The 56,400-nt window shown below is 64.2% G+C and carries 52 protein-coding genes and 2 tRNA genes (2 of these 54 running past the window's edge); 22 read left to right on the top strand and 32 right to left on the bottom strand.

Translation table 11 applies throughout. The annotated features are described in order from the left end of the window. On the bottom strand, positions 1 to 890 hold the 5' portion of the coding sequence (locus CKO40_RS01505; RefSeq protein ID WP_200344077.1) for a glycosyltransferase. 223 nt of this gene lie to the left of the window's left edge; 890 of the gene's 1,113 nt are visible here — the first part of the coding sequence; it begins with the start codon at positions 888 to 890; its stop codon lies off the left edge, out of view. 115 nt (positions 891 to 1,005) lie between these two features. Between CKO40_RS01505 and CKO40_RS01510 the strand changes: the two genes are divergently transcribed. The 6 genes from CKO40_RS01510 to waaA are packed head-to-tail and all read left to right on the top strand — an operon-like array spanning position 1,006 to position 7,922. Beyond that, the gene (locus tag CKO40_RS01510; RefSeq protein WP_200344079.1) at positions 1,006 to 2,319 is read left to right on the top strand and encodes an O-antigen ligase family protein; all 1,314 of its coding nucleotides are present in this window, start codon (positions 1,006 to 1,008) and stop codon (positions 2,317 to 2,319) included. After that, on the top strand, positions 2,316 to 3,437 hold the full coding sequence (waaF, locus tag CKO40_RS01515) for a lipopolysaccharide heptosyltransferase II (protein WP_200344081.1): 1,122 nt from the start codon (positions 2,316 to 2,318) through the stop codon (positions 3,435 to 3,437). Before CKO40_RS01510 ends, waaF begins: the two co-directional genes overlap by 4 nt. Continuing rightward, a complete protein-coding gene (locus CKO40_RS01520) occupies positions 3,434 to 4,525 on the top strand; it encodes a glycosyltransferase (RefSeq protein ID WP_200344083.1) in 1,092 nt (363 codons plus the stop codon). Before waaF ends, CKO40_RS01520 begins: the two co-directional genes overlap by 4 nt. Next, complete coding sequence (locus CKO40_RS01525) at positions 4,522 to 5,637, top strand: glycosyltransferase (protein WP_338074093.1); 1,116 nt, start codon at positions 4,522 to 4,524, stop codon at positions 5,635 to 5,637. The genes CKO40_RS01520 and CKO40_RS01525 overlap by 4 nt, the downstream gene beginning before the upstream one ends. 49 nt (positions 5,638 to 5,686) lie before the next feature. Beyond that, positions 5,687 to 6,523 carry a polysaccharide deacetylase family protein gene (locus CKO40_RS01530; RefSeq protein WP_242476713.1) on the top strand — a complete coding sequence of 279 codons (837 nt, stop codon included), beginning with the start codon at positions 5,687 to 5,689 and terminating at the stop codon, positions 6,521 to 6,523. Positions 6,524 to 6,575: 52 nt separating this feature from the next. After that, on the top strand, positions 6,576 to 7,922 hold the full coding sequence (gene waaA, locus CKO40_RS01535) for a lipid IV(A) 3-deoxy-D-manno-octulosonic acid transferase (protein ID WP_200344087.1): 1,347 nt from the start codon (positions 6,576 to 6,578) through the stop codon (positions 7,920 to 7,922). A 16-nt stretch (positions 7,923 to 7,938) separates the two neighbouring features. Here the strand turns inward: waaA and CKO40_RS01540 are convergent, their stop codons facing one another. The 7 genes from CKO40_RS01540 to rplU all read right to left on the bottom strand — a co-directional run bounded on the left by CKO40_RS01540 (position 7,939) and on the right by rplU (position 12,820). After that, a complete protein-coding gene (locus CKO40_RS01540) occupies positions 7,939 to 8,517 on the bottom strand; it encodes a hydrolase (protein ID WP_200344090.1) in 579 nt (192 codons plus the stop codon). A gap of 42 nt (positions 8,518 to 8,559) precedes the next feature. Then, a complete protein-coding gene (locus CKO40_RS01545; protein ID WP_200344092.1) occupies positions 8,560 to 8,892 on the bottom strand; it encodes a rhodanese-like domain-containing protein in 333 nt (110 codons plus the stop codon). A gap of 24 nt (positions 8,893 to 8,916) precedes the next feature. Then, positions 8,917 to 9,567 carry a protein-L-isoaspartate O-methyltransferase family protein gene (locus tag CKO40_RS01550; RefSeq protein WP_242476714.1) on the bottom strand — a complete coding sequence of 217 codons (651 nt, stop codon included), beginning with the start codon at positions 9,565 to 9,567 and terminating at the stop codon, positions 8,917 to 8,919. 98 nt (positions 9,568 to 9,665) lie between these two features. Next, positions 9,666 to 10,790, bottom strand: coding sequence for a glutamate 5-kinase (gene proB, locus CKO40_RS01555; RefSeq protein ID WP_200344096.1), 1,125 nt, complete (start codon positions 10,788 to 10,790; stop codon positions 9,666 to 9,668). A 40-nt stretch (positions 10,791 to 10,830) separates the two neighbouring features. Beyond that, on the bottom strand, positions 10,831 to 11,919 hold the full coding sequence (cgtA, locus tag CKO40_RS01560) for an Obg family GTPase CgtA (RefSeq protein WP_200344098.1): 1,089 nt from the start codon (positions 11,917 to 11,919) through the stop codon (positions 10,831 to 10,833). A gap of 257 nt (positions 11,920 to 12,176) precedes the next feature. Continuing rightward, positions 12,177 to 12,464 (bottom strand): 50S ribosomal protein L27, encoded by a 288-nt coding sequence (gene rpmA / locus CKO40_RS01565; protein WP_200344100.1) that lies wholly within the window; start codon positions 12,462 to 12,464, stop codon positions 12,177 to 12,179. Positions 12,465 to 12,505: 41 nt separating this feature from the next. After that, the gene (rplU, locus tag CKO40_RS01570; RefSeq protein WP_200344102.1) at positions 12,506 to 12,820 is read right to left on the bottom strand and encodes a 50S ribosomal protein L21; all 315 of its coding nucleotides are present in this window, start codon (positions 12,818 to 12,820) and stop codon (positions 12,506 to 12,508) included. A 697-nt stretch (positions 12,821 to 13,517) separates the two neighbouring features. Here rplU and CKO40_RS01575 point away from each other — a divergent pair. Beyond that, entirely contained in the window at positions 13,518 to 14,486 is a 969-nt protein-coding gene (locus CKO40_RS01575; RefSeq protein ID WP_200344104.1) for a polyprenyl synthetase family protein, read from the top strand. Positions 14,487 to 14,538: 52 nt separating this feature from the next. Then, positions 14,539 to 14,615 (top strand) — tRNA-Pro (locus CKO40_RS01580). Between the two features lie 368 nt (positions 14,616 to 14,983). Here the strand turns inward: CKO40_RS01580 and CKO40_RS01585 are convergent. Next, the gene (locus CKO40_RS01585; RefSeq protein WP_338074094.1) at positions 14,984 to 15,868 is read right to left on the bottom strand and encodes a ferritin-like domain-containing protein; all 885 of its coding nucleotides are present in this window, start codon (positions 15,866 to 15,868) and stop codon (positions 14,984 to 14,986) included. 129 nt (positions 15,869 to 15,997) lie between these two features. Here CKO40_RS01585 and CKO40_RS01590 point away from each other — a divergent pair, with 129 nt between their 5' ends. Then, entirely contained in the window at positions 15,998 to 16,258 is a 261-nt protein-coding gene (locus tag CKO40_RS01590) for a hypothetical protein (RefSeq protein ID WP_200344106.1), read from the top strand. Between the two features lie 133 nt (positions 16,259 to 16,391). Here the strand turns inward: CKO40_RS01590 and tsaB are convergent, their stop codons facing one another. After that, on the bottom strand, positions 16,392 to 17,078 hold the full coding sequence (gene tsaB, locus CKO40_RS01595; protein ID WP_200344107.1) for a tRNA (adenosine(37)-N6)-threonylcarbamoyltransferase complex dimerization subunit type 1 TsaB: 687 nt from the start codon (positions 17,076 to 17,078) through the stop codon (positions 16,392 to 16,394). A gap of 275 nt (positions 17,079 to 17,353) precedes the next feature. Between tsaB and CKO40_RS01600 the strand changes: the two genes are divergently transcribed. Beyond that, positions 17,354 to 21,541 (top strand): DEAD/DEAH box helicase, encoded by a 4,188-nt coding sequence (locus CKO40_RS01600; protein ID WP_200344108.1) that lies wholly within the window; start codon positions 17,354 to 17,356, stop codon positions 21,539 to 21,541. Here CKO40_RS01600 and CKO40_RS01605 read toward each other — a convergent pair. The 6 genes from CKO40_RS01605 to CKO40_RS01630 all read right to left on the bottom strand — a co-directional run bounded on the left by CKO40_RS01605 (position 21,496) and on the right by CKO40_RS01630 (position 29,483). Further along, positions 21,496 to 23,529: a DNA repair helicase YoaA gene (locus CKO40_RS01605; protein WP_200344109.1), complete on the bottom strand. Its 2,034-nt coding sequence runs from the start codon at positions 23,527 to 23,529 to the stop codon at positions 21,496 to 21,498. The two genes, CKO40_RS01600 and CKO40_RS01605, sit on opposite strands and share 46 nt — an antisense overlap. 22 nt (positions 23,530 to 23,551) lie before the next feature. After that, complete coding sequence (locus CKO40_RS01610; RefSeq protein ID WP_200344110.1) at positions 23,552 to 24,418, bottom strand: tetratricopeptide repeat protein; 867 nt, start codon at positions 24,416 to 24,418, stop codon at positions 23,552 to 23,554. A gap of 2 nt (positions 24,419 to 24,420) precedes the next feature. Continuing rightward, entirely contained in the window at positions 24,421 to 26,829 is a 2,409-nt protein-coding gene (gene mrcB / locus CKO40_RS01615) for a penicillin-binding protein 1B (RefSeq protein WP_338074095.1), read from the bottom strand. A gap of 358 nt (positions 26,830 to 27,187) precedes the next feature. Next, positions 27,188 to 28,003 carry an ABC transporter permease gene (locus CKO40_RS01620; protein WP_200344112.1) on the bottom strand — a complete coding sequence of 272 codons (816 nt, stop codon included), beginning with the start codon at positions 28,001 to 28,003 and terminating at the stop codon, positions 27,188 to 27,190. Beyond that, complete coding sequence (locus tag CKO40_RS01625) at positions 28,000 to 28,926, bottom strand: ABC transporter ATP-binding protein (protein ID WP_200344114.1); 927 nt, start codon at positions 28,924 to 28,926, stop codon at positions 28,000 to 28,002. The genes CKO40_RS01620 and CKO40_RS01625 overlap by 4 nt, the downstream gene beginning before the upstream one ends. A gap of 77 nt (positions 28,927 to 29,003) precedes the next feature. Next, the gene (locus CKO40_RS01630; RefSeq protein ID WP_200344116.1) at positions 29,004 to 29,483 is read right to left on the bottom strand and encodes a hypothetical protein; all 480 of its coding nucleotides are present in this window, start codon (positions 29,481 to 29,483) and stop codon (positions 29,004 to 29,006) included. Positions 29,484 to 30,030: 547 nt separating this feature from the next. On the opposite strand from CKO40_RS01630, the gene CKO40_RS01635 reads away from it, so the two are divergent. Next, positions 30,031 to 30,513 (top strand): hypothetical protein, encoded by a 483-nt coding sequence (locus CKO40_RS01635; RefSeq protein WP_200344118.1) that lies wholly within the window; start codon positions 30,031 to 30,033, stop codon positions 30,511 to 30,513. A gap of 398 nt (positions 30,514 to 30,911) precedes the next feature. Further along, a complete protein-coding gene (gene mtaB, locus CKO40_RS01640) occupies positions 30,912 to 32,261 on the top strand; it encodes a tRNA (N(6)-L-threonylcarbamoyladenosine(37)-C(2))-methylthiotransferase MtaB (RefSeq protein ID WP_200344120.1) in 1,350 nt (449 codons plus the stop codon). Positions 32,262 to 32,543: 282 nt separating this feature from the next. Here the strand turns inward: mtaB and CKO40_RS01645 are convergent, their stop codons facing one another. From CKO40_RS01645 to CKO40_RS01665, 5 genes are all read right to left on the bottom strand, one after another. Next, positions 32,544 to 33,194, bottom strand: a complete 651-nt coding sequence (locus CKO40_RS01645) for a CDGSH iron-sulfur domain-containing protein (RefSeq protein ID WP_200344122.1) — start codon at positions 33,192 to 33,194, stop codon at positions 32,544 to 32,546. A gap of 133 nt (positions 33,195 to 33,327) precedes the next feature. Then, positions 33,328 to 34,143, bottom strand: a complete 816-nt coding sequence (gene xthA, locus CKO40_RS01650) for an exodeoxyribonuclease III (RefSeq protein WP_200344124.1) — start codon at positions 34,141 to 34,143, stop codon at positions 33,328 to 33,330. A 313-nt stretch (positions 34,144 to 34,456) separates the two neighbouring features. Next, positions 34,457 to 34,774 carry a hypothetical protein gene (locus CKO40_RS01655; protein ID WP_200344126.1) on the bottom strand — a complete coding sequence of 106 codons (318 nt, stop codon included), beginning with the start codon at positions 34,772 to 34,774 and terminating at the stop codon, positions 34,457 to 34,459. A gap of 70 nt (positions 34,775 to 34,844) precedes the next feature. Next, a complete protein-coding gene (phoU, locus tag CKO40_RS01660; protein WP_200344128.1) occupies positions 34,845 to 35,579 on the bottom strand; it encodes a phosphate signaling complex protein PhoU in 735 nt (244 codons plus the stop codon). Between the two features lie 210 nt (positions 35,580 to 35,789). After that, on the bottom strand, positions 35,790 to 36,092 hold the full coding sequence (locus tag CKO40_RS01665) for a hypothetical protein (protein WP_200344130.1): 303 nt from the start codon (positions 36,090 to 36,092) through the stop codon (positions 35,790 to 35,792). Between the two features lie 175 nt (positions 36,093 to 36,267). Between CKO40_RS01665 and CKO40_RS01670 the strand changes: the two genes are divergently transcribed. Both CKO40_RS01670 and CKO40_RS01675 read left to right on the top strand, forming a co-directional pair. After that, the gene (locus CKO40_RS01670; protein ID WP_338074096.1) at positions 36,268 to 36,894 is read left to right on the top strand and encodes a histidine phosphatase family protein; all 627 of its coding nucleotides are present in this window, start codon (positions 36,268 to 36,270) and stop codon (positions 36,892 to 36,894) included. Between the two features lie 346 nt (positions 36,895 to 37,240). Then, positions 37,241 to 37,330 (top strand) — tRNA-Ser (locus CKO40_RS01675). Positions 37,331 to 37,466: 136 nt separating this feature from the next. On the opposite strand, the gene CKO40_RS01680 is transcribed toward CKO40_RS01675, so the two are convergent. Further along, positions 37,467 to 38,453 (bottom strand): GNAT family N-acetyltransferase, encoded by a 987-nt coding sequence (locus CKO40_RS01680; protein WP_207173316.1) that lies wholly within the window; start codon positions 38,451 to 38,453, stop codon positions 37,467 to 37,469. Positions 38,454 to 38,480: 27 nt separating this feature from the next. Between CKO40_RS01680 and CKO40_RS01685 the strand changes: the two genes are divergently transcribed. Further along, on the top strand, positions 38,481 to 39,146 hold the full coding sequence (locus CKO40_RS01685; RefSeq protein ID WP_200344134.1) for a cell division protein ZipA C-terminal FtsZ-binding domain-containing protein: 666 nt from the start codon (positions 38,481 to 38,483) through the stop codon (positions 39,144 to 39,146). Between the two features lie 28 nt (positions 39,147 to 39,174). Here the strand turns inward: CKO40_RS01685 and CKO40_RS01690 are convergent, their stop codons facing one another. Continuing rightward, on the bottom strand, positions 39,175 to 39,972 hold the full coding sequence (locus CKO40_RS01690; protein WP_200344136.1) for a putative metalloprotease CJM1_0395 family protein: 798 nt from the start codon (positions 39,970 to 39,972) through the stop codon (positions 39,175 to 39,177). A 49-nt stretch (positions 39,973 to 40,021) separates the two neighbouring features. After that, on the bottom strand, positions 40,022 to 41,767 hold the full coding sequence (locus CKO40_RS01695; RefSeq protein ID WP_200344138.1) for a methyl-accepting chemotaxis protein: 1,746 nt from the start codon (positions 41,765 to 41,767) through the stop codon (positions 40,022 to 40,024). 227 nt (positions 41,768 to 41,994) lie between these two features. Here CKO40_RS01695 and CKO40_RS01700 point away from each other — a divergent pair, with 227 nt between their 5' ends. The 7 genes from CKO40_RS01700 to CKO40_RS01730 all read left to right on the top strand — a co-directional run bounded on the left by CKO40_RS01700 (position 41,995) and on the right by CKO40_RS01730 (position 47,937). Beyond that, complete coding sequence (locus tag CKO40_RS01700; protein WP_200344140.1) at positions 41,995 to 42,216, top strand: DUF2835 family protein; 222 nt, start codon at positions 41,995 to 41,997, stop codon at positions 42,214 to 42,216. A 48-nt stretch (positions 42,217 to 42,264) separates the two neighbouring features. Beyond that, positions 42,265 to 43,947, top strand: a complete 1,683-nt coding sequence (locus CKO40_RS01705; RefSeq protein WP_200344142.1) for an HD domain-containing phosphohydrolase — start codon at positions 42,265 to 42,267, stop codon at positions 43,945 to 43,947. 183 nt (positions 43,948 to 44,130) lie between these two features. Next, positions 44,131 to 45,477, top strand: coding sequence for a flagellar filament capping protein FliD (fliD, locus tag CKO40_RS01710; protein WP_200344144.1), 1,347 nt, complete (start codon positions 44,131 to 44,133; stop codon positions 45,475 to 45,477). A 54-nt stretch (positions 45,478 to 45,531) separates the two neighbouring features. Next, on the top strand, positions 45,532 to 45,951 hold the full coding sequence (gene fliS, locus CKO40_RS01715) for a flagellar export chaperone FliS (RefSeq protein WP_200344146.1): 420 nt from the start codon (positions 45,532 to 45,534) through the stop codon (positions 45,949 to 45,951). A gap of 2 nt (positions 45,952 to 45,953) precedes the next feature. Continuing rightward, on the top strand, positions 45,954 to 46,343 hold the full coding sequence (locus CKO40_RS01720) for a flagellar protein FliT (protein WP_200344148.1): 390 nt from the start codon (positions 45,954 to 45,956) through the stop codon (positions 46,341 to 46,343). Further along, on the top strand, positions 46,340 to 47,635 hold the full coding sequence (fliK, locus tag CKO40_RS25065) for a flagellar hook-length control protein FliK (RefSeq protein WP_200344150.1): 1,296 nt from the start codon (positions 46,340 to 46,342) through the stop codon (positions 47,633 to 47,635). Before CKO40_RS01720 ends, fliK begins: the two co-directional genes overlap by 4 nt. Continuing rightward, the gene (locus tag CKO40_RS01730; protein WP_200344152.1) at positions 47,632 to 47,937 is read left to right on the top strand and encodes an EscU/YscU/HrcU family type III secretion system export apparatus switch protein; all 306 of its coding nucleotides are present in this window, start codon (positions 47,632 to 47,634) and stop codon (positions 47,935 to 47,937) included. The genes fliK and CKO40_RS01730 overlap by 4 nt, the downstream gene beginning before the upstream one ends. 43 nt (positions 47,938 to 47,980) lie before the next feature. Here CKO40_RS01730 and CKO40_RS01735 read toward each other — a convergent pair whose 3' ends face one another. The 8 genes from CKO40_RS01735 to CKO40_RS01770 form a co-directional block, all read right to left on the bottom strand. Beyond that, positions 47,981 to 49,258: a methyl-accepting chemotaxis protein gene (locus CKO40_RS01735; RefSeq protein ID WP_200344154.1), complete on the bottom strand. Its 1,278-nt coding sequence runs from the start codon at positions 49,256 to 49,258 to the stop codon at positions 47,981 to 47,983. 159 nt (positions 49,259 to 49,417) lie between these two features. Continuing rightward, positions 49,418 to 49,915 (bottom strand): chemotaxis protein CheW, encoded by a 498-nt coding sequence (locus CKO40_RS01740; RefSeq protein ID WP_200344156.1) that lies wholly within the window; start codon positions 49,913 to 49,915, stop codon positions 49,418 to 49,420. A 6-nt stretch (positions 49,916 to 49,921) separates the two neighbouring features. After that, positions 49,922 to 52,051 (bottom strand): chemotaxis protein CheA, encoded by a 2,130-nt coding sequence (gene cheA, locus CKO40_RS01745; protein ID WP_200344158.1) that lies wholly within the window; start codon positions 52,049 to 52,051, stop codon positions 49,922 to 49,924. Positions 52,052 to 52,279: 228 nt separating this feature from the next. Then, positions 52,280 to 52,846 carry a flagellar transcriptional regulator FlhC gene (flhC, locus tag CKO40_RS01750; protein WP_207173318.1) on the bottom strand — a complete coding sequence of 189 codons (567 nt, stop codon included), beginning with the start codon at positions 52,844 to 52,846 and terminating at the stop codon, positions 52,280 to 52,282. 3 nt (positions 52,847 to 52,849) lie between these two features. Further along, entirely contained in the window at positions 52,850 to 53,179 is a 330-nt protein-coding gene (flhD, locus tag CKO40_RS01755; protein WP_200344161.1) for a flagellar transcriptional regulator FlhD, read from the bottom strand. Continuing rightward, the gene (locus CKO40_RS01760) at positions 53,176 to 55,071 is read right to left on the bottom strand and encodes a methyl-accepting chemotaxis protein (protein WP_200344162.1); all 1,896 of its coding nucleotides are present in this window, start codon (positions 55,069 to 55,071) and stop codon (positions 53,176 to 53,178) included. Before CKO40_RS01760 ends, flhD begins: the two co-directional genes overlap by 4 nt. Before the next feature lie 50 nt (positions 55,072 to 55,121). Then, positions 55,122 to 55,802: an OmpA/MotB family protein gene (locus CKO40_RS01765; RefSeq protein ID WP_200344163.1), complete on the bottom strand. Its 681-nt coding sequence runs from the start codon at positions 55,800 to 55,802 to the stop codon at positions 55,122 to 55,124. A gap of 1 nt (position 55,803) precedes the next feature. After that, positions 55,804 to 56,400, bottom strand: the 3' portion of a protein-coding gene (locus tag CKO40_RS01770; protein WP_200344164.1) for a motility protein A. 213 nt of this gene lie beyond the right edge of the window; 597 of the gene's 810 nt are visible here — the last part of the coding sequence; the start codon falls outside the window, past its right edge; its stop codon occupies positions 55,804 to 55,806.

Consider the following 56,400-nt stretch of genomic DNA (forward strand, 5'->3'; position numbering starts at 1 on the left):
ACCGGTGTTCCCATGGCCATGGCCTCGACCAGCACATTGCCGAATCCCTCCCAACGCGAGGACAGCACGAACAGCGCCGCTGCCGCCATGTGAGTGCGGGGATTGGGAACGAAGCCGGGCAGGGCGACCCGGTCGGCGACTCCGAGCTCGGTGGCGAGTGTCAGCAGTGCATCACGGTCAGGACCCTCTCCGAGGATCAGCAGTCGAGCCTGCGGGTTGTGCTCAAGGCCGGCAAAGGCTTGGATCAGGGTCGCAAAGTCCTTTTGCGCCGCCAACCGCCCGGCACCCAGGATCACCGGCCCCGAACCATCGGTGAGCCAAGGGTGCAGCGGGGCGTCGCTGTCATGATCGGCTGTCGCAATCGGGTTGTGGAGTGTCTTGATCTTCGGTCGGGTTGCCGGAGCCAGCTGGCCGAGATCGTCGGCCACACCGTTGGAGACGCAGACGATCGCATCCGCGCGCGGGTAGGACCGATTCAATGCGTGCAGCCGCAGCCAGCGCCTGAGGGGATTCAATCGCGAGAGTCCGGGCGACACCGCATTGTGCACGCTCAGCACGATGCGCGCCTGTCCGCCGGCGTAGCCTGCGGCGAGCAGGTTCGCGCGATGCCCGGCGGCTAGAAGCGCTATTGGCCGTCGCTGCTCAAGGTACCGTCCTAGGCGTCGCTTGTGCTGGCGACGACCCCCTGCGCCGAGGTTGTGGAGCCTGACTTCGGTGGAGAGATGCGGCAACGCATGTCGTGGATCACCGGCAGAGAAGGTGACCAGCTCGACCGTTCGGCCTGCCGCGTCGAGCGCGGCTGCCAGCGACGTCACCACTGGTGTGATGCCGCCGTGGGCGCGGCCGGCGTTTCGCCCGATCGGGCTCAGGATGGCGATCTCGGTTAACATTTGCGCTTCTGTGACGATGGCGTCGCATAGTACAGGAGCGCCGCTCCGCTGTCCGGGCCCGAAGAGCGGCGCCTCGTCATGTATCCGACCCACCAAGCGCTTGCTGTCCCTTCGCGTGAACACCCTGAATGCCCTTTTGACGCCCAGCTGGCTCGAAACGCTCCGGATCGGTACGCTCTACCTCCTCGCGCTGAGCCTGTTTCTGGTACCGGTCGGGGTTGGGGGCGGCTTGGCATTGGTCTGGGTTTGGATGGCTGCGGCGATGATCGTTCGTCACCCTGTACCAACCCATCCGGCGGTCTGGCTGGCCCTGTCCTTTGCGCTTTACTGTCTGGTACAGGCCGGTATTCCTCGGCTTGTTGTCGATGATCCGGGGCTACGCTGGGGCACGGCCTGGAGCTGGGCGCAGATCGTTGTGTTCGTGCCAGTTGCCTATGCGCTGCGGGGGGATCAGCGCCTCGTGCTCAGGCTGCTGTTGACCAGCCTAATCGGCTTGCTCCTCGGGATGATCTGGCGTACAGACTGGGCGCTGCTGATTCAAAGCCCAGCCGCCTTTGCCGATTCGCGTCCGGGATTCGGTTTTCCGACCCTCGCCTATGCCCTGTTCGCCGGTACCGCATTACTTGGGCTGGTGATATTGCGCCGGCGCTGCTGGTATGACTCGGCCGGCCGTCTGCGCTGGTGGGCGCTCTTGCCATGGACGTTTGCGACCCTCGTGGTGGCCGAAGGCGTGGTCCTGAGCCAGGCGCGGGGGAGCTGGCTGTCGTTGGTGCTGGTCACGCTGATCGGTGTCGGCGTTTGGTGGTTGCGGCAGCGCCGGCGCGGCGGAGCGTTGCCGCGTGCGAAGATCGCGGCTGTCTTGGCTGCCCTGTTGCTCTTGATCGGCCTGAACTCGAATGAGATCGTCGATCGGTTGAATGAGGAACGGGCGGTCGTCGATCAGCTCCTAGAGGGTGAGCTCCTGACCGACGAGATCACTTCGCTGACCCTGCGCTGGCATGCGCTGGTGCTCGGCCTAGAGCGATGGCAGGAACGCCCCTGGTTTGGCTGGGGGCCGGGGGCAAGCCGGCCATTGATGGCGGACAGTAATGAGCCGGGCCTACTCTATCCAGAGCCCGACGGGAGCGTGCTCAAGCATCTGCACAATAGCTATCTCGAGCTGATGGTCCAGCTCGGCCTGATCGGTCTCGGGCTCTGGCTGGCGGTCGCGGTGCTGCTCCTCCTGGGGCTCTATCGGTTGGTCCAGCGCGGGGAGCTGAGCGCTGATCTCGGCTGGTTCCTGGGGCTGGCCCTGCTATACCTGGCGTTCTGGAGCCACTTCAACTTCCGAATGGTGAACCAGGACTTCCGTGGCTATTGGTCGCTTCTGGCCGGTGCCGCGCTGAGCTTCAGCCTCTATCGGGGAGGGGGAAGCCCATCGCTGCGATGAAAGTGGGCGCAGGCCAGCGGCAGCCAGAGCGTATCCTGCTGATCCGTCTCAGTGCGATCGGGGATATTGTCTTCGCTTCGCCGTTGATCGCGACTGTCCGCCAGCGCTGGCCGCAGGCCTCTATCGCCTGGTTGGCGCAGCCCGATTGTGCGCCGTTGCTTCAGCACCATCCAGACCTCGATGAGATCATCCCATGGCCGCTTCCCCACTGGCGCGATCTGTGGCGGAAGCGTCGGTTCATGCAATTGCTGAAGGAGCTGCGGGCGGCGAGGCGGGCGCTTCGTGCGCGGCGTTTCGATCTCGCGCTGGACCTGCAAGGTCTGCTCAAGAGCGCCCTGCCAGCATGGCTGTCTGGCGCCTCGGAGCGCATCGGCCTCGGGTCGCGTGAGGGCGGATCGTTACTGATGACCCGTGTCCTGGACCGCGGGCCTGATCGCGCACAGATCAGCTCCGAATATCATCACCTCGCGCAGTCATTGGCCCTGCCGACCGATCGTTTCCGGCTCGCACTCTATCCGGGACAAGAGGCTGCGGCCGCCGCCGAGGCGTTGATCGGCGAGCAGGGGCTGGCGTCTGGCTTTGCGGTGATCTGCCCCTTTACGACGCGTGCGCAGAAGCACTGGCTGGCCGAGCGTTGGCCGACGCTCGCCGCGCAGATCCGGCAGCGGTTCGGCCTGCCGACCCTGATGCTGGGCGGGCCCGGCGATTGCGTTGCGGCGGCCGAGATCACGACATTGGCAGGCGGCCGGATCATCAATCTGGTCGGGCAGACCTCACTGCTCACCGCCGCTGCGCTGATCGAGCGCGCGCGGCTGCTGGTCGGTGTTGATACCGGCCTCAGTCATATGGGGATCGCCTTCGAGCGTCCGACGGTCCTGCTGTTCGGCTCGACCTGCCCCTATACCGAGACCGGCACTGCCAATGCTCGCGTGCTCTACCATCGGCGTGATTGCTCGCCCTGTCGGAGGCGGCCGACCTGCGACGGCGCGTTCAGCTGCATGCGTGACATCGAGGTGGATGAGGTGATGGCGACCTTGGCCGATCTCGATGAGCGGGCCGGTCTTGTTAAGCCCATTGATCGCGACGACTTGGCCGATCAATCGGCGAATCGAGCATGAGGGCGCTGCACGTCGAGGGCGGGGCGCACCTCTATGGTGGCGCCCAACAGGTGCTCTATCTATTGGAGGGGCTTTCCGCTCGCGGAATCGAGAATCACCTCGCTTGCCGGCGCGGCTGCGATCTCGCGCTGCGGGCAGAGCCATTCGCTCAGGTCCACGGGATGCCGATGGGCGGCGATCTGGACCTGGCGCTGATCCCCCGGCTCTATCGGCTGATTCGTCGGCTACAGCCGGATCTCGTGCATCTGCACAGCCGGATCGGTGCGGATGTGATGGGCGGCATCGCGTCAAGGTTGGCTGGTGTGCCCGTGGTCCATACCCGCAGGGTCGATAACCCGGAGCCGCGCTGGCTGGTCGCGCTCAAGTATCGGCTGCACGATCGGGTGATCGCGATCTCCGAAGGGATCGCGCAGATACTGCGCGCGGAAGGGTTGCCAGCGTCGAAGCTGCGGCTGGTGCGCAGTGCGGTCGATGCGGGACGATTCGCGCAGCCGTGCCGGCATGCGGTCATCACTGATCGGCTCGGCCTTCCCAGAGGGGCGGTAATGATCGGTGTGGTTGCGCAGCTTATTGAGCGTAAGGGGCACGCTGTGCTGCTGCAGGCGCTGCCGTCGCTGTTGGCGGGTCAGCCGTACCTTCATGTCTTGTTTCTTGGGCAGGGGACGCTTGAACAGGCGTTAAAACGACAGGTCGCCCAAAAGGGGCTTGTCGACCATGTCCATCTGATGGGTTTCCGCGACGACATGGCTGAGATCTTCCCCTGCCTGAGTCTGCTGGTGCATCCAGCGTTGATGGAGGGGCTCGGGGTTTCCTTGCTGCAGGCGGCGGCGGCCGGAGTGCCGGTGGTAGCGAGCCGGGCTGGCGGCATACCGGAGGCCGTTGAGGATGGCGAAACCGGTCTTCTGGTGCCGCCTGGTGATGCCGACTCGCTGCAGCGGGCGGTTCGCTTGATACTCGCCGATGAAAGGTTGGGCCGGCAGTTCGGGCAAGCTGGCGCGGCCCGGGTGCGGCGCCTGTTCTCGATCGAGACGATGGTCGGTGGGAATCTAGGGGTATATCGAGAACTCGTCGGGGAGGTTCGGGCGTGAGCGATTGGCGCGAACTGGGCTGGCCTTCGAGCCTCCAGTTGATTGGTAGCAAGGGGCTTGGTGGAGCGGAGCGTTGGTTTCAACGTTTCTGTGACGCGTTGGCAGATTGTCGGGCGCCGGCTGCAATGGGCATCCGTTCCGGCAGCGGGATCGACCAGGCACGTCGCGAAGGTATCGGTGCGCAATTGCCTTGCTATCGCTTACCATTCCGCACGGTCTGGGATCCGATCTCGCGGATGGACGCGACTCGGCTCATGCGCCGCGTCAAACCCCAGATCGTCCAAACCTATATGGGTCGGGCGACCCGTTTGACCCAGCCGCATCAACTTGGGCGACCGCGGCCGCTGCATGTTGCGCGGCTCGGTGGCTACTATCGGCTCGGCCCTTATCGGCACGCGGATGCGTGGGTCGGGAATACGCGTCAGCTCTGCGATTGGATGGTTGCTCAGGGCCTGCCGTCTTCCAGGGTCCATCAGATCTATAACTTCGTTGATCCGGCGCCGGAGCTCGCGCTGATAGAGCGCGAGCGGCTTCGGCAGGATCTCGGCTTGATCGAGGATGAATGGGCGCTGCTCGCACTGGGGCGTTTCGTTACCTTTAAGGGGCATCATTATCTTATTGATGCGCTTGCACGTTTGCCGACAGAGATTGACGGGCGGCCATGGCGGCTATTGCTGCTCGGTGAGGGGCCGCTGGAGGCCGCGCTGAGGAGCCAGGCTGAGGCAAGCGATGTCGCCGATCGCATCCTCTGGCTCGGCTGGCGGTCCGATGCGGATGCCTATCTGCAGCTTGCGGATCTAGTGGTGTTCCCATCGCTCGAATCGGAGACGCTCGGAAATGTGATCCTAGAGGCATGGGCACATTCCCGGCCGCTGGTAACGACGGCTTGTCGCGGTGCCCTTGAGATCACCCGTCATGGTGAAGACGCTTGGCGAGTCCCTTGCACCGATTCGGTGGCCTTGGCGAAGGGCATCGAAAAGGTATTGAACGATCCCGGACTGGGGAGTTCGCTCGCGCGGCGCGGCCGCGAGCGGGTCGAGCGCGACTTCTCTCGTGATGCGATCATGCAACAGTATTGGGCGCTCTACACCGATCTGGCCAATCATGGTTGACCACGTTTCTCGCGTTCACATTGGCCCTAAGCCGCGCTTGTCCGTCCTGATGTATCACCAGGTCGGGCGCTTCAAGGCGATGAAGGCGCATCGGGCCAACTATTGCGATGCCGGCCGATTTGCTCGGCAGATGCGATTGCTTGCGATGGGTCGTTTCCATGTCATCGGTCTCCAACAGGCGCTCTCCGGGCTCTTTGGTGCTGGGCCGCTGCCGCCGCGCGCGGTGCTGCTGACCTTTGACGATGCCTATGCCGGGTTCGTTGACGAAGCCCTGCCGGTCCTCCAAGAATATGATTTTCCGGCTACGGTCTATGCGATCAGCGGATGGGTCGGCAAACGAATGCAATGGGCCGATTCCGGTATGGAGCGCCCACAGCCGGAACTGATGACCGCGGCGCAGCTGCGTGCGGTGCAGGCCGCGGGCATCACTGTCGGTTCGCATAGCCAGACGCACCGCCGATTGGCCGTGCTCGATCCTGCCGAGCAGGCGCAGGAACTGCGCGACAGCCGCAGCGAGCTCGAAGATCTGCTAGGTCAGCCGGTTGAGCACCTTTGTTACCCATTCGGCAGTTTCGATCAGCACAGCGTGCGGTTGGCGGCGCAGGCAGGTTACCGTAGTGCCATGACCTGCCTGCGCGGTGCTGCGACTCGGCTCGACCATCCGTTGCTGTTGCCCCGCAAGGCGATCTCGTTCGGCGACAACCTGATCGGTTTTGCCTGGAAGCTGTTGGTCAAGCACCGGCCCAAGCCGGTGCTTGCGGCTTGGCGTCGGTGGGCTGCCGATGCGCGATTCGAGCAGGACAACGAACTGCTCGATGCACTGGATGGGCAAGGCAGGGCGCCTGCGACGAACTCGGCCCAGGACGCGCACGGAGTCCAATTATGAGTTCCGCAGAGGAGTCGATCAGCGCTTCACATCGACTGAGCCGGGTGCGCTGATGATCTGGCGTTGGCTTTACGCACTGCTTTTGTGGCTGCTGCTGCCCGTCATGCTCGGGCGGTTGGTCTGGCGCGGGCTGCGAAATCGCGGTTATCTCGAAAGCTGGACCGAGCGCATTGGCTACTGGCCGCGGCCGTTGCGTTCGGCCGATGTCTGGATTCACGCGGTTTCGGTGGGCGAGGTCCAGGCGGTGCAGCCGCTGATCCGCGACCTGCTCGCGCGCACGCCGGAGGTCGAGGTGCTGGTCACGACGACGACCCCGACCGGTGCACGCCGGCTGCGTGAGCTGTTCCCGGCGCGGGTGCAGCATGCGTTTACGCCCTACGATCTCGGCTGGATCATGCGCCGGTTCTTGAACCGGGTGCGGCCGCGGCTGGTGCTGGTCGTCGAGACCGAGATCTGGCCAACGATGCTCGCGGCCTGCCAGGGCCGCTCGATCCCGGTCATGCTCGCGAACGCACGCTTGTCTGAGCGCTCCGCGCGCGGTTATGCACGGCTCGGTGGCTTCACTGCGGCGACCTTGCGCCGGTTTGCGGTGATCGCGGCACAGAGTCAGGCCGACGCCGATCGGTTCATTGGTCTCGGTGCGGATGCTGAGCGCGTGCGCATCACCGGGAGCATCAAGTTCGACCTGCAGTTGCCGGCCAGCCTCTGGGATCGGGCCGAGGTGCTGCGCCATGACTGGGGTGTCAACCGGCCGGTCTGGGTTGCAGCGAGCACGCACGAGGGCGAGGAGGAGGCGCTGATCGCGGTTCAACGTCGTTTGCAACGGCGCGTCGATGGGGTGCTGCTGGTCCTGGTGCCGCGGCATCCGGAGCGTTTTGAGCGGGTCGCCGCCTTGCTGCGACGCGAAGGCGTCGCGATGGTGCGCCGCAGTGATGAGCGCACCTGCGGCAACCACTGCTCGGTCTACTTGGTGGACAGCATGGGTGAGCTGACGCTGTTCCTTGCGGCGGCGGATGCCGCCTTTATCGGCGGCAGCCTGGTTCCGGTCGGCGGCCATAATCTGCTCGAGGCAGCCGCATTGGCGGTACCCATTGCAGTCGGCCCGCACTGCTTCAATTTCGCCGAGATCACGCGGCTCCTGGCGGCCGATGGCGGCGCGGTGCAGGTGACCGATGCCGATGCATTGGCCGGACTCCTCGAGCATTGGCTCGGCGATGCCGCCGAGCGAACGCGGGTGGGTGAACAGGCGTTCGGCTTCGTGCAGCGCAACCGCGGTGCGTTGGCGCGGTTGCTCGCATTGGTCGATCAACAGCTCGAGGCCGGGGAGCAAGGCGACGGGACGTCGCCGGCAGGTCCGTCCAGCGGCCGCGGGCTTGCGGGCCAGAGTCGGGCCGGTTGACCGCTTCGGGCCGGGCCTACTTGAAGAGCTTGGAGACCTCGCGGAACTGCGCGTGCTGGGAATCCCCCAGCCATTCGAATGCGACCGATTCGGTGTTGGTGACATGGATGCCTGAATGCCGCATCCGCTCCAGCGCGTTGTCCCGCTTGTCCGGATGGCGCGAGCAGATGGCATCGGCGGCAACGAACACCTGATAGCCCCAGCGCTGCAGCCCCGACGCCGTCTGCACGATGCAGATATGGGCCTCCATGCCGACTAGGACCACCTGCTTGCGTTTGGGCTCCTCGGTCAGCGCGCGCTCGAAGCCGGCGGCGGTGCAGCAGGAGAAGCAGGTCTTCTTGGTCGGCGCGGCGGTCTCCGGGAGCTGCTCGCGCACGGCGGGGATGGTCTCGCCGAGGCCCTGCGGGTACTGTTCGGTCGAGATGATCGGGATCTCAAGGATCTTTGCTGAGCTGATGAGCCGAGTGATGTTGGTAACTGTCCGTTCCAGCAGGTCATCGGGCATCGCGGCGGCCAGCCGCTCCTGTGCATCGATGATGAGCAGCTGCGCGAACGCACTCTGGCAGAGGGGCATCGGCGCCTGATGAATGCTCATGTCGCGATCCTCGTTTGTGGTGGGCGAGCACCGTTTCGGGGCTCAGTAGGTCGGCATCTCGGGGTCCACGTCGCTTGCCCAGGCCGCAATGCCGCCACGCAGGTTGATCACGCGTGCGAAGCCTTGTTGCTCGAGAAAGCGGGCGACCTGTTGTGAGCGGATGCCGTGGTGGCAGATGACGACTGTCGGGCGATTGGGCTGGAGCCGGCCGATCGTGGAAGGGACCTGACGCATCGGCAGGAGCTCACTGCCGTCAATGCGGCAGATGGCATGCTCCCAGGGTTCGCGGACATCGAGCAGCAATGGCGGTTGCTCGTCGATGGTGCCTTCCTCATCGAGCAGCTGTTTCAGGGCTTGCGGGGTGATCTGTTCCATCTTGCGTTTTGGGCTAGGCGGTTATCAGAACGCGAAGCGTTCCGGCAATGGTGCATTGCGAAGCATCGGAACACTGGTTTCGAACAGCCCTTGCTGGCGGAAATCGTTGCCGACTCGGGTAATCAGTTGCGCCTGCATCAGCGGTGCTTCGCCGACTACGATGAATAGTCGCCCGCCGTCGGTGAGCAATCGCTTGAGGGCGGCAATGGGCTCGCTGGTGGGTACGGAGCCGGTGACAGCAATCGCGTCGAATGGGCCGCCATCAATCGGGCCTGCAAACGCATCGGCCGTGCGCACCTCCACCTGCGAGAGCCCCATTGCGCCGACCCGGGTCCGTGCACCCTCGGCCAAGGCGGGATCGATCTCCAAGCTGACCACGAATTCGCCGAGGAGGGCGAGGCAAGCCGTGACATAACCGGTCCCGGTGCCGATCTCCAAAACCCTTTCGTCGGGCTGGATCGCCAGTGCCTGCAACAATCGCCCGACCAGCTTCGGGGCTAGCATCTGCGCCTGTTCGCCGAGTGGGATCTCGACATCCGCATGGGCCAGACCCTTATAGGCGTCTGGAACGAATGCCTCACGCGGCAGCTCGCGCATCACTGCCAGTACGCGTTCATCGAGGACGTCCCAAGGCCGCACCTGCTGCTCGATCATATTGAAACGTGCGCGTTCCATGGTGGACTGCATACGCTGATCTCCTACCCCAAAAACCACCGGCAAATGGTATGGATTTTGATTCGGGGTGGCAAGTTTGAAGGTTGAAGGTTGAAGGGCTAGGTCAGGACGAGGTTGTCGCGATGGATCAACTCCTCATCGTCGATGTACCCGAGGATACGGACGAAGGCCGAGCTGGGCTGACCCTTGATTCGGTCGGTGTCCTGCACGTCATAATTAACGAGCCCACGGGCGATCTCGCGGCCTTGCTCGTCGACGCAGGCGACCACCTCGCCGCGCTTGAATTCCCCGCGCACAGCCTTGACGCCGACCGCGAGCAGACTCCGGCCTTGCTCACGCAGCGCGCGTGCAGCGCCGGCATCCAATATCAGGCGGCCGCTCACGCGCAGATGTCCAGCCAGCCATTGCTTGCGCGCCGCCTGTGGTTCCTGGACGGGGCGTAGCAGGGTGCCGACCGCCTCGCCGCGGCCAATGCGCCCAAGGCTATCGGCGCTGCGCCCAGCCGCAATGATGGTCGCGCAGCCCGAGCGGGCGGCCAGTCGTGCCGCGCGGACCTTGGTGACCATGCCGCCGCTGCCCAGACCGTTATCGCTGCCGCCGGCGACCGCGTCGAGGCGGTTATCGTCGATTCGGGTTTCGGCGATCAGCTTGGCGTCGGGCTGCTTGCGGGGATCGGCGTCAAACAGGCCGTCCTGGTCGGTCAGCAGCACGAGCAGATCGGCCTCGATCAGGTTCGCGACCAGCGCGGCGAGGGTGTCGTTATCGCCGAAGCGCAGCTCGTCGGTCGCGACCGTGTCGTTCTCGTTCACGACCGGGATGACGCCGAGGGCGAGCAGTGTGCGCAGCGTACTGCGCGCGTTCAGGTAGCGCTCGCGACTGGCGAGGTCGTCGCGCGTCAACAGCACTTGGGCGGTATGCAGTTCGCGGCGCGCGAAGCAGGTCTCCCAGGCGCGGATCAGTCCCATCTGGCCGATCGCAGCGGCCGCCTGAAGCTCATGCAAGGCCCGTGGACGCCGGTGCCAGCCCATCCGAGCCATCCCTTGTGCAACCGCCCCGGACGAGACCAGCACGAGGTCGTGTCCGGCATGGCGCCATGCGGTGAGCTGGGCGACCCAGGGCTCGAGCACCTGCAGGTCGAGGCCGGCCCCGTCGCGGGTCAGCAGTGCGCTGCCGATCTTGACGACCCAGCGGCGAGTAAACGGGATGCGTTCGCGGTTAAACATACAGGCGAGACCGGCCGATGCGGCGCAGGATCAGGAGGGCTCAGTCGAGCGGGTGCCAATCGGTCGAGCAGTCTTCCGCCATGGCAAGGTCCTCATCGGGCTCCGATTGCCAAGGGTGACCAAGTGCTTGCAGGTGATGCTGGACGGCAGCGGCCAACGCCGCAGTGCCGGCACCCGTCGCCGCCGAAATGAGAAAGACCGGGCCGCGCCATTGCAATGCCGCAGTGAGCGCGTGCTGCCTCGTCTCGGCGTCGGCGGGGCTGAGCAGGTCGGACTTGTTCAAGACCAGCCAACGTTCCTTCGCGGCGAGGTCCTCACCGTGCGCCGCCAGCTCGGCGGCGATGGTCTTCGCCTGCTCAGTTGGTGATGGGCTGCCCTCAGGTGGGGCGATATCGATCAGGTGCAGCAGCAGCCGGGTGCGATTGAGATGCTTGAGAAAATGCGTCCCTAGACCGGCGCCTTCTGCTGCTCCGGCGATCAGCCCGGGGATGTCGGCCATGACGAAGCTCTGGCGCGCGCCGGTCCGAACCACGCCGAGGTTGGGATGGAGGGTCGTGAATGGGTAATCGGCAACGCGTGGGCGGGCGCTCGAGAGCTGGCGAATCAGGCTCGATTTTCCCGCGTTGGGTAGCCCGACCAGCCCGACATCGGCGAGCAGCAGCAGTTCGAGACGCAACCGCCTGCGCTCGCCGGCAGTGCCGGGCTTGGATTGGCGCGGCGTGCGGTTGGTGCTGGACTTATAGCGGGTATTGCCGAGGCCGTGAAAACCGCCTTGCGCAACCAGGAGGCGTTGCGCAGGCTGCAGTACCTCGCCGATCACCTCGTCGGTCTCGAGGTCGATTGCTCGGGTCCCGAGCGGGACGGGGATCAAGGCATCCTGGCCGGAGCGGCCGGTCCGGTTCTGCCCGCTTCCATCGTGGCCGCGCTCGGCGCGATGCCGCCGTGCATGGCGAAAATCGACCAACGTGTTCAGGCCCGGGTCGCCGACCAGGAACACACTGCCGCCGTCACCGCCATCCCCACCGTCGGGGCCGCCCTTCGGGATAAAGCGCTCACGCCGAAAGCTGACGCAGCCATTGCCGCCGTCACCGGCCTCGACGCGGATCTCGGCTTCATCAACGAATTTCACGCGGGCGCTCCCGATCCGATTCGAGGGCGATCCGTCGCCTCAAGGGATCGACGGGTCATGGGGTGTCCTACGCCACTCGGGCGGGGTCGGGCAGGAAGGGGGTAGAGGTCGAGTCGACCCTTCTGCTGTCCCGGGTTGGCGGAATCGTATCTGGCCGGCGCTGGCAGACTGGTCGGCCGGCGCTGGCAGCCTGGCCGGCCGGCACTGGCAGGCTGGCCGGTACTGGTTCCGGCCGCAGGCCGAGTCTGACCCAGTCTTCAGCCGGACGTCGCGGCGCTGCCGCCCGTCTCGCTTGGCTCGATGCTCACGAACTTGCGGTTGCGGGGCCCTTTGACCTCAAAGCGCACCACGCCGTCCTTGAGCGCGAACAAGGTGTGATCACGTCCGCAGCCGACATGTTCGCCGCAATGAAAACGCGTTCCGCGCTGGCGGACGATGATGTTGCCGGCGCGCACCGTTTGCCCGCCGAAAAGCTTGACGCCTAGCCGTTTAGATTCGGAATCGCGGCCGTTTCTCGAGCTGCCGCCTGCCTTCTTATGTGCCATTTGAATCTATCTCTCTCGTTGGGCGCATGCAGCCAAGGGATTCAGCTTGCGCCGATGCCGGTGATCTTGAGCTGGGTGAAGGGCTGGCGATGGCCCTGCCGCTTCAGGTGATGCTTGCGCCGCTTGAATTTGATGATATTCACCTTGGCGTGCTTGCCGTGATTCGTGACCTCGGCCGTGACCTTGGCCCCTTCGACATAAGGCCTGCCAAGCTGCACGGAGTCGCCATCGGCGAGCATCAGTACCCGGGGAATGTCCAAAGACGCCCCCTCGTCGACGTCGAGCTTCTCGACGGTCAAGAGGTCACCTTCAGCAACCCGGTATTGCTTACCGCCAGTTTCGATGATTGCGTACATGATTGTCGTTCGGGGTGCCTAATAGCCTAATAGTGAGATAACAACCGGTGCCAGCGTGCTCGGGTTGGCGGGGCCAACCGGACGGAGGCGCATCACGATCAGCGCGACCCTGCGGTTTTATCGCAACTGATAATGATGTATTCGACAGCGACGATGCGAGCTCAGGCCCACAGCACAACCCGGCGGGTCGATCATGCTGTCCCAGGGCTTGCAAAGCCCTAACGATTCGGAAGCACTAACAGCATGCCCTCTACGGTCTAGCCGACCAGCAATTTGTGCAGGCTAGCCGGGCATTTTGATAGGGCCTCTACCTAAGGCTTATCCTAACGCTACAGCCGAGACCCTTCGCTCTAGGGGTGGGTCACGCCGACAAAAGCGTCGTCGCACGTCATGACCTGTTGCAGGATAAGCCGGTCGTCTTGCAGTCAGCTCGGCTTGGACCATGCTTGGACGATATTCGCTCCTGAGCCCGCAGCGAACCGGGAGCGAACCGAGCAAAGACTGCTCCAGGTCTGCCTTCGAGAGCGACGGGCAACAGCGCTTAGGGCGCGCCTGCGCTCCTCGCAAGACCGTGCAGTATGCCTGATGGCGAGGCACTGGTCAAAGCCTTTGGACGGCTCATTGCTGCTGCGACGCTTGACACCGTTGAAGCTCGAACCTAGCATTCGCGGGCCTTATCAGCAGTAGACCCCACTACATGGATCTTTCTCAGATTCGGGCCCCGGTGGCCGATGACGTGAGGGCCGTTGACCGTCTCATCGTCGACCGGCTTCAGTCGAACGTGGCTCTCATCAACCAGATCGGCCATTACATCGTCAGTAGTGGCGGCAAGCGCCTGCGCCCGCTGCTCGTGCTGCTTGCGGCTCGCGCCTGTGGCTATCAAGGGGCGCGCCACCTCGATGCAGCCGCAATCGTCGAGTTCATCCATACGGCGACACTGCTGCACGACGACGTCGTCGACGGCTCGGAGCTGCGGCGGAACCGGGATACTGCCAACACGGTCTGGGGCAACGAGGCGAGCGTTCTGGTCGGCGATTTCCTCTATGCTCGCGCTTTCGAGATGATGGTCGATGTTGGCAACCTGCGCATCATGGAGGTCATGGCCGGCGCGACCGCGCGCATCGCCGAGGGCGAGGTCTTACAGCTGTTGAATGCCAACGATGCCGGGACCGATGAGGCGCGCTACATGGAGGTCATCCAACGCAAGACGGCCACGCTCTTTGAGGCCGGAACGCGACTTGGAGCGGTGCTCACGGAGACCTCTGATGAGGTCGAGACCGCGATGGCGAACTACGGACTGCATCTTGGCATCGCGTTTCAGTTGGTCGATGACGCGCTTGACTACGTCTCAGACGACGGCGTGATCGGAAAGAAGATCGGCGATGATCTTGACGAAGGGAAGCCCACACTTCCGGTGATTCGTGCGATGGAGGTCGGTAGTGAGGCCCAACGCAACTGCGTGCGCCGAGCCATTGAGGAAGGTGGGCGCAAGCACATCGACGATGTCGTCGAGGCTATTGTCGCAACGAAAGCAATCGACTATACTGTCGAGCTTGCTCGCTGGCATGCAGCCGCAGCGAAGCGGGCATTGGGAGCGGTTCCTGAAACACCGAGCCGCAACTCAATGGCTGCGACCGCCGACTTTGCGGTCGCGCGGACCTACTGATTTGGGATTCCCGGTCCCCGTGAGGGGTCGCTCGCAGAGCAAAATCAGATTTCGGGGTGTAGCTCAGCCTGGTAGAGCACTGCCTTCGGGAGGCAGGGGCCGGAGGTTCGAATCCTCTCACCCCGACCATTTAAATCAAGTGGTTGCGTCATTGTTGCAGCCCTAGTTTCTGGTCAGTATGCGTTTCAGTGTACGGTTTTTGTACCGCGCTCGCTGGCTTTTTGGGGTCGAGTATTGCGGTCGCTGAGACGAGATCGTCTTGGCGCAGGTGCGCTTAGACGGCCGCGGCGATGCTTATCTCGCGATGTCGTAGCAGCTCGGATTCGCACTCGATTCCAATCCGGCTTTCACTAGCCAATCTCCAAACGCCCTGAGAGACCCTACCAAAGCGGCCGCTTGACTCGCGCAAGCTTCTGATCCAAGTGGCCTCAGGGGCCATTCTGTTCGGGCTTCTTAGTTCTGCGAGTGAAGCGCCGCCCGCGTCTCCGGCTCGGCAGTCAACCCCCTCGACACAGGTCTTCAAGCGCGTCGATCTCGCTTGCGGCGAAGCCGGCCTCCAATCGTGCTTCGCGGTTCAGTGGGCATCGGATCTCGCCGTGTAGATGACGCTTGATCAGGTCGGTAAAGGTGCTACTCGGGTCGAGACCGCGGTCTTGGCAGAGATGCCTGTACCAGCGATTGCCGACGGCGACATGGCCGACCTCGTCGCGGAGGATGACGCCTAGCCGGTCGGCGGTCTCGTCGTCACCGACGGTGCGCAGCCGTTCGATCATGCCGGGTGTCACATCAAGGCCGCGGGCCTCGAGCACCCTTGGCACCAGTGCCATCCGTTCCAGCGCATCGCCGGCTGTGCGTCTCGCCATATCCCAGAGGCCGTCATGAGCAGGGAGGTCGCCGTAATCGTAGCCCAATGTCTGCAGGCGTTCGCGCAGCAGCGCGAAGTGCTCGGCTTCCTCGATCGCGACCTGTGTCCAATCTTGCCGGAAGGTATCGGGCATCTCGGTGAAGCGCTGGACGGCATCCCAAGCCAGGTTGATCGCGTTGAACTCGATATGGGCCACTGCGTGGATCAGCGACGCCCGGCCCTGCGCCGTGGTGAGCTTGCGCTTTGGCAGCGCCCTCGCCGGGACGAGCTGCGGGCGGCTTGGTCTTCCCGGGGTTTCGTGCGGTTGCCATGGGCCTGGCGTGCTGGCTGCTAACTCGCCCCGGCGCCAGCGCGCCGCGACCTCGCGTGTGCATTCGACCTTGCGTGCTGGGTCGGACTCAATGAGGCAGGTAGCGGCTGCCTGGACGAGACTGTCTGCGACGTGAAACATGGATAACGCGCTGTTGTAACCGGTTCTGTCGAACTCCATCCTGTTCAAACGCTGATCGACTGCCATTCGCAGCCGTCAAAGCGTGAATCTTCAACGCGGGTTGTCGTCGACTGCTCCGACTTCCGCTATGCTAGAAAGGTATTCCACCAAAAACTGAAGCACTGGCAGCGTCTTTGCGCCAAGAGGATGGTTCCCATGAAGTTGTGTAAGACGTGTTTTTCCTCGCCCTGGCCATTCGTCCTGATGACCGTGATCGCGTCGATGACCGGTTTCATCACCTGGCTCACGCTCGGACTGTCGCAGCCCGATCCGCAGCTGCGTATCGCCGTTGCGGTGATCGCCTTCGTTGCGGTCGAGGCCACACTGGTCCATTACGTCATCTCTTGCATGCGTCGGCATTGTCGACATCACTCTTCGCCCGCTCAACAGGATCGACATCTGAGCCAAGGGGCCTAGCAGCCTCCGGGCAAGCCGGTTCGAGCAGCCCGAGAGCTTGGTGCCGAGCGCCATCTCGCGGGCTGCTCGCGGTCTGAGACGATCAGGGCCGGCCTGATCAGACCAGTGATCAGGCTCATGATCAGGCCCGTGATCAGGTCGATCGGCTGACCTCTGCGACATGATTGCGCAGATACCTCGGCAGTGCGTCGGCCGCCCGCCTGGGCGGTGCGTTTGCGATCTCGAGCTGAGCCAACAGCAGCAGGTCCTGCGCCTCTGCCCTGATCGCTTCGCTGCGCTCGCTGATGCGCTCGCCTTGGCGCTCGTAGAGGGATGGATAGGCATTCCAACCGTCACCGACCGCACACCAATCCCGGTCCGGCAGGAGCGGAACGCGCTCCGGCGCGACGACGCACTCATCCTCGATCATTCGTAGATCTGGATGCTCAGGCTCGGCTTCGAAGTATGCCCAATAGACCTCGCCCATGCGGGCGTCGAGGGCACAGGCGAGATGGGACTGACCGGTCTGCCTACGGGCCGATTGGGCCGTTGCGGCGAGCGTCGAGACCCCTATCACGCCGGCGCCTGCCCCGAACGCGATACCTTGGGCCACGGCCGCGGCAATCCGTACGCCTGTGAATGAGCCCGGTCCGCGACCGTATACGACCGCATCGAGGTCGGCCAGACTCAGGTCCGCTTCCTGCAGGAGCCCATCGATCATGCCCAGGATGAGATCGGCATGGCGACGCGGCGCGTCCTCGAGACGCTGCTCGATCTGATCGCCGATCATTAACGCTGCCGAGCACCAGGGACCGGCGGTTTCGAGTGCGAGGAGTTTCATCGGCTTATCGAGGCTTGAGCTGAGCACCGGGCAGCAATGGGATCAGGCAGCGATCAGAGTGCGTTGTGGCAGGCTGGCTGAAAGCGCATCAAACCGCGTTGAGACTGTACCATGAGGCCATTCTTGCGACGCTCTTGGCCGTCCTTTGCTCTCCCAGCTCCAGAAACATCCGCTCCAGAAACGGTTCATGCTGTCACGCCTTGGCGATCTGACCCACCATCCCTGTGCGCTGAGCGCTGGGGTGGTGCGTCGTGCCTTGTTGCAAACCCTCAACGATGACTGATCGTCGCGCTGCTTATCAAGCGCTCGTCGCCGATGAGCGCCGGATGCTCCGCGCCCTGTCGGTGGTCTCGGAGCCTGTGACCCAGACAACCTGGGGCCTCCTGCTCAAAGAGCTGGGTTGGAAGGATCGTCGGGGCATCGAGCTGCAAGCTCGGCTCGGTAAACCGCTGCGCGATCGCCTCACGAATGCCGGGCTGATCGAGTATCGCCGCAACGCCCTGGTTTGCCATCCGGATCTGCTCGAACCGCTGACGCGGGAGACGATTGCGGACGGCAGCTTCGAGGCCATCGTCGCAGCCGCTGAGCAGGTCGTGCCGACGCCGATGCGCAATGCCTGGGATCGACCCAGCGATGAGCGTCGTTTCCGACTGCTGCGCATCGCGGTCTACTCGGGGCGTGAGGACGAGATCCTGAAGATGCTCTCGTTGCAGGGGCTGCCGTCACTGTCCCAGGTGCGCTACCGCCAGGTCGAGCCCTTCTCGCGCATCTGCACTCGCGCGGCCGACCCGGGCTGGCTCGAGACCCTGCCCGAGCGACTCAAGGTATTGGCGCTCGCGCCGATGCTGCGGGAAGCGGCCTTGGACCTGAATGCCAAGCCCAGCTCCTACCAACTGCTGGAACGGTTGCTCGCGCCTTTGGCGCCGGCTTGCCCTGACGCTGCCGATGCATTGGCCGAGCAGCGGCTGCAGCGCGGAAGGCTTGCGCAGGTCGCGCCGCTGCTGTTGGGGCGCGATGACCCGCAGGCGCTGATACTGACCGGTTGGCGCCAATTCGTCTTTGGTGACTACAAGGCTGCCCTCGATGCCTACGAGACGGCTCTGCAGCAACTGCGGCGGCGCGCGCGCAAGCGTCATGTCTACATCCCTGGCATACCGGGCGTGCTGCATCTGCTGGCCTTGCTGCAGCGCGGTAATCCCGAGGACTTCATACAGGTGCGACAGCTGATCGCCGTCTGTCTCCGCGCGAGTGTGACGGATCTGCTCGAGCCGGTGTACCGATTGCTCGACGAGCTTGCCGGCGTCCTCGTCGGCGAGCGCCGCGCCGATGAGAGCATCTGGCTGGCGCACAGTCTGGCCCCGCGGGGTCCGTTCCCGCTGCTGTTCCAGTGCCTGACGATGCACTGGGTTGGCAATCGGCCACCGGTGGATCGGTTGGCTGCACTCGCAAGGGCTGCTGAACAGGCTGCGCAGGCCGGCCTCGATTGGTATGCCTCGGAGGCGATAGCGTTGCTCGAACGCTTTGATGCCGCCCCGGCAGTGCGCGCGCGACCGTCGCCCGAGCCGCCACCGACCTCGATGGTTGATCTGCTGGAGCCGCGGCCGCAATGGGAGATCGCGCTCGAGGCGTTAAAAGGCCTGGCGGCTCAGCAGACGAATACAGCGCAATCGCCTGCTCGGCGCCAGGAGGCGGAGCTCCGTATGGCCTGGCTGTTGACCTGGAACGGTGAGATGGCGGTGCTCGAGCCGCGCGAGCAGAAACGGACCAAGCGTGGAAGCTGGACGCAGGGGCGGGCGGTTTCGCTGCAGCGGCTCGCCGAAGAGCCCGAACGCTTCCCTTATCTGACACCGAAGGACCGGGCGATCTGCGCTGCGATCGTCCCTCGGCAGGCCGGGTGGTCCGGGCGGGACGGCCGCACAGGCTACAGTCTAGACCCCGACCGCGCGCTGGCGGCGGCGATCGGGCATCCGTTCGTGTTTCAGTCCGATTCACCGGAGACACCAGTCGAACTGAAGCATGGCGAGCCGGCATTGACGGTGATGCGCCGAGAGCAGGACCTCCTCGTGACACTGGAGCCCTATCCCGCCGAGGATCGCTCGTTGCGGCCGGTGCAAGAGGGACCGCAACGCCTGCGCCTGTTTCAGTTCGATTCCGGTCATCAGGAGATCGCGCGCATCCTGGGTCCTGAGGGGCTGAACGTCCCCAAGTCGGGTGAGCAAGCAGTGTTGGACAGCCTGATCGCGTTGGCCCCCTTGCTCACGGTGCATTCCGATATCGGTGGCGGCAGTCAGGCGGATCTCGTCGAGGCCGATGCGCGCCCCCACTTGCACCTGTCCCCGGTGGGGGAAGGGTTGCGCATCGAGCTCTACATCCATCCGCTCGGAGAAGCCGGTCCGCAGCTGCGCCCCGGTTCCGGGCGCGTTGGATTGTTCGGCGAGTGTGAGGGTCGGCCGCAGCGCTGTGTGCGTGATCTCCAGGCCGAGCGGGCTGCCGCCGAGGCCGTGCGCGCTGCCTGTCCCGCGCTGGGCACGGCGGAGGAGATCGACCGGATCGAGGGCGGAGGCTTCGATGATGAGCAGGGATGGACTTGGGACCTGCTCGATCCTGCCGAGGCGCTCGCTGCCCTGGAGCAGTTGCATGCGCTCGGGGATCAGGTGCAGCTGGATTGGCCTCAGGGTCAGCGAAAGATACTGAGCGAGGAGCTCGGCTTGAGCCGGCTGCAGGTGAAGGTCCGGCAGAAGAACGATTGGTTCGATGTGGCCGGCGGCCTCAGGCTCGATGATGGGCGAGTGCTTGCGATGCGCGAGCTGATCGAACGCGCCGCGGAGGCCCAGGGGCGCTATGTCCGCCTTGGCGAGGGTGACTTTCTGGTCTTGAGCAACGCCTTGCGTCGGCGTCTGCAGGGGCTCTCGGCTCTGCTTGATGAAGGACGTTTCCATCCGTTGGCGGCGCCGGCGGTGCAGGAGCTGCTCGAGGACGTCCAGGTCGAGGCCAGTGATGCGTGGCAGGGGCTGCTGCGGCGCCTGCGGCAGATCGAGGCGTTCGAACCTCAGCTGCCTACGACACTGCAGGCGGAGCTCCGTGATTATCAGCGCGAGGGCTTTCGCTGGCTCGCGCGGCTTGCGCACTGGGGTGCAGGCGCCTGCTTGGCCGACGACATGGGGCTCGGCAAGACCCTGCAGGCGCTGGCCTTGATCCTGGCGCGCGCACCGGCGGGGCCAACCCTGGTCGTCGCGCCGACCTCGGTCTGCGGCAATTGGATCAGCGAGGCGCAACGCTTCGCGCCGACCTTGCGGCCGCTGCGCTTCGGCGACGGCGAGCGCGAGGCGATGCTGGATGCGGCCGGGCCGTTCGATCTGATCGTCTGCAGCTACGGGCTGCTGCAGAGCGAGCGCGAGCGGTTGAGCCGGATAAACTGGCAGACCATCGTTGCCGACGAAGCGCAGGCGTTCAAGAACGCGATGACCAAACGCTCGCAGGCGATGATGTCGCTCAAGGGCGGGTTTCGGATGATCACCACCGGTACCCCGATCGAGAATCATCTCGGTGAGCTTTGGAACCTGTTCCGTTTCATCAATCCCGGCCTGCTCGGCTCGCTGCAACGCTTCAACCAGCGGTTCGCGACGCCGATCGAGCAGGATAGAGACCAGCAGGCGCGCCACCGGCTGCGCCAACTCATCAAGCCCTTCATCCTGCGGCGGTTGAAGAGTGATGTGCTTGCCGAGCTGCCGCCGCGCACTGAGATCGACATCCGGCTCGAGCTGAGCGCGGGCGAGATGGCGCTCTACGAGGCGCTGCGGCGGGAGGCGGTCGAGCGGCTGGACAAGGAGGGCAGTCAGGCCGGGGCCGGGCACAAGCGGCTGCTGCTGCTCGCCGAGATCATGCGTCTGCGCCGCGCCTGCTGCCATCCCAGCCTCGCGCTGCCGGGCACGGACCTCCCTAGCGCCAAGCTCGATGCCTTTGCCGAGATCGTCGACGAGCTGCTCGACAATCGCCACAAGGCGCTCGTCTTCAGTCAGTTCGTCGACCACTTGAGTTTGATCCGCGCCCATCTCGACCGGCGTCAGATCCGCTATCAGTACCTCGACGGCTCAACGCCAGAGCCGCAGCGGCGGGCGGCCGTCGAGGCCTTCCAAGCTGGCGATGGCGAGCTGTTCCTGATCAGCCTGCGCGCTGGGGGCGCGGGGCTAAACCTGACCGCGGCCGATTACGTCATCCATATGGACCCTTGGTGGAATCCGGCGGTCGAGGACCAGGCCTCGGATCGGGCGCATCGTATTGGTCAGGAGCGGCCGGTCACCGTCTATCGGCTGGTGGCCAAGGACACCATCGAGGAGCGCATCCTGAAGCTGCACGCGAGCAAGCGGGACCTGGCCGATGGGCTGTTGAGTGGGGCTGATGATGGCGGCAAGTTGAGCTACGAGGAGATGCTCGCGTTGGTGCAGGCATCGCCAGCCGGCTGAGCGGCGAAGAAGGCGCGCAGGTCGTCAAGGGTATCGGTGCGCGCCATCGGCGGTAGGCTGTCGAGGAACACCCGCCCGTAGCCGCGCCGAGTCAGGCGCGGGTCACAGACCACCAGCACGCCGCGGTCATCCGGGTCGCGGATCAAGCGGCCTGCGCCCTGCTTGAGCGCGATCACCGCCTGCGGGAGCTGGAGATCGCGAAACGGGTTGCCGCCCTGGCGCCGCAGCGCCTCGACCCGCGCCTGCAGCACCGGATCAGCCGGGGAGCTGAACGGGAGCTTGTCGATGATCACGCAGGAGAGGGCCTCACCGCGCACGTCGACCCCCTCCCAGAAGCTTGCGGTGCCGAGCAGCACGGCGTTGCCGAGCGCGCGGAACCGCGCGATCAGCTCGGCCCGTGGTGCACTGCCCTGGACCAGCAGCGGATAGCCGATGCGCGGCTCGAGCCAGGCGGCCACGGCGCGCAGCGCACGGTGGCTGGTGAAGAGCAGGAAGGCGCGGCCCCGGCTGATCTCCAGTGCGGCAAGGGCGACCTCGGCGACGCGCCGGGTATAGCCAGGCTGCGAAGGCTCCGGCATCGGTGTCGGACAATACAGCAGCGCCTGGCGCTGGTAATCGAAGGGGCTGTTCCAGTGTGCCGTGGCGACCCCCTCACAGCCGATCCGTAGCGCGAAATGGTCAAAGGAGTCACCGACCGCGAGGGTGGCCGAGGTGAAGACCCAGGCTGCCTGATGCTGCTCACGCCGGGTGCAGAAGACCTCGGAGACCTCGAGCGGCGTTTGATGGAAGCGGAAGCCGCGTCCTTGGAGATCGAACCAGCGCACGCTTTCCGTCTCTGCGTCGGGCGCCGTTGCAATAAGGCTGTCGAGGCGAGCCTGAATCGACTTGACCCGTGCCACACCTTGCTCGAGTCCGCGTGAGCGCTCGGCGATCGGCTCCAGCGCGCGCTCGAGCCCTGCGAGCGCCTCGCTCACGTCGACGATCGCCGCCTGAACGGCAGTTGCCTGCTCGATCTCCTGCCACGCACCGCGCCTGTCGTCGCTGCCGAGGCTCTCACGGAGACGGAGACGCAGTTCGGCGACGGCCAGGCGCACGGCATCACAGGCATGCGGCAGCGCCGGCAGGTCGTCTGCATCGCGGCGGTATTGGACCTCGATATCGCGGGCGATCTCGACGAGTTGGCGTGCGCTGATCGAGCTGCCGAAGAAGCTCGCCGCGATCTCGGGGAGCTGATGCGCCTCGTCGACGATGAAGGCATCGGCACCCGGCAGCACCTCACCGAAGCCCTCGTCGCGCAGCGCGAGATCGGCACACAATAGATGATGGTTGACGACCACGACCTCGGCCGCCTGCGCGCGGCGGCGCGCCTCGAGCAGGTGGCAGCCGCTGAAGTCCGGGCAATTCTGGCCGAGGCAATTGTCGGCGGTCGATGTCACGACCGGCCAGACCGGGTCCTGCTCCGGGATTGCGAGCTCGGCGATGTCGCCCAGGCGCGTGGAATGACCCCAATCACGCACGGTCTGTAGGTGCCGGCGCGCCTCGGGCCGCTGTCGGTCGGGTTCGGCGAGCGCGAGATCGAGCCGGTAGCGGCACAGGTAGTTGGCGCGCCCCTTCAGCAGCGCGATCTGGATGGGGGCGCCCATGGCCTCTCTGATCAGCGGGATGTCGCGTTGGAACAGCTGATCCTGGAGGTTGCGCGTGCCGGTCGAGATGACGACCTTTCGGCGGCTCAGTAGGGCCGGCACCAGATAGGCGAAGGTCTTACCGGTGCCAGTGCCAGCCTCGCAGATGAGGGTGGCGCCGGATTCGAGCGCCGCGGCGATACGGGCCGCCATCGCCTGCTGCTGAGGGCGATAGTGGAAATGCGGCAGGCCCTGTGCGAGCGCGCCGTCGGGAGCGAGTGCATCGACGGCGGCCTGTTGCGCTGGGCTTGCTGCGGCACCGATTCTCGCTTCGGCCCCTGCTTCGGCCTCCGCTTCGGCCGCCATCGGCGCCTCCAGCAGCCCGTGCTCAGCCGCCGGCGGCCTTGCGCTCAGCCTCGACCGCCCCCTCGATGTCGCCTGCTTGACGTTTCGCAGTGGCGATGATCTCCCAGTTATTGCTCTTCAGCGCGGGCTGGTCACCGGTCAGCGCGTTCGAGCGCGTGGCCAGCTTGGCGGCGGAATCGCTCATCCCTTGCTCGAGGCGCACGCGTGCAAGCCGGTTCCACAGGTAGGCTTCCTGGGGTTGGATACGCAACGCGCGCTCCAGCGTCGCCGCGGCACCGCCGGAGTCGCCCGATTGGCGTTGCTGCTCGGCACGCTGAGCGAGTGCCGAGACCGCCGGCGGCATGTCGGTCGGGGCCAGCGCGGACTGTTGCGGGGCGGCGCTGGCGACCTCTGGCGCGGGCGGCGCCGCTGCTTCGGCGGTGGACTGAGGCGCGGTGGATGGGGTTGGGGAGGCCGAAGGCGCTGATGTCGAGCCCCTTGGCTCGCTGGCTGGTGCCGCTTGGTTATTGGCTTGTTGCGCGGGGCTGGATGTGCTGCGCGGGTCGTCCGGTTCTGGCGCTGCTTCTTGATCGGTCGCTGAGGCGCTCTGGGCCGTCTGGGGCTGCTCAGCGGCTATTTCGCCCGTTGGCGAATCGGACGAGGGCGAAGCGACAGTCGGTTCGGCCGAGCGTTCAGGAGATGCCTCGATCGACTCCGGTGGCGTATAGGCATAGACCCGCGTCGGCTCCGGTTCCGTTTCCCCCTGCGTCTGATCTATGACCGGGGCGGGGGGAGAGGCCGCCGGGGTCTGATTATCGACGACCGGCGCCGGAGGGCCCTGGCGTTCCATCGGCGCGCAGGCTGACAACAGCAATAGAGGGAGCGCGAGCAGGATCAGGTGCTTGGACATCGTCAGTTTCCGTAGAAATCACTCATGAAGGGACTCACGTTGCGTGGCTCATCGCGTTCTCGTCGTGGCGGTGCCGGGTCGCTCGGTTCCGATGTCTGGCCTTGCGCGAGCTTGGGCTCCTGCTCAGCTGGGGCGGCCTTGTCCGGTCCGCCTTGGCTGCCGCAGTTGCTCACGCCAGCATGTCCGCGACTGAAGGGGATCTCGCTGCTGCCGCAGGCGCTCGCGAGCTCGATGGAGTCGGGCGCCGCATCGCGGAGCGATTGATTGTCGATCGAGGCCATGATGTCGCCCCAGACCCGCAACGCACCGCTCGAGCCGGTCAGCCCCATCGGCTTGTTGTCGTCGCGGCCGACCCAGACCACGACGACCCGGTCGCTGCTGAAACCAGCGAACCAGCTGTCACGCATGTCGTTGGTGGTGCCGGTCTTGCCTGCGACCTGCAGGTCCTCGGGCAGCTTCTGGTTCAGCCAGGTCGCAGTCCCTTGCTCGACAACCTTGCGCATCGCCCACTGCGTTAGGTAGGCCGCGTCGCTGCTGACGACAGGCTCCACCGCCAGTGGATAGCGGTTCAGCGGCTTGCCGGCGGCATCGAGCACCTCCCGGATCGCGCGCAGCGGCGCACGAAAGCCGCCGGCGGCGATGGTCTGGTAGACCTGGGCGAGCTCGATCGGCGGCAGCGAGACCGAGCCGAGCAGCATCGCCGGTACGCGTTTGACCGGACGGACGACGCCGAGCCGCCCCAGCATGTCTGCAACGTGATCGACTCCGACCTGGAGGCCGAGATTGATCGTCGCAAGGTTGTAGGACTTGGCCAGCGCGCGGTAGAGCGGCACTGTGCCATGGGTGCGCCGATCGTAGTTCTTGGGCTGCCAGAGCTGGCCGCCGATGCGCAGGCTGATCGGGCGATCGGCGATCGGTGTCAGCAGCGAGAAACGCTCTGGTTGCGATAAGGCCGTCAGATAGACCACCGGCTTGATCGCCGAGCCGACCGATCGCACTGCGTCCAGGGCGCGATTGAAGCCGGCATAGTCGGTGTCGCGGCCGCCGACCAGGGCCAAGACCTCGCCTTGGGAGACCGAGGTGACCACCGCCGCGGTCTCCAGGGTGCCCCGCTTGTATCCGCGCTGGGCATCGAGCTTGGGCAGACGCGTCTGCACGGCGGTTTCGGTCTGGGTCTGGATGAGCGGGTCCAGGGTCGTGAAGATGCGCAGGCCTTCCGAGCGCAGGTCCTCCTCGCGGTAGTCGCGTTGGAGCTGCCGCCGCACCAATTGGATGAATGAGGGGTAGTCGCCAGCCGGCTTGGCGCCGCCGTCCTTGATACCGAGCGGCGCGGACTTGGCCTGCTCGGCCTCGGCGGCGGAGATCACCTGATGGTGGGCCATCAGGTCGATGACCAGATTGCGGCGCTCCGTGGCCTTATCGGGGTGCCGACGCGGGTTATATTCACCTGGGCCTTTCAGGATCGCGACGAGGAGCGCGACCTGCGGAGTCGAGAGCTCGTCGAGATCGCGATCGAAATAGAAGCGGCTTGCCAGACCAAAGCCGTGGATCGCACGGCTTCCGTCCTGGCCGAGGTAGACCTCGTTGGCGTACGCAGTCAGGATCTCGTCTTTCGAGTACCGGTGGTCGAGCAGCACGGCCATATAGGCCTCCTTGGCCTTGCGCTCGAGCGTGCGCTCCTGGGTCAGATAGAAGTTCTTGACCAGCTGCTGGGTCAGGGTGCTGGCGCCCTGCACCGTGCGGCCGGCCATCAGGTTCTCGAAGGCGGCACGCAGGATGGCTCTGGGGTCGACGCCGAGATGCTGATAGAAGCTCCGATCCTCGACGGCGAGCAGCGTCTTGACCAGGAGTGGCGGCAGCTGCTGCCGGCGCAGCAGCACCCGATCCTCGTTATGCGTCGGATAGATACTGGCGATCAAGGCCGGGTCCAGCCGGACCAACGCGAGGTCACGGCCATTGCCTCCCGAGCGCATATCGGTGATCACACCGTCTGCGATCTGCACCGAGATCAGGCGTTCCGATTCGGCGCCGTCCCAATAGCGAAAGGGGCGCGTGCGGATGAGGACGCGGTCGCCATCGGTATTGAAGCTACCGGCGCGCCCGAGGTCTGCCGTCTCGCGGTACTTGAGGCGCTGGAGCTCGCCGACAAGCGCATCCTGGGTCATTGGCCGCCCGACATAGAGCTCCAGCGGACGCGCGTACACCCGTGCTGGCAGTGCCCAGCGCTTGCCCTCGAACTTACTGCGCACGACCTTGTCCAGGTGCACGCCATAGAGCCCGAGCCCGAGTCCGGCGGTGAGCACCAGCAGGAAGACTGTACTGAATAGGGCGGCCCAGATTCCGAGGCCGCGTCGCCGACGCGAAGGTGTCGATCGTTTGGGCGTCGGAGGGGTGATCTTGGCTTGGGCCACTGGGTCGGTTACCGGATAGGCGTCGTGCGTTGAGTTTGGTTAGGCAGTGTCAGCCGCAGGCCTTCAACGGGCTGTCGGGAGCGCCGGCTTGAATGCCGAGCTCGGACGCCGAACTGGAACGCCGAGGCATGAGCAGCGAAGGGTCCCAGCAGCGGCAATGTCGAGTCCGAGCGGCGTCTGCGGAAGGGCGTTCGCAGCGGTTGGTTCCGCGCCGACCCGCTATCATCCCATCGCCCGTTGCGGCTCACAAGCCGCGCGGCCTTTCGCTCGTCCCCGGCGAGTCTGGTCCCGATCGATTGTAGAGGCCCCTCCTTCGCTCGAACCCTGTGGGCTCCGACAGGCATGCAGCATGCGGGGTTCACTGCTTGATGCCGACGCCGCGCCGCAGCAGGCTCAGGCTGTAGTAGCCGAGCGCCAGGATGAAGGCGATCGTGATCAGGAAGGCGATACCGAGCGGGATATCGGTCACGCCGAGCAGCCCATAGCGGAAGGCGTTGATCATGTACAGGATCGGGTTCACGAGCGACAGGGTCTGCCAGGGCTGCGGCAGCAGGTCGATCGAGTAGAACACCCCGCCGAGATAGGTCAAGGGCGCGAGCACGAAGGTGGGGACGATCGAGATGTCGTCGAAGCTGTTGGCATAGACGGCATTGATGAAGCCGCCGAGCGCGAACAGCACCGCGGTCAGCAGCAGGATCAGGAGCGTGACGCTGAGGTCGTGCAATCGAAATTCGGTGAAGAACGCGGCGACGATGATCACGACGATCCCGACCGTGACGCCGCGGGCGACGCCGCCGGCGACATAGCCGGCGAGGATGACCCAGTTCGGGACCGGCGAGACCAGCAGCTCCTCGATATAGCGTGAGAACTTGCTGCTGTAGAAGGAGGAGACGACGTTGCTGTAGGCATTGATGATGACCGCCATCAGTACCAGGCCGGGGACGATGAAATCGATGTAGGCAAGCCCTCCCATCGGCCCGATGCGGTCACCGATCAGCCGCCCGAAGATCACGAAATAGAGCGTCGTCGTGATCGCCGAGGGCAGGATGGTCTGGACCCAGATACGGCTGAAGCGGGTCACCTCCTTGTTGACCAGGGTCGCGAAGGCAATCCCATAGCGCCGCCAGCGGTTGGCCGCGCCGAGCGTCGCTTGCTGTTTTGCGGGTTGGCTCATGCTGCAGCCTCGCGCCTTGCCTCGACGCGGTCGAGGAACAGCTTCTCGAGCCGGTTCTGCTTATTGCGCAGGCTGGTCACTTCAATGCCGTGGCGGGACAACGCCTCGAACAGGCCGTTGATCGTCTGCTCGCGGCTGACCTGGACCTCGAGCGTGCTGGCGTCGATCGGCTCGAGCACGAAGCCGGGAAGCGGGGGCAGCGCCTCGGCCGGCGCCTTCAGGTTCAACACGAAGGTCTCGGTATGCAGCTCGCCGAGCAGGGTCGCGATGTCCGAGCGCGCCTGAATGCGGCCCTGGTCGATGATCGCGAGATGCCGGCACAGGCTCTCCGCCTCCTCGAGATAGTGGGTGGTCAGGATGATGGTGGTGCCCTCGGCATTGATCTCGCGCATGAAGCCCCACATCGCGTGGCGGATCTCGATATCGACCCCCGCGGTGGGCTCGTCCAGGATCACCAGCCGCGGGCGATGGATCAGCGCGCGGGCGATCATCAGCCGGCGTTTCATGCCGCCGGAGAGCAGCCGCATCTCAGTATGGCGCCGCTCCCAGAGGTCGAGCTTGCGCAGCAGCAGCTCGGCGCGGCTGCGTGCTTCTTGGCGTGGCACGCCGAAATAGCCGGCCTGATTGAGCACGACCTCGATCACGGGCAGGAACAGGTTGAAGTTGAACTCTTGCGGGACGACGCCGATGCTCGCGCGCGCCGCCTCGGGTTCATCGTCGAGGTCATGGCCGAAGATCTGTACGCGGCCGCTGCTCTTGCGCACCAGCGAGGTGACGATCCCGATCAGCGTCGATTTGCCGGCCCCGTTCGGCCCCAGCAACGCGAAGAAATCGCCGGCCTCGACCTCCAGATCGACGCCGGTCAAGGCAGTGAATCCATTCGCGTAGGTCTTGCTGAGAGTCTGGACGCTGAGTGCGGACATCCGGTGGGCGGGCTGGCATGCTGCGAGCAAAGCCCGCTACGCTAGCCCGTCCTTGCGGACCTTTGCAACCGCACGATTCAGGATTCGGTCCGTACGTCCAACAGTCGCCGGTCGCGTGCGGCGATCAGATAGCAGGCGATGAGCCCGCCATAGAACAGGGGTGCCGTGACCGGGATCGCATTCAGGCTCCACATCCAGCCTAGGGCAGCGGCGGAGACGGCGAGCGTGCCCGCGTAGCCGGCCAGCCGGGCCGCGCTGACGGGGCGGCCCAGGCGCCAGACGACCAGCGCGAGCGCGGCGGCCAGGATCAGGCCCTTGATCGCGACCATTGTCCGCACCAAGCCGGCCAGGGCGGCGTCTTGCTGCAGTCGTTCCGGGGCAGGTCCGGCGAGCGTCAGCATCAGCAGGGTGCCGAGCCCGAGGCCGGCGATGACCGCAACGCTCGCGACCATTCGGGCGATGAGTCCAGTCTCGAGCGCTGCATGAGGCCGAGGTTGACTCTGATCAGGCGCCTGCTGGGGTGCGACTGCGAAGGTATCGGGCAGGTGGCGGGCCATGATAGAAACCTCTCGCTGGGGGACGGGTGGAGGAGGAGGGTGCCTAAACGGTTGAACTCGGCCGATTGAGCTCGGCCGGTTGAACTCGGCCGGTTGAACTCGGCCCGCAGAACTCGGGGGATGGGGGCGATCCCCCCTCGATCATGACATTTGTCTGGGCCGGATGCGATATGTTCCGATGCGAGATGTCCCGACCAGCGAGGGATGTTGAGTATTGCTGCGGCGTGGCGGTGCGTTGTGAGTGCTTCTCGGCGAACAACTCGAAGACGTTGCCCCACGCCGGCCTCGACGTTTGATCGTTCCGCGAGCACTCATCTAGACCGCGGATGCCCTTATTGTCAGCGTCCGAGGACATCTTGAAGTCCAGATCATACAAGTCGGGGCAATCGCTGGCGATCAGCTCGATCTGTTCAAAGGCCCTAACAGGATGACGCCTGTGGACTGCGGAATCAGGAGCTTGCGCAAGTCAAGCGGCCGTTTTGACAGGGCCTCTTAGTCGATTTGCGAACGGCCGCTGATCAGGAGTGAGAAGAGGTAGACCGAATCGATGCAGCGCTATCGGGACCATCGTGACGCCGTCGACGACTTGCTGCGCCGTTTTGCACCGCTGGAGCCGGTGCGGGTGCCGGCTGGCGAGCCGATCCCGGGCTCGTATTGGGGCGGGCCGGAGGCGGGACTGCTTGGCGCGCGCATCTTTCTGCGCGATGACACGCCGGTGCATTCGGCATTGCACGAGGCGGGGCATTTCGTCTGCATGGATGCCGGGCGTCGGCTAGCCTTGGATACCGATGCCGGTGGCGAGGTCGCCGAGGAGGACGCGGTCTGCTATCTGCAGGTCCTGATGGCCGATCAGCTCGGCGGAATCAGCCGTGACCAGCTGTTCGCGGATATGGACGCCTGGGGTTATAGTTTTCGGCTTGGCAATGCGCAGGCCTGGTTCGAGCGGGATGCAGAAGAGGCCCGGGACTGGCTGCGACGATATGGGTTGATCGATCGCTTCGGCGCATTGACCTGGCGTTTACGCGCCTAATGGCGGGGCCGGGCGGGCCCGTCGGATGGGCGGGTATGTCGGACATCCTGGCCGCGAAGGCGCAGCTGGTTGCGGGATACGGATCGCCGGGATTCGGGCCAGCGGTGACTGGGGATTCATGCTTCGGTTGGCGCGCCACCCTGATCGTTCTGAGCGACCCTGCCCGATTGCCGGGCGTAACGCGTTGCAACGTTTCAATGCCTGCGTGGACACAATGTGACCAGGACCGCGGACTCATTCTGCTCAGGACTGAGGTCAGCTTAACAGGGGGAAAACCAGATTGAGAGGCGTGGTGGTGCCGGACAGATCGTCGAAGAGGTCGACGCGGCCGAGCGTAGCGACGTGCAGGTGGTTACCGTGAATCACGAGGAATGCATCGTCCGGGGTGGCGCCTTGCCATGAACGTTAGGCCGGTGCGCGTCAAGCTGAGCACCCTCGGCTGCCGCCTGAACGAGGCCGAGCTCGCGGGCTGGTCGCGCGAGCTTGAGGCGCGCGGCTGCCAGATCATCGAAGCCGAGGATGCGGCCGACCTGGTCGTGCTGAACACCTGTGCGGTGACCGCCGAGGCCATGCGCAAGTCGCGCAAGCAGTTGCGGCGGCTGCAGCGGGAGCACCCGCGTGCTCAAGTGGTCGTCAGCGGTTGCGCGGTGTCGTTCGGAGCGGACGATCAGCTCGGCGAACACGGCATCGATCTGACCGTCCACAATCGCGACAAGGATCGGCTGGTCGCGCTGGCACGCGAGGCCTTGGCGCTGCCATGGATGCCGGAGGGTGCCACCGAGCCGGGCGCGGCGGCCCTGTTCGCACGCGGTCGGCAGCGGGCCTTCGTCAAGGTCCAGGACGGCTGCCGCTACCAGTGCACCTTCTGCATCACGACCCGGGCGCGCGGCGAAGAACGCAGCCGGCCGATCGCCGAGGTCTGCCGCGAGGTTCAGCGTCTGGTCGCCGATGGGATTCAGGAGGTGGTGCTGACCGGTGTGCACGCCGCCGGCTATGGCCGCGATAGCGGTTCCAGTCTGGATGAACTGCTCGCCGCGGTGCTCGCCGAGACCGATGTGGCGCGCCTGCGGCTCGGCTCGGTCGAGCCCTGGGACCTCTCGGATCGCTTTTGGCAGCTGTTCGAGCAGCCGCGCCTGATGCCGCATCTGCATCTGCCCTTGCAGAGCGGTGCCGACAGCGTGCTCAAGCGCATGGCACGGCGCTGTAAGACACGCGATTTCGCCCGGCTGGTCGAGACGGCGCGCAGCGCGGTGCCGGGATTCAATATCACCACCGACATCATCGTCGGCTTCCCTGGCGAGACCGAGCACGAGTGGGCGCAAACGCGCGATTTCGTCGCTCAGATGGGCTTCGGTGATCTGCACATCTTCAGCTATTCGCCGCGTCGCGGGACGCTGGCCGCGACCATGCCGGATCAGGTGCCGACCGCGGTGAAGCGTGAGCGCAGCCGAGCGCTGCATGGGCTTGCGCGCCGTCTCAAGCGCGAGCATCTCGCGCAGCAGGTCGGCCGCATCCAGCCGGTGCTGATCGAGGGGTTCGAGACCGCCGGAGACGGTTTGACGCAGGTCGGCTACACGCCGAGCTATCTGCTGGTGCGGGTGCCGACCGGCGGCGCCGACCTCAGCAACCGCATCCTGCCGGTGCGGATCGAGCGGGTGATCGATGAGGCCGAGCACGGGCCGCCCGAGGGCAACGCGCGCCCGCCGGGCCTGTTGCTCGGCGGGATGTCGGACATCGGCACCGAGTGAGCGAAGGCGCGACAAGCCCTGCCGTTTAGAGCGGGGAAGTATCAGGTTGACCGGCGGGATGCTGACGCGCGCCCCAACCGATTGATCGCACGTCGGACGCGAGGCCGGCTAAATGCCGGCCATCGTGGCCGACGCGCTCAGCGAGCGCTGGCCATACTGGAAGGCTGCTACGCTGGAGGTCGGAACCGCCTGCGCGCGGCGGTCCCAGGCTCTGGTCCTACGCGTGGTTCCCGCTGGGGGCGATCGGGTTTCCCCGCGCGGGCACGCCAAGGCCAAGGCGGCTCAGTCCGATTTGAACCCGACCTCGCGGTGGCTGCCGTCGCAGAACGGCTTGTTCTTCGAGGCGCCGCAGCGGCACAGCGCGGTCTTGGCGCCCTGCCAGGCGAGGCGGCCGCTGGCGGCGCGCAGGGCCAGGTTGCCTTCCACCTTGAGCGGGCCGTCCGGCATCGGCCGGATCTTGAGCGGCCCGCCGGTGGCCTCGAGACCGGGACCGGTCTGCCCGACTGCGCCATAGTCTTGGAAGCCGGCCTCGATGTGGCTGTTGTCGCAGAATGGTTTGTTCTTCGAGGCGCCGCAGCGGCAGAGCGCGGCGCGGTAACGCAGGCCCGGCATGTCCTCCGGCGCGCCCTCGATCTCGAGCTCGCCGGTCACATAGAGCGGGCCGTTGTAGACCACCTGGGCGCTGTTCTCGGCAGCGGGCTGCTCCGGGGTGCCGGTCTTGTCGGTGTAGCTGAGCGCACCGCTGGGGCAGCGCTCGCAGACCGCACGGACCTCGGCCTTGCTGACCTCGTTCGGCACGCACCAGGGGTCACGGCCGACCTCGAACAACGGATTGTCGGCATCGACGCATTCGCCAATGTGGATGCATAGGCGCTTGTCCCAGCGCACATCGATCTCGTCACCAGGGTAATCATAGAGGCTCTTGTCGGTCATGGTGCTCTCCTGAGCTGGCGCGGCCAGGGCCGCATGGCTGGCTTGGATGCTATCGGAGGAAGAACATGGGGCCGATGTGCGTCGTCGACGACCATCGGCGTCATGGCCGGTTGGCGTCGGTCGCGGGTCGGCCTCAGTCGATATCGATCCAGACCGGACAGTGATCCGATGGCCGCTCGAGCGCGCGGATGGCGTAGTCGATACCGGCGTCGCGCAGCCGCTCGCGCACCGGCGCCGAGACCAGGATCAGATCGATCCGCAGCCCGCGCTTGGGCTCGCGCTCGAAGCCGCGCGAGCGGTAATCGAACCAGCTGAACGCGTCTGCGCTGTGTGGATGGATGCAGCGGTAGGCATCGACGAGGCCCCAACCGAGCAGCGCCTGCAGCCACTCGCGCTCTTCCGGCAGGAAGCTGCACTTGCCGGTGCGCAGCCAGCGCTTGGCGTTGTCGGCGCCGATGCCAACGTCGGCGTCGTGCGGGGCGACGTTCATATCGCCCATCACGACGATCGGCTGAGTCGGGCTGAACTGGGTCTCGAGATAGTGCTTGAGATCAGCGTAGAACCGCTGCTTGCCCGGGAACTTGGTCGGGTGGCTGCGGCTCTCGCCCTGCGGGAAATAGCCGTTGATCACCGCCAGCTCGCTGCCATCATCGAGCGCAAAGTAACCGGTGATCGCGCGGCGCTGGGCCTCTTCGCCATCGTCCGGAAACCCCTTGACGACACGGTTCGCGGGCTGGCGGCTGAGCAGTGCGACGCCATAGTGGCCTTTCTGACCGTGGTAGACCGCCTGCCAGCCCAACTCGGTGATGGCCTCTTCAGGGAACGCCTCGTCGGCGACCTTCGATTCCTGAATGCCGATCACCTCGGGGTCGTGGCGGGCCTTCAATGCCTCGAGCTGATGCGGGCGGCTGCGTATGCCGTTGACGTTGAACGAGACCAAGCGGGTCATCGGCGCTCCAAGGGGGTTGCTCGTTTTGGTGATGACAGCATCGCTGCCGTGAAGGACCTATTGTTCCGCCAGCACTAATCCAGACGGCAGATGCCCTTGTTATCAGTATCCGGAGGCATCTTGATGTCCGGATCACACAAGTCAGGACAATATTTGGCCGCTCAGTGTCTGTCCAGAAGCTCCTTCCGGGTTTCGGAGCCGACCGGCCGCGGCAGCTTTGGAAAGCAAATGATGGAGAATACGAGAGGCCCTATCAAAGTGCTCGCCTAGCCTGCACAAGCGGCGGAGTTTTCAGGCCGTAGAGTGCATTCTGTTAGGGCTTCTCAGAAGCGGGCTGGCTACCGGTGATCTCGTAGGTCTCCTTCGCGCCCATCTCGCGGCCATGCTCGTAGGCCTTGCCCCAGGGCAGATGAGATTGATCACGGGCGGCATCGTAGCAGTCGGACTCGACAGCGGCATCGACCTGACTGCCATACCCGATCTGACGCAGGGCGTCGGCCATCCCGTTCGCATAGCCGCGGTTGTACCAGAGCTGCGGGTCGTCCTGACGCTCGAGATAGCCTTCGGAGTCCTCGGTGAGCTCCTTGAGGAGTGCGAGCAGTCGCTCGATCAGCGGGTCAGCAGAAGACATAGGTGCCAGATGGTTGCGGCCGGTGTGCGGTCTCGATCTTGGCTCGTCGAGATGGAGCGGTTGACCCTGCTCAGTTGCCCTCAGCGCGATGCTTCAGGGCATTGATCAACAGATGGCGGTTGCGATAGCGGACGTCCTCGGCCGTGATCACATAGACCACCTGCTCGGCGATGTTTCCGGCATGGTTCCCGATGCGCTCCATCGCGTGGGCGATCGTCAGCAGTGCCGCGAGCGATATGCCATCGAAGGGCGCATTGGACGCCACCAAGCCGTCGCTCAGGTCCTGGCGATCCGAGCTGAGCTGTGGCTCCGATTCGAAGACGGTGATCGCGCGGCCGAGGTCGGCATCGACCAGACCGCTGATGGCCTGTTCGAGGCGTTCGACGACCAGGGCCTCGAGGGCGCGCAGCGGTTTCCCGAGCACTGTCGGGACTGCCGCAGCATCCCCTTCGTCGATCAGCTTGAGGGTATTGTTGGCAATGCGGGCGGCCTTGTCCCCCGCGCGCTCGAGCTCGCCGACAACGCGGCTGATCGCGAGCACAAGCCTCAGATCGACCGCTGTTGGCTGGCGTTTGGCGATGACCCGAAAGACTTCCTCATCGGCGGCACTGCTCAGGGCATCGATATCGGGCTCGCGGTCGATCACTTGACGTGCGCGGGCGGTATCCTGATCCAGCAGCGCCGTCAGCGCATCCTGAGTCTGACGAATGACCGCGTCGCCCATCTTGACGACGAGGCTGCGCAGCTCGGTCAGCTCGCGGTCGAAGGCGCTGACGATGTGGTTGTGGTCGTTCTGATAAGACATGAGGCAGCGTTTAGGATCGCGTCTTTGCCGCGGATCTTCGCATAGATCGGACTGCGCTGGCGCAATTTGCGCTTTCTTGTAATCCCGCCGGAGGGGCGGCCGACGCAGCGCCAAGCCCGACGACTTCGCGCGGTCCAGTGGTGACCATGAATCACGCGAGATTCATCGTCCGGGGTGGCACCGTGCCATGGGCGTTAGTCCGGCTAGTGGCTAATCCGGGTAGAGGTCGGCGGACCACCCGCGCGCCCGTGCGGTCGCGATCGCGGCATCATAGATCCGCCGATGCCGCGCGCGCAGCTCGTCTGGCAACTGCGAGACCAGATGACCGTACGGATGCCAGGCCTTGCTGACCTGATCGTAGAGGGCATCGATTCGGGCAATCGACCAGCCCGCGCAGGTCTCGTCCTCCGGGATGAGACCGAAGACTTGAGCGTCGCGGATGATGGTTCCGGTCGGCGTCATACCGCCGTAGCTGTCATCGTCGAGTCCGACATAGGTCTTGTTTCTGTTCATGTTACGGTAGCCTTGGGCCGCGTCGCGCGGCGATGTTTGGGGGCCGCTAATGGAACCTTGCCCGGTCAGCTGTTCCTCCGCCACCAAGAAACCAGCTGTTCTCCCTCGTCAATCCTTCCCGAGGTGACGCTTTTGAAAATCGGTTCGCACCCGATCGCCGTGGAGCCCTTGATCGGTGAACGCTGAAGATACCATTGTCGACCTGATCCGCCACGGAGAGCCGCGAGGCGGCCGGATGATCCGGGGGCAGGGGGTCGACCATCCGCTCAGTTCAGCGGGCTGGCGGCAGATGTGGACGGCCGTTGGTCCTGATCCGTACCGGGATCAGATTCCGTACTGGGATCAGATCATTAGCTCACCGATGATGCGCTGTCGCGAGTTCGCGGTCAGGCTCTCGGCCCAGCAAGGGTTACCGATGGCGGTCGAACCCGAGCTCCGCGAGATCGCGATGGGTGCTTGGGAGGGACGACGGCCGACGGACCTCGCGCACGAAGAGCCTGACGCATTTGCTGCGTTTCGTCGTGATCCCGTCGCCAACCGGCCGCCGGACGGGGAGCGTCTGGAAGCGTTTCAGCAGCGGATCGGCCAGGCCTATGATCGCCAGGTCGCCGCCTATCCCGGGCTACGCCTGCTCATCGTCTGTCACGCCGGTGTCAGCCGAGCTGTGATCGGCCATGTGCTGGACGCCGATCCTCAGTGCTGGTACCGCATTCGTATCGACTACGCCGGGCTGACGCGCGTCCGACACGATGGATTCGGCGCCAGCCTCGAGTTCGTCAATGCCCGATGGGCGCGACGGTAGCTAGAAGCCCCACCGTTCATCGCAAGGTGCCATCCCAGACGATGAATCTCGCGTGATTCAGGGTAACAGAATGGCACCTCTTACTGTAACAGAATGGCTCTTCATGATAGCGAAATCAAGGGCTTGCGCAAGTCAAACGGCGGCTTGATAGAGGGCTCTTCGAGCAGTTCGGGGTATTCTCATGCACGCTGCGTTGTACAAGAACCCTCAGGAGCAGGCCGTTGTATAAACGGCCTGGGTGCGGTTTGGCTGTCTAGAACGGTGCGTTGGCGGTTGGTCTCGGCAGAGGCACGTGATAGACTGAACGGTCTATTCAGCGCGGGACGCCAGCCAAAGGGTCCCAACTGGAGAGGTGCCGGAGCGGCCGAACGGGCCTGACTCGAAATCAGGTGTACCCTTGCGGGTACCGTGGGTTCGAATCCCACCCTCTCCGCCATTCGTGCTGGAAGCGCGCCAAGCGCCTACCCACAAACCGCTTGCCGGTGCGGGGTGACCGGTCGTAGCAGCTTCGGCGTAAACCAGACGATTCCGAAGGCAGCCGCTCAGGTTCCTTGAAGCGGGCCTTGATCCGCTCAGCCATCGACCGCGGCGGTGTGCTGCGCAGTCCAGGCATAGAGCGTTCGCCTGCCGTAGAGCCGAAATCCGGCTTGCTCGTATAGCCTGATCGCTGGCTGGTTCGTTGCGTCGACCGATAACAGCACGAGCTTGGCTCCTGCAGCGCCGGCCCGGCGCATCGCTTCTTCGATCAGTCGCGCCCCCAGCCCGTGGCCACGCCAGCGGGGCACGATCCCCATGTACATCAATTCGAACGACTCGATCTGTGGATGTGTGGTCATCAGCAGGGCACCGGCGTCTTCTCCGTGGTAGCGTAAAACGCACCAATGCTCGGGTGCGAATTGCCCCTGACGGCGGAAGCCTTCGATCGCTTGGCTTGGTGAGAGAATCCCTTGCAGCCCCGGGCAGTCCAGCGACCGGTCTTCGATGAGACTCATCAGACGCTCGAGACGCGCCGATGGTAGCGGTCCAATCGCCTCGAAAGAGAGCAATGGCGGTCCTACCGCTGGAGCAGGCTGAGGCATCTCGGCTGTTACTGGGACGTTGAGGTAGAGTAGATCGGCCAGGCGGGGGAGCCCGTTGTTGCGCAGCAGAGCCGCGGTCTCCTGATCTTCGGTATCGATCACCGCTTGGACGATCTGCAGTTCTTGCTCGGCGGCCCAGTTGACGGCGGCGCGCACCAGGTTTGCTGCTGCTCGCGAGGTACTGAGCGGTGGCCAGAGTTGGGCTGTTTGGCCCGGCTGTGGTTGCACCCAGACCGCTGCCGAGGGGCCGGTGTTTCCTGCTACGATGAGAAGACCATCCCAGAGCTGTTCGGGCTGATCGGATGCCAATTCTACTGCGGCAACAAGCTCGGCCACTGCGCCCGGATCATTCGCGGCGCGGAGCCGTTGGAGCGCCCCTGCCCGCCAGGGTGGCGGGCAGGGGATGGGTCTCTCGCTGCTTGGCTGATGCTCGCTGTTATCGAGTGATTCCGATCCGGGCATCGGTATAATCTGTGTCATGCGTGGCGTTGCGGGATGGAATGATCAATGAGTCAAAGCAATCTCATCGTTCTGCTAGCGGGTACGGCGTTGGTGTTGGGGCTCATTGCGTTGATCCTTTTCTACTTTTTTGTCATCAAGGAACGCGGCGGCGAAGATGATGATCTCGATTCAAAGGCGCTGCGCGATCGGGCGGCCGAGTCTGACCGGAAGGGTCGGGGAGCAGGCATTGAAGGTCAGCCCGGAATTGAGACGCGGTCTAGGGGGCGTCAACCGCGTAAGAAAAAGGGCGTCGATAAGACCCAGCGTTATCTGTTCGTGATGTTCGACAAGCCCGGGCCAGAAACGAATCAGGCCCTTGGGCAGCTGTTACGCGATGCGAAGGCGTTCTATGAGGCCGAGGTCGGCGTCTATCATATTCCGCCAGGGCCGGAGGGTTACCCGTTGACGGTGGCCAATGCGTCCTCACCCGGAACGCTGCCGCCGCTCCATCAGGACGGGGACTATGACCCTGTGCAAGGCATCTCGATATTGATCAAATTTATCAATTCGCGGCGTGTTTCCAACAGTCCTGAGAGCTTGATTGCATTCACCCAAACTGTGGCCGACATCGGCGGACGCATTCTCGATTTCGAGCGCAAGCCGGTCACCGAGCAGACCTTCGCTGCACTCCGCGGCGAGGATCAGGGGTCAGCGCAGCAGGCGTCGACCTGAGCGCGATCTGGAGCGGTCAGCAGCGGCATCAGGCGAGGCTGTGCAGGGTGCCCTGGCCGAGCCCAGCGCTTACGTGGTCGCTTGAACGATCGGTGAGTTGAGCGGTGCGCTCATATTCGGCGGCCTGGGCGTCCCGGTGCGCCGCGTTCATCTCGGAATTGGCCGCCTGGCTGGAGGCGGCGTCCGATGCAGGTGCGGAAGTCTGCTGCGTTGATTGTTGCTGACTGAGCTCGAGCTGCGCGACGAGCAGGTTCTGGCGCGCTCGCGCAGCGATCTGATAGTCCGCCGGAGAGGGATCTGCCGGCGCGAGAGCGGCGGCGATGACCGTCTTCATCTTCTCGACCGTGGCCTGGGGGTCGCCTGTGACCGGGCCGTAATCGACCGAGACCTCGCCGGCGACGGCGTAGCGTTTGCCGTCGGGGCCGATCTCGTATCGATAACTGGCGCTGCCGGTATAGGGGCCGCCGGCGATCTGGTGGGCGAGCTCATGCTGCCGCACCTCGCGATCGGTCTGCTCCAGCTCCCTGATGAGCCTCAGTTCTTGTGGGGTGAGCTCGTTAGCAAGCGCGTCATTTTGCGCGTTCGGTGCGGCCTCGCCTTCAGCGATCCGCCCTCGCGCCTCATCGTCCGCTGCCCGAGCGACCTGGGCCTCGCTCGAATCATCCGGATTCGCGACGGGCTGGCCGGCTCCTGGGCCGGGCTCGCTGCCTGCCAATACTGGCTCGCTTCCGCGTGCCGTTGGGATCGTGCCTGGTCTGCCGGTGCCCGCCGGCCCGAGCGGCTGGGCGGTGATCAGGGGTGTCGGCGCGAGCGCAACCGGGGTCATCGTCTTTGATCCTCAATTCCTCGTAGCGAGCCCGCTTTTTGCTGAACGGTTAGAAGCTTTCCCAGTCATCCTCGCTGTGAGCCGTGGTCGCATAGTGCTTCTTCTCTTCTGCGTCATCGCTCTGACTGCTCTTTTTCGGAGGAGCAGCGAGTGCTGCCGGTTTCTTGGGCGCGGACTGCGCCTTCTTCGGGGTCCGGCTTGCAGAAGAGAGCGCCTTCGTCGTCGGGGCCTTGGCGCCGACATTGAAGAAGGCGACCGCATCAGCCAGCTCACGCGATTGGTCTTCGAGTGAAGCCGACGCGTTGGCGGTCTCCTCGACCAACGCCGCGTTCTGCTGGGTCACCTCGTCCATCTGGCTGATCGCGACGCTGACCTGGTCGATGGCCATGGTCTGCTCGTTGGACGCGCGGTTGACCTCGTCCATCAGCTCGGAGACCTTGCCGCTGTGGGTGACGATCTCCTTCATCGACTCGCCGACCGCTTCGACCAGCACACGCCCTTCTTTGACCACCTCGCCGTTGAGGGCGATCAGCTCTTGGATCTGCTTGGCCGCATCGGCGGAGCGCTGGGCCAGATTACGAACCTCTTGGGCGACGACGGCGAAGCCCCGCCCCTGCTCACCGGCACGTGCGGCCTCGACCGAGGCATTCAATGCAAGGATGTTGGTCTGGAAGGCGATGCCGTCGATCAACGAGATGATCCCGCTGATCTTGTCGGAGCTTTCGGTCAGCTCATGCATCTTGCCCACGGCCTGCTCGGCCTTCTCGCCACCGCTGGCGGCCGAGCTGTTGGCCTCGCCGGCCAGTTGATTGGCCTGCGCCGTATTGTCGGTATTGTGCTTCACGGTCGAGGCGACCTCCTCCATGCTGCTCGCGGTCTGCTGCAGGCTGGAGGCCTGCTCCTCCGTGCGCTGGGAGAGGTCGGTATTCCCGGTCGAGATCTGGCTGGCGGCAGTCGAGATCGACTCCACCGAGTGCTGGATGTTGATGATGAGGTCGCGCAGCTTGTCCTGGGTGTCGGCGAGCGCCAGCTGCATCTGACCGATCTCGTCCTTGCCGGCGGAGCTGATCTTGTTGGTGAGGTTGCCGTTCGACATCGCGACGAACACCCTTTTCGCCTCATCGAGCGGGCGGGTGATGCGCAGGATGATCTGCCAGCCGAGCAGTGCGCCGAGGATGACCGCGACGGCCAGGGCGCCGAACATCAGATTACGCATGAAGACGGTATGGTCTTGCGCGCTGTTGAAGGCCGCGAGTGCCTTCTTCCGCTCGAGCGCAATCATCTCGTTCAGGGTTGCGTTGAGGTCCTCGTAGACAGGCAGCCCTTCGATGAAGACCACGAAATCCGCTCCCGGGTACTCGCCAGTGGCGTAGAGCTCTGCGGCAGGCTCGACGGCGTTATAGATCAGCTTTTCATAGAGCTCATCGAACCTTTGCGCCAGGGCTTCGGCGTCAGGGTCCGTGATCGCGCCCCGAAACGCATCCCACAGCGCTGTCAGCTCGCTCTGGTTACCCTCGATGATCTCCATGTGCATCGTCACCGGGTGGTCGTGCAGATTGCTGACAGCGAGCTCCGGGGCATGTTGCGAGGCGAGGAAGAGCTGCATCATGATGTTGCGCAGCAGCGAGTCGATACGCCCCAGGTCCTGGGAGTGGACCAGATTCTCTTCGTAGACGTCCTCGAGCGCTTGATTCGACGATTGCATGCCGTTGATCCCAAGCCCGCCGACGATCAAGAGCAGCGCAAGCAGGATGATGATCAGGAGACTCAGGCGGCCTTTTATCGTCAGTTTCATAATGCTCTCTACTCTCGGGCAACGGCTCCGAAGGGAAGATTTCCCTTAACTAACCGGGGGCATCGTCTGCAATCATCGTCCAAACGCTGGGTACCTTGAACAGCCTAGGCTGATATAGGTCAAGGTGCTGTGCGTTTCGTCGCATTGTGACAGAGGATGGTCCGCCAAGCACCGATGTGCGGGCCAGCGCGGTCGATCACAGTTTGCGGTGCCTGAGGTCTGCGACCATGCCAAACATCGATGTCGTCATCGAGCTCTCTGCCGAGGCCTGTTTGGCCCACTATGAGGGGCGGGTCGAGCAGGTCTACACCTGGAGTCTGGATGGTCGCCGCGTGGTGTTCCCAGCAGCGGCACTGCGTCAGGTCGTCACCCCTGAGGGGGTCCATGGCATCTTCCGGCTAAGGTTCTCGGCTACCGGTCAGTTCGAGGCGATACAGCGCCTGCGCTGAACGGGCGATCGAGCTACCCTAAGGGGAGCGTTTGAGGTGGAAGCAGGTATGACAGAACCCGAAGGGGGTTACAAGCGGGTCAGTAAGCGGTCTGAGGTCCAGACGCTGCTGGGCGTGCTGAGTGAGCCAGGCGGTGCCTCGCTGGTACTGGAGGACGAAGACGGTCGGATGATGCCCGTGCTGGTCGCAGATCAGCAGCCGGGGGAACACATGCTGCTCGATATCAGTGCGGTTCGGGAGATCGCGCACCAGCTTCGGCGTGGGCATCCGTTTCGTTTGGTCGGGCAGACCCAGGGCATGATGGTGCGCACGCCCGTGCTGAAGGTGAGCGCGTGCCGGGACCGGGATGGGCGCCTCCAGTGCCAGTGCAACTATCCGCGCCACCTCGAGGTCCTGGAGCGGCGGCAGTTCTTCCGCGCGCGGCTGCGGCTCGGCATGGAGGTTGGCGCCATCGTCCGCAACGAGGAAACCGCGGCGATCGCCCAGGGTGACCTGAAGAATCTGTCTTTGGATGGCTGCCTGCTCGAGCTTCCCCCGTCGGCGATCTCGATGCTGGGCGCGACGCAGCCGCTCGAGATCGAGCTCTGCTTTCCGAACGGCACCCGTTTCGCGATCAAAGGGCTCGCGAAACATCATGACATCGACCTGGAACGGCAGCTGGTGCAGGTTGGGCTGCAGTTCCGGGCACCCAGCATCACCCAGGAGCGCCAGCTGTGGCAGTTCGTGCGCGAGATCGAGCGGGAGTCGGCGCGACATTCGACGGCTGGCGGGGAAGGGCTGTTGCGCTCGCTGCTGTTCCAGACCGACCCGAAATCCCCGCCGCCGATTGCTCGTCGGAATGCCCAGCGCTATGCGACGCCGATGGCGAAGCGGCTGGCGCGGGTAGCCGGCTATCTGGATGCGCAGCTGATCGAGCTGCAGAACCAGTCATCGGTCGATTCAGTCCAGCTCTCGAGGCATGCCGATCGCTTGCTCGTGCTCCACGAAGAGGATCGTGAAGCCGTGCTGTTTGCCGTGCGCTGTCTCTTTGAAGAGGCCCCGCTGGTTCGGCATTGTCTATCGGTGGCGGTGCAGCTGGTCGATATGGCGGTTCTGAGCAAGATGCCTCGTGATGCCTGCAAAGCCGTCGCGGCCTGTGCGATGGTTCACGATATGGGCAAGGCGTTGCTGCCGGCAGGCCTGCTCAAGGAGTCGAAGTTCGATGCGCAGCAGCGCGCCGAGCTCAGTACCCACGTTGCTCGGCTGATGGGATGCCTCGAGCACTGTCCCTGGCTATCGGCCAGTGTTGTGAAGAGCATCGTAGCGGAGATCAATGAACGGCTCGACGGCACCGGCTATCCCGCTGGTCTTGGGGCGGCTGACCTCGGCGAGCTCTCGCGCTTGGCCATGGTTGTCGATGTCATCGACGCGATGCGCCGCGATCGGGCCGATCGGCCGGCATGGCGGGTTGCCGATATCTACCAACACCTCCGCGAGCATCCAGAGCGTTTCGATCCGCGTTGGCTCAAGCGCTATTGGCAGGCATTCGGGACCTGGCCGATCGGCTCGCTGGTGCGCTTCGAAACCGGCGCGCTGGGGTGGGTGCAACGGCTGGATGGCGCAGGAGAGATCGCGCAGGTCCAGTTGACCGAGGCGGTGAAGCCACCGGACACCACGCTCGGGGAGGTCCTCGATGGGAAGGCGCTGCAGGGGCTCGGGAAGCCGGTCGAGGAGCTGCCCGTGTCGCTCTGAGCGGGGCGCAGGGCGACTGCGCCCGTATCGATCCCGTTCTCGGGTCGGGCCCTTAAAGTTCAGCGCGGTCCTGCCGATAGCTCCATTAAGCGACGATGGAGAGCGCGGGACAGGTGGGTATCCGGGGTATCGATGCCGGATGCGCGCGCCCGTTAGCGTCTCGGAATCACTACAGGAGCTGCCATGTCCACCATCACTTCACTCGGGATCGGTTCAGGGTTAGACCTCAGTGGACTGCTCGATCAGCTGCGCGACGCCGAGCGCGGTCGTCTCGAGCCCCTCAATCAGCAGAAGGCGGACCAGGAGGCGAAGCTCTCCGCCTATGGCAAGCTTCAGGGGGCGTTGTCCGCCTTCGAGTCGGCGGTCGATAAGCTGAGCGATCCGTCGTTGTTTGAGAGCCTTTCCAGCTCGGTGTCCGGTACCAGCGTGACCTCCGCAGCAACCTCGGACGCGGTACCCGGGCGCTACGATGTCAACGTGACCGATCTGGCGCGCTCTCAGAGCCTTGCCACCGATGGTTTTGCCGAGGGGCATACGTTTGCTGCTGGCCCCCTCAGTATCGAGCGCGGTTCGGTCGAATCCTTTGATGTCAATCTTGAGGATGGAGACACGCTCGAGGATGTCCGCGACCGGATCAACGCTGCAGGGTCGGGTGTTACGGCTTCCATCGTTAACGACGGCTCTGCTGACCCCTATCGCTTGGTGCTAACGACCAACGACACAGGTACAGATGCGGCGATAACGTCGATCACCTACGGTAGTGATGCCCGTCTGACATTCGCAGGGATGACTGAAACGGTGGCCGCACAAGACGCCGCGCTTACCGTCAACGGGATCGCGATCACCAGTCAGAGCAACCGCGTCGAAGAAGCGATTCAGGGCGTCACCCTTGATCTTGTCGAGGCGGGTGATGCGAGTGTTACCGTGGAGCGCGACAACCTTCAGGTGCGGGAGGCCGTTAATGCCTTCGTCGATTCCTACAATGCGTTGCAAGGGACCGCTGACGAGCTGACGCGCTTCAATGCCGAGACCGGCGTCGCCGGCGAATTGGTCGGCGATAGCGCCCTGCGCAGCATCGAGTCGCGTCTGCGCAGTGCATTGGGCTCGGATGTCGCCGAAGGCGCGTTCAGCACGCTCTCGGATGTGGGAATCAGTCTTCAGCTGGATGGCACCTTGGAGCTCGATGACGAACAGCTGGATGATGCCATCGTCAACAATCGGCAGGCGCTGACGGACTTCTTTGCCGGCCAGACCGAGGACGGCGGGCTCGCCGACAAGCTTGGCGAGACGTTGGGCCAGATGCTCGGGGACAACGGGTTGCTAGGAACCGCGATGAGCGGGGTGGAAAACAGGATCTCCAGCATTGAAACCCGAACCGAGCGCATGGAAGTCTCCGTCGAGCGGACCATTGAACGCTATCGTCAACGATTCGTGCAGCTCGACTCAATGGTTGCCGAGATGAATCAGACGAGCAGTTACCTGACCCAGCAGTTCGACAATCTGAATGCGATGCTCGGTCGTGATGACTGATCGATCAATCACCTGAAAGCGATGAGAGTTTGAGAGCAGGGGAGATTCCTGATCATGACTGTGATGCGTGGGGCAACCGGGTATGGGCGTGGTGCAGGGGCCTATGCCCGTGTCGGCGTTGAAAGCGGGGTGATGTCGGCAAACCCGCATCAGCTGATCGTGCTGCTGTTCGACGGTGCACTGGCGTCGATTCGCGCGGCCCGGATCCAGATGCAGGCCGGCAATATCGCTGAAAAGGGCCGGTCGATCTCGAAGGCATTGGATGTCGTCAACAATGGCTTGGCTGCCGCATTGGATGCCGAGCGCGGCGGCGAGGTCGCTGAGCGCCTCGCGTCCTTGTATGATTATGTGGCTCGGTTATTGCTGTCGGCTAACCTGCACAATGACGAAAAGAGCCTCGACGAGGCCGAGGCGCTGTTAGAGGAGATTGCAACCGCGTGGCGTGAGATCGGCGGGCAGACGCCAGACGGTTAGGTATGGCTTCTTCCGACCAACAGCAGGATCTGCTGCTCGCCTATGAGGCCCTACTTGGATGCTCGGCTCAAGTGCTCGAGGCCGCCCGTGCGGCGGACTGGGAGGCGCTGATCGAGCGCCAGAGCGACTATCTGGCTCAGGTCGAAACCGTTCAGCGGCTGGATGATGGGCAGGTCCCTCTCGACGAGCAAGCGCTTGAGCGCAAGGCCGAACTGCTTGCGTCGTTACTGGAACAGGACGAAGAGATTCGCCAGCGGTTGATCGATCGGCGGCATGAGCTCAGCCGGTTGATCATCGATTCGCGTCAGCAGCAGGCCCTGTCGCGAACCTACTCATTCTACCAAGAGGCCTCGGAGGTCGTCGAGGCAGCCCAGCGCTTCACAACGTCGTGAGTGGGATCAACACGCTGGTCGACACCCTATTGCACCAGGTACTGGGGAAGCGGGTCGACACCCCTCAGCCTCGTGAGCTCAACCAGCCTGTCAAGCCGATGACCCCTACGGAGGCGCCGAGCGCCGTCCGCAGTGACTCACGCCTTGATTACCGTACCAATGCCCCGCTGCGGGGAACGAGCCAGACGGCGAGGGAACCGCCGGATGCGCGGCTCGGTCGTCAGACTGGCGGTGAGCGCCTACCGCCGCCTTCCGCTCAGACCAGCTTTACAACCTCGGCGCGGTCGATCGCCGATCTGCATCTGCGATTCCCAGCAGCACCATCGGCGCTGCGGTTATCCCAGCCACTGCTTCCGACGAGCGAGGCCCAGGTATCGAGCCAGGTTGCCCAGCAGTTGCAGCACTCGGTACGCGATAGCGGCCTGTTCTATGAATCGCACCTGTCGCGCTGGTTCCGAGGCGAGCTGTCCCGGGAGCAGCTCCAGCGCGAGCCGCAGATGTGGCGCCCGCTGTCATTCGCCTCGGCGCCGCCCGAGAACCCATCGCCTACCCCTTTACGGTCGAGTTGGCCCGCCTTTCTGCTCGGTCTGCGCCGCGGTGGCGAGCCGGTGCTGAATGCCGAGCGAGGACAACCCTCAGCCTCTGCGGCCACCGCTGGCTCGGCCTCGGGCCGATCCGCTGCCGTCTCGGTCCCTGCGGGAACGGGGGGCAGTCCCGGTCCAGCGGCTGCAGCGGCCGGGCCGGCAGCGCCCGGGGGGGCGATGGTTCAGGCCGGCACCATTGAGGCGCGTGAAGCCGCTGCAGAGCGTGCTGCGAGTGCTGAAACTGCGATCCGGATGGGGCGTGCGGAATCCCGACAACCTATCCACGAGAGCCTGCAGGGGATCGTTCGTCACCAGCTGGAACTGCTCGCGACACCGGTATTACGTTGGGAGGGCGACGTCTGGTCCGGCATCTTCATGGCGTTGATGGTGCAGCCGCCGGTGACCCGACGTGAAGAGGGTGGCTTCTCGGGCGAGGGAGGGGGGCAGGAGCAAGCGGAGTCGCAGGCATGGCATTCGAGTATGGTCCTGCAGGTGAGCGGTCTGGGTGAGGTCGGGGTCAAGCTCTGGCTCAGCGAGGCGCGTCTGGAGCTCGAACTGAGCGCCGAGGACCCCGCCGTGCATGCCGCCTTGGCCCAAGGAATCGACCAGCTGCGGTCGCGCCTCGAGGCTTATGAGCTGGAGGTGCTGGTGCGCTTGCGTGCAACAGTGCCCGAGGCGGAGCCCGAAGCGGATGAGGCGGGCGAGTGACCGAGCACGATGAGGGTGCCGAGGGCCTGACCGACGAGCGACGTCGTGCTGTGGCGCTTGCCTATCGGGAGGGCGACGAGGCGCCGCGCGTGGTCGCAAAGGGCTATGGCGAGATCGCCGAGCGCATCATCGAGGAGGCCGGTCGCCAGGGCATCTATGTTCATGATGCCCCGGAGCTCGTGGCGCTATTGATGAATCTGGATCTCGACGAGCAGATACCGCCCAGCCTCTATCAGGTCATCGCCGAGCTGTTGGTCTGGGTCCGGCAGATCGCGGATGAGCAGGGCAAGGCCGCCTCTTGAGACGGCGCCTCAGCCGTGGCTCGCCTCGGATTCCTGCGAGCCATCAGCGTTTGCGTCGGCTCGCCTTGCGGTGTAGGTCGTACTGCAGATCCTCCGGTCTGAGCGATTCGACCCAGCTCGCGGCTTCATCGTAACGGGCGTCCGCTACGCGCTCCTCGGCATTGGGCGCAAGCTTGAACACGGCAACAACCCTCTTTAGGCGCTCGGCCTCGGCCTCGACCTGATCGGCCGCCTGCGCGTCCTGCTTGACGAGCTCCGCATTCTGTCGGGTGACCTGATCCATCTCGGCGATCGCGCAGTTGACGCGGTCGATGCTTTGGCTCTGCTCGCGCGACGCCGACGCCATCTCGTCCATGAGCTGATTGACCTGGTGCACCGCTCGAACGATCTCGGCCATCGCATGGCCGGCTTTGTCAGCGCTGTCGGTACCCGTCCCAATCCGGGTGACCGAGGCATCGACCAATGCCCGGATCTGCGTCGCCGCTTCGGCGCTGCGGCCCGCTAGATCGTGCACCTCGGCTGCGACCGCGCCGAACCCTTTGCCTTGCTCGCCGGCGCGGGCGGCTTCGACCGCGGCGTTCAGGGCGAGCATGTTGGTCTGGGATGCGATTGAATCGATCACCTTGATGACGTCAGTGATCTGCTCTGAGCCCTGGCTGATCTCGCGCATCGTCACGATGAGCTGATCGACGACCTTGCCGCTTGCGCCAGCGGTCTCGGCGGCCTCTTGGGCGAGGCGGGAGGCCTTCCGCGCATGCTCGGCATTCTGTTTGACCGTTGACGAGATCCGGTCCATGCGCGCGGCAGTCCGTCTCAGGCCGCTAGCCTGCTGCTCGATCCGAGTGCGGAATGACTTGTTGACGCTTGCGACGTGCTTCGCTCCGCGGTGGACCGCTTCGCTGCTGAGACGAACCATCGCAATGGTTCGTGAAAGCCGCTGCTGCAATGCGGCGACAGCATTGAAGAGCTGCCCGATCTCGTTGCGCCCCGCCCGCTCGAGTGGCACGGACAGGTTGCCATAGGCCATCGCGTCGAAGCTTGCGACGACGCGCTGCAGCGGTCGGAGTACATTGCTCGTCACGCCCCAGACGACCAAGAGGGCGGCCAAGATCCCGAACGACAGGGCCCCCAGGATGGCGAGCCAGATGACATCGGCAGTCGCGATGAAGTCGCGTTGGGTCTGAGCCCCGACCTCGCCGGCATGGGGGGCGAGCTCGGCCACTGCGGTTCTTGACTGGTCGAGGAGAAAGAGGCTCAGTCCGCTGACTACGATCAGGAGTGTCAAGAAGGTTCCGAGGACCAGCATCCAGCTAGTCCGCATGCTCATGTCCTGCAAACGTTGCCGCACTCTGCGCGGTCGTTGTCCGCCGTATGCCTCCCCGGCCATGGTCGATACACCTTAGGGCCTGCTCAGGTGGTGGCCAGGTGGTGCGCCCAACTGGGCCGCTTCGTCGGATCAGCTCCTCTGGCGCTCCAAGCGCTATTCGCCGACCTGCTCCACCAGTGCCATCTCTTTGCTGGTCAGCAGCTTGTCGATGTCGACGAGCACCAGCATCCGATTCTCCAGACTACCCAAGCCACTCAGGAAGTCGGCCGACATGGTAACGCCTAGCTCGGGCGCTGGCTTGATCTGATCAGGGGTCAATGTCATCACGTCTGAGACCCCGTCGACGACGATGCCGACGATCCGGTCCGAGACATTGACAACGATCACGACCGTTTGTCCGTCGTATTCGACCTTATCGAGGTTGAATTTGATGCGCAGATCGACGATTGGAACGATGATCCCCCGGAGGTTGGTCACCCCTTTGATGAAGTCCGGGGCATTGGCAATACGGGTCACATTCTCGTAGCCCAGGATCTCCTGCACCTTGAGGATGTCGATCGCATACTCTTCTTCGCCAAGCGAAAACACGAGGAATTGCTGGTTATCGCCATCGGCGGCCGCTTGAATATCCTCGGTGCTGTAACGGTTCATGATGGATCAACCTCCGCTGGATGAAAGCATGGTTTTGTCGGACGCCGGAGAGCCTGGCTGGGGCGCATCCTTCTTGCTCCGGCTCAGCTGGTGCAATCCAGGAATGTCGAGGATCAGCGCCACGCTGCCATCTCCGAGGATCGTTGCAGCGGACACCCCTGGCACCTTGCGGTAATTGGTCTCGAGGTTCTTGACGACGACCTGCTGCTGTCCAATCAGCTCATCGACGAGCAGGGCGTAGCGGCGTCCCTCGCCCTGGACGATCACGGCAATGGAGCGCGTCGGGTCCGTTTCGGCCCCTGCGACGTCCAGGGCCTGATGGACCGCGACAACCGGCAGGTATTCATCGCGCACTCGCAGGACCTCGTCGCTGCCGGCCATCTGATAGAGGTCGTCCTTCGACGGCTGCAAGGATTGGAGCACGGTCGAGAGCGGGAGGATGAAGACCTCGTCGCCGACCTTGATCGACATGCCATCGAGGATGGCAAGGGTCAGGGGCAGGACGATACGGATCGTCGTCCCTTGGCCGGGCGTCGACATGATCTGCACATGGCCGCCCATGCCCTGGATGTTGCGCTTGACGACGTCCATACCGACACCGCGACCGGAGACATCGGTCACCTCTTTCGCGGTGGAGAACCCGGCCGCGAAGATGAGCTGCCAGACCTCGTCATCGCTCATGGTGTCCGATACGTTGAGCCCGCTCTCGCGCGCCTTTGCGAGGATGCGTTCGCGGCTCAGTCCCGCTCCGTCGTCGCTTACCTCGATGATGATGTTGCCGCCCTGATGGCGAGCGGACAGCGTCAGCTTTCCGGCACGCGGCTTCCCGGCTGCCTCGCGCTCGTCCGGCGACTCGATCCCATGATCCAGGCTGTTCCGGACCAGATGGGTCAGGGGGTCGATGATGCGCTCGGTGAGGCTCTTGTCGAGCTCTGTCGATTCGCCTTCGGTGGCAAGCTCGATCTGCTTACCGAGCTTGCTGGAGGTTTCCCGCACCACACGCGGAAACCGGCTGAACACGAAGTCCATTGGGATCATCCGGATCGACATCACGGCCTCTTGCAGATCTCGGGCATTGCGCTGCAGGAGGCTCATGCCGTTGATCAGCGAGGTGTTCGTGATACCCTCAAGCGTACTGACCGTCTGGTCGAGCATCGACTGGGTAATGATCAGCTCACCAACCAGGTTGATGATTTGATCAACCTTTTCGACCGAGACCCGGATCGACGAGGATTCTCCGGCCTTGCTCTTGTTGGCCGGCTTCGCCGCGGGCTTCTTGGCTGTTGGCGGCTTCGGCTTTTCGTCCTGGACGCTCGGTGCGGATTGTTCGGCCGCTTTGCCTGGCTGCTGCTGCTCATTGGCCGCAGCGGGCTCGGGCTCCTTGGTTGGCGTCTCGGCGCTGCTCGGTGCGGCTGCTCGGGTCTCGACCTGCTCCGGCTCGATGATGAAGCACATCACCGACTCGATGTCGTCTGCGCTGGTCGTGGTCTCGAGTTCGACCTCGTAGCGCGCGTCATCACCGGATTGGGCCTGTATCGTGCCGAACTGCTCGAGCTCTTCGACCAACAGCTTCCGGTTCTCTTCGCTGACCCCAGAAAACGCCACGATCAGCCGTTGCCCGGCTTGCTCGTCTCCCACCTCGGCGGTCTGAGCGGGCGTTGAATCCTGTGCCGGTTTAGGCTCTTCGGCTGGCGCCGCCTCTTTTGGGGTCGCAGCCGCCGGCGCGCCGTTCTCCGGGGTGCTGCCGGCAATCTCTTCCAGGGCCAATTGCTGCAAGGTCTTGCAGATGCGCTCGAACGCCTCTTGGTCGGGCTCCTCGCCGTTGCGATATGCATTGAGCTGATCGTTCAACATATCCTTGGTTTCCAGAAAGACATCGACGATATCCTGACGCAGGGTGAGCTCACCGTGGCGCGCATGATCGAGCAGGTTTTCGAACAGGTGGGCCGTATTCTGCAATACCTCGAAGCCAAAGGTCCCAGCGCCGCCTTTGATCGAGTGAACGGTGCGAAAGATTGCATTGAGCTGTTCGGAGTCCGGCTCCTCGACATCCAATTCGAGGAGATGGCGTTCCATGTCTGCCAATAATTCCTGTGCTTCTTCGAAGAAGGTATCGTAGAAATCGGTGATGTCCATCCGCGTTTCCTGCTTCCGGCTGGTCGACTAAGAACGGTTGAGGGTGCGGGTATGCCAACGGCATACGGCCAGGCCGGGTCTTCCGGAGGCACGCTCTTCGAGGGGCTGGATGTGCTTGCAGTCAGGTCTAACTGTAAGGCATCGGTGCCCTATACGCGACCCAAGGCGAGCTGCAACAGGCCCGAGCTGTTGGGTAGAGCGGTTCAACGAATGCGGGCCAGGCATCCGTCAAGCGCGATAACGCGCTGATACGGGTGCGTCTTTGCTTGCGGCATCTGTGCTGCGTAATGTCTTACCGGCTCGCGAGGGCGGCTGGCAGATGCCGCAGACGTAATCCTGGATCGGGGTATAGGTATGCACGACGAATTGCCCACCGCAGCGGGTGCAGCGGCCGAGTTGTAAGAGGTTGTTCTCGAAGAAGCGCATCAGGGTCCAGGCGCGCGTGAGCCCCAGCACCGCCTTTTGATCGTCAAGTCGGATCTGCTCTTGATAGAGACGGAATGCGCGCACGAATGCAGCGATCCGTTCACAGCCGCAGTCCTCGCGCAGACGCTGATAGATGTTGATGAAGAGCGAGGCATGGATGTTCGGCAGCCAGGTGGTGAACCAATCGGTCGAGAAGGGCAGCATCCCTTTCGGCGGGGACTTGCCGCGCAGCTCCTTGTACAGCTTGGTGAGGTAGGCGTGGCTCAGGTCCGTTTCGGTTTCGAGAACCTGCAGGCGTGCGCCAAGCTCGATCAGCTCGATCGCCAGCTGGACTTGCTGCATCTCTGTGACGGGGCTCTTGGATGACAAGGCTCAACTCTCGTTGGTGGCTGTTCCAAGATGAGAATGGGAGGCCATGATCACTGAGGAATGGAATCCCGATAGATTATGCTCCCGCGGCGGATGAGTAACGGTCCGCAGCTGCTCGGCGTCATCGTAAGCGAAGCGACAGAGCAGCTGGTTGGTCCGGGCGAGCCGAGCGAGTTGGGCGCCACTGAGCGATAACAACAGCTCGGCCATCTCGTCGTCGATCTTGAGCCGAAACATTGCGCTTGCCCGATCCGTCTGCAGCATACGCTGGGCAAGCAGCAGATAGGTCAGATTCAGCTCTTCGACTTCGTTGGTCAGGCTCGTTTCACTCATGCAAAATGAAGGGGCTGATTCGGTTGCTGAGGCAGTGCCGCCGGTTCTTCGTCCGCGTCGGTGCCGAGCTCGAAGGCATCGATCAGTGCATTGAGATGAGATGCCAGCTCGTTCATCTGCGCCGCGACCGATGAGGTTTGATTGACCATCGCGGCATTCTGCTGGGTGACGGTGTCCAGTTCAGTCACGGCGGTATTGACCTCGGCGACCCCGGCGCTCTGTTCGCGCGTACTGGCGCTGATCTCCTCGAGCACATCGTGCACCTTATTGATGCTGGTGATGATCTCGCCCATCGTCTGGCTTGCTTGGCGGGCCCGGCCGGTGCCGAGGCGGGACGCTTCGACTGACTGCTCGAGCACGTTTCGGATCTCGTGGGCGGCGTTGCGCGAGCGTTCGGCCAGGTTGCGGACCTCCTGCGCGACCACTGCAAATCCGCGGCCATGCTCGCCGGCCCTTGCCGCCTCGACCGAGGCGTTGAGTGCGAGCAGGTTGGTCTGGAACGCGATGCCGTCGATCAGCGTCACGATGTCGGTGATGCGCGACGAGGCCTGGTCGATCTCTTGCATCGTGGTCTCGAGCTCCTGCATCGCAGAGGTCCCGCGCTCGACGGTTTCACTGGCCGAGGCGGACAGTCGGCTGGCTTGGCTTGCGGATTCTGCGCTGTGTGCGACCGTCGAGGCGATCTCCTCCATTGCTGCCGAGGTCTGTTGAAGGTTTGCCGCCGCCTGGTCGCTGCGCGACGCGAGCTCTCCGCTACTATGGGCCATCGTACTCGCTGTCTGCGAGACACCGCGTGCGCTCGTTCTCACTTCTTGCAACGTGGACTGCATCCGCGAGACGAAAGCGTTGAACTGATGGGCCAGCTCGGCGAGCTCATCCTGGCCCGAATCATCGAGCCGGCGGGTCAAATCACCCTCTCCTTGGGCGATATCCCCCATCGCAGCGGCGGTTCGCTTGATCGGTCCGGATATCGTCCGGGTGATCAGCAGCGCGAGGACCACACCGATGCCCAGTGTCACCGCAGCGATCACCAGCGCCGCATTGCGCGCCTCGGCCGCACGCGCGAGGTACGATGACCGGTCGAGTGCCACCTCCAGCACGCCGGCAGGCTCGCCCGAGAAGTCTGCGATCATCGCGCCCATCACAGCGAGCGGCGTGCCGTCGTCAGTCCTGTACTCGATCGGCCGCTCTCCGCTCAATGCGTCCTGCAATGCCTGCCGGCTCAACAAGGGCTGTTCGCCGCGCGTCGATGCGAAGCTCGTAAACCCCCTCCCCTCGGGGAGTCGCAAGGCCGCGTCAGCGCCGTACTGCGCCTTGAAACGCTCGAAGAAGTCCTGCCCAAAGCTCATGCCGAACTCCAAGGACCCGGTGTGAGCGCCCTCATGCTGCATCGGCACGAGGCTGCGAATCCCAAGCCCAAACACCCCACGCTCGAGCCCAGAGACCGGTTCTTGCGAACGATTGGTCTCGATGATCGTTTTACGGATCGCAGTGAGATCGTCACCATAGCGATCAGGGCCATGGACCCTTAAGAAGGAGGTCGCCGGCGGCAGATGGAACTGAAACTGTGCGATGCCATGGTCCTTGCGCAGTGCGTCGAACCCTGGCACGAACCAGTCGGCCAGCTGCTCTCGGTCGCGCTCGGCAAACGCCTGCTGGACTTCCGGTATGCCAGCAATCAAGGTGCTCATTGCGCTGCCTTTGCGGCTCTCGGCTTCGAGCGCGGCAACCAAGTTCCCATGCAATGTGCGCAGCTCACGCTGCTCCGCCTCTCTGATCACCGCGTCGAGGCGATTGAGCAGAAACGGGACGATGATGGCGATCGCGAGCACCAGCATCGCGATGAATCCAATCACGATACGCACGCTAATCGGGAAGCGATCTAGGCGCATGAGCGGGGTCCTCGTATCAGGCACGGCCAGGGTCCGGCGGGGGATGCCGATTACAGGTTTTCCTTCACCAGGATCTCGACGCGCCGATTGGCGGCCCGACCGGCTGCTGTCTCGTTACTCTCCAGCGGCTCGGTGTCGGCATAACCGATTGCACGGAGGCGGTGCTCGGGAATACCCGCCTCGATGAAATAACGCAGTACGGCAATCGCTCGCGACATCGATAGCTCCCAATTCGATGGAAAACGCGCAGTCGAGATCGGAATATTGTCTGTGTGGCCTTCAACGGAGATCTGCCCATCGAATGCCTCCAAGGTCGGCACCAGGGCCTTGATGACCTCACGACCGCTCGCGGTCAGCCTTGCATCACCGCTGGCAAACAGCAGATTGTCATCGATGCGGAGGGTGATGCCCTGTTCGCCCTGCGCAACACTGACCCCTTCGACGTCCAGGTCTTGGAAGCGCGGCTGCAGGCCAGCATTGCGAGGAAGGATGCCTTGGTTGCGCGGCTCGAGCCCCATCGTGCCAGGCTCGGTCCCGGCCGTGCCTTGTCTCGTCTGCTCGCCGGCCTGCTCCTGCCCGGTTTCGAGCTTGCCGCTGCCGGCAAGCGAAAGCAGGAGCACGAACAGCGTGATCAGCAGCGTCAGCACATCGAGGTAGCTCATCAGCCAGCTGTCGCCGTCTCCGCCGCCGGTCGCCTGCTGCATGGCCCCCCTTGGATTGCGCTCGAGCATATTAAGCCTTCTTATCGTCAAGACTGAAGCCGGGCTTGTTTGGGTCGCGGATTTCATCATGGTAGGTCGCGACGAACGAATGCAGCGTCTCCTCGATAAACGAGGGCAGGCGGCGTTTTGTGATCAGCGAAATGCCTTCGAGCACCATGTTCATTGCGATCACGCGCTCCTCGGTGCGGCGCTCGAGCTTGACCGCGAAAGGCTTGAAGACCAGGTTTGCGAGCAGGATACCGTAGAAGGTCGTGAGCAGGGCAACGGCCATACGGGGGCCGATCACCGCAATATCGCCCGCTTCCATGACCTCGAGCATGTTGACAAGCCCAACAAGGGTGCCAAGCATACCGAAAGCCGGTGCATAGGTCGCCATGGTGTGGAAGATTTGTGCCTCGGCGTGCTCTCGCGCCTTGAGTCGCGCGATACGCCAGCTCAGCAGATCGAAGATCTCCTGCTCCTTGGTATTCGCGATCACGAGCTGGATGCCGCTGCGCAGGAATGGATTGCGCGTCTGCTCGAGTGCCTTCTCGACGGCGCGCACGTCCCCTTTGAACCAGAGCCGGGCCATGTCCACCAGCTCTTTGATGTCGTCACGGGTATAGGT

The organism is Halochromatium glycolicum, assembly GCF_016584085.1.
In the GTDB taxonomy this organism is placed as follows: domain Bacteria; phylum Pseudomonadota; class Gammaproteobacteria; order Chromatiales; family Chromatiaceae; genus Lamprobacter; species Lamprobacter glycolicus.

Coding starts and splice junctions, on each gene's coding strand:
- waaF (WP_200344081.1), top strand. CDS start 2,316: ATGAAAGTGGGCGCAGGCCAGCGGCAGCCAGAGCGTATCCTGCTGATC.
- CKO40_RS01520 (WP_200344083.1), top strand. CDS start 3,434: ATGAGGGCGCTGCACGTCGAGGGCGGGGCGCACCTCTATGGTGGCGCC.
- CKO40_RS01530 (WP_242476713.1), top strand. CDS start 5,687: ATGTATCACCAGGTCGGGCGCTTCAAGGCGATGAAGGCGCATCGGGCC.
- waaA (WP_200344087.1), top strand. CDS start 6,576: ATGATCTGGCGTTGGCTTTACGCACTGCTTTTGTGGCTGCTGCTGCCC.
- CKO40_RS01540 (WP_200344090.1), bottom strand. CDS start 8,517: ATGAGCATTCATCAGGCGCCGATGCCCCTCTGCCAGAGTGCGTTCGCG.
- CKO40_RS01545 (WP_200344092.1), bottom strand. CDS start 8,892: ATGGAACAGATCACCCCGCAAGCCCTGAAACAGCTGCTCGATGAGGAA.
- CKO40_RS01550 (WP_242476714.1), bottom strand. CDS start 9,567: ATGGAACGCGCACGTTTCAATATGATCGAGCAGCAGGTGCGGCCTTGG.
- proB (WP_200344096.1), bottom strand. CDS start 10,790: ATGTTTAACCGCGAACGCATCCCGTTTACTCGCCGCTGGGTCGTCAAG.
- rpmA (WP_200344100.1), bottom strand. CDS start 12,464: ATGGCACATAAGAAGGCAGGCGGCAGCTCGAGAAACGGCCGCGATTCC.
- rplU (WP_200344102.1), bottom strand. CDS start 12,820: ATGTACGCAATCATCGAAACTGGCGGTAAGCAATACCGGGTTGCTGAA.
- CKO40_RS01575 (WP_200344104.1), top strand. CDS start 13,518: ATGGATCTTTCTCAGATTCGGGCCCCGGTGGCCGATGACGTGAGGGCC.
- CKO40_RS01585 (WP_338074094.1), bottom strand. CDS start 15,868: ATGGCAGTCGATCAGCGTTTGAACAGGATGGAGTTCGACAGAACCGGT.
- CKO40_RS01590 (WP_200344106.1), top strand. CDS start 15,998: ATGAAGTTGTGTAAGACGTGTTTTTCCTCGCCCTGGCCATTCGTCCTG.
- tsaB (WP_200344107.1), bottom strand. CDS start 17,078: ATGAAACTCCTCGCACTCGAAACCGCCGGTCCCTGGTGCTCGGCAGCG.
- CKO40_RS01600 (WP_200344108.1), top strand. CDS start 17,354: ATGACTGATCGTCGCGCTGCTTATCAAGCGCTCGTCGCCGATGAGCGC.
- CKO40_RS01605 (WP_200344109.1), bottom strand. CDS start 23,529: ATGGCGGCCGAAGCGGAGGCCGAAGCAGGGGCCGAAGCGAGAATCGGT.
- CKO40_RS01610 (WP_200344110.1), bottom strand. CDS start 24,418: ATGTCCAAGCACCTGATCCTGCTCGCGCTCCCTCTATTGCTGTTGTCA.
- CKO40_RS01620 (WP_200344112.1), bottom strand. CDS start 28,003: ATGAGCCAACCCGCAAAACAGCAAGCGACGCTCGGCGCGGCCAACCGC.
- CKO40_RS01625 (WP_200344114.1), bottom strand. CDS start 28,926: ATGTCCGCACTCAGCGTCCAGACTCTCAGCAAGACCTACGCGAATGGA.
- CKO40_RS01630 (WP_200344116.1), bottom strand. CDS start 29,483: ATGGCCCGCCACCTGCCCGATACCTTCGCAGTCGCACCCCAGCAGGCG.
- CKO40_RS01635 (WP_200344118.1), top strand. CDS start 30,031: ATGCAGCGCTATCGGGACCATCGTGACGCCGTCGACGACTTGCTGCGC.
- mtaB (WP_200344120.1), top strand. CDS start 30,912: ATGAACGTTAGGCCGGTGCGCGTCAAGCTGAGCACCCTCGGCTGCCGC.
- CKO40_RS01645 (WP_200344122.1), bottom strand. CDS start 33,194: ATGACCGACAAGAGCCTCTATGATTACCCTGGTGACGAGATCGATGTG.
- xthA (WP_200344124.1), bottom strand. CDS start 34,143: ATGACCCGCTTGGTCTCGTTCAACGTCAACGGCATACGCAGCCGCCCG.
- CKO40_RS01655 (WP_200344126.1), bottom strand. CDS start 34,774: ATGTCTTCTGCTGACCCGCTGATCGAGCGACTGCTCGCACTCCTCAAG.
- phoU (WP_200344128.1), bottom strand. CDS start 35,579: ATGTCTTATCAGAACGACCACAACCACATCGTCAGCGCCTTCGACCGC.
- CKO40_RS01665 (WP_200344130.1), bottom strand. CDS start 36,092: ATGAACAGAAACAAGACCTATGTCGGACTCGACGATGACAGCTACGGC.
- CKO40_RS01680 (WP_207173316.1), bottom strand. CDS start 38,453: ATGACACAGATTATACCGATGCCCGGATCGGAATCACTCGATAACAGC.
- CKO40_RS01685 (WP_200344134.1), top strand. CDS start 38,481: ATGAGTCAAAGCAATCTCATCGTTCTGCTAGCGGGTACGGCGTTGGTG.
- CKO40_RS01690 (WP_200344136.1), bottom strand. CDS start 39,972: ATGACCCCGGTTGCGCTCGCGCCGACACCCCTGATCACCGCCCAGCCG.
- CKO40_RS01695 (WP_200344138.1), bottom strand. CDS start 41,767: ATGAAACTGACGATAAAAGGCCGCCTGAGTCTCCTGATCATCATCCTG.
- CKO40_RS01700 (WP_200344140.1), top strand. CDS start 41,995: ATGCCAAACATCGATGTCGTCATCGAGCTCTCTGCCGAGGCCTGTTTG.
- CKO40_RS01705 (WP_200344142.1), top strand. CDS start 42,265: ATGACAGAACCCGAAGGGGGTTACAAGCGGGTCAGTAAGCGGTCTGAG.
- fliD (WP_200344144.1), top strand. CDS start 44,131: ATGTCCACCATCACTTCACTCGGGATCGGTTCAGGGTTAGACCTCAGT.
- fliS (WP_200344146.1), top strand. CDS start 45,532: ATGACTGTGATGCGTGGGGCAACCGGGTATGGGCGTGGTGCAGGGGCC.
- CKO40_RS01720 (WP_200344148.1), top strand. CDS start 45,954: ATGGCTTCTTCCGACCAACAGCAGGATCTGCTGCTCGCCTATGAGGCC.
- CKO40_RS01735 (WP_200344154.1), bottom strand. CDS start 49,258: ATGCGGACTAGCTGGATGCTGGTCCTCGGAACCTTCTTGACACTCCTG.
- CKO40_RS01740 (WP_200344156.1), bottom strand. CDS start 49,915: ATGAACCGTTACAGCACCGAGGATATTCAAGCGGCCGCCGATGGCGAT.
- cheA (WP_200344158.1), bottom strand. CDS start 52,051: ATGGACATCACCGATTTCTACGATACCTTCTTCGAAGAAGCACAGGAA.
- flhD (WP_200344161.1), bottom strand. CDS start 53,179: ATGAGTGAAACGAGCCTGACCAACGAAGTCGAAGAGCTGAATCTGACC.
- CKO40_RS01760 (WP_200344162.1), bottom strand. CDS start 55,071: ATGCGCCTAGATCGCTTCCCGATTAGCGTGCGTATCGTGATTGGATTC.
- CKO40_RS01765 (WP_200344163.1), bottom strand. CDS start 55,802: ATGCTCGAGCGCAATCCAAGGGGGGCCATGCAGCAGGCGACCGGCGGC.